The sequence below is a fragment of the Vibrio nigripulchritudo ATCC 27043 genome (assembly GCF_000222685.1).
Classification (GTDB): Bacteria; Pseudomonadota; Gammaproteobacteria; order Enterobacterales; family Vibrionaceae; genus Vibrio; species Vibrio nigripulchritudo.
Window position 1 is genome coordinate 1 of the sequence record NZ_AFWJ01000079.1, and the last position, 57,671, is coordinate 57,671.

The 57,671-nt window shown below is 44.2% G+C and carries 56 protein-coding genes and 1 pseudogene (1 of these 57 running past the window's edge); 14 read left to right on the forward strand and 43 right to left on the reverse strand.

Annotated elements, in window-relative coordinates:
- Window positions 1-516, forward strand: a 516-nt coding sequence (locus RH89_RS08310) for a TetR/AcrR family transcriptional regulator (RefSeq protein WP_004401052.1), incomplete at its 5' end; no start/stop codon positions are given.
- A gap of 194 nt (window positions 517-710) precedes the next feature.
- Here RH89_RS08310 and gyrA read toward each other — a convergent pair.
- Window positions 711-3,326, reverse strand: coding sequence for a DNA topoisomerase (ATP-hydrolyzing) subunit A (gene gyrA, locus RH89_RS08315; protein ID WP_004401053.1), 2,616 nt, complete (start codon window positions 3,324-3,326; stop codon window positions 711-713).
- Window positions 3,327-3,601: 275 nt separating this feature from the next.
- Between gyrA and ubiG the strand changes: the two genes are divergently transcribed.
- From ubiG to yfaE, 4 genes are all read left to right on the forward strand, one after another.
- Window positions 3,602-4,309: a bifunctional 2-polyprenyl-6-hydroxyphenol methylase/3-demethylubiquinol 3-O-methyltransferase UbiG gene (gene ubiG / locus RH89_RS08320; RefSeq protein WP_004401054.1), complete on the forward strand. Its 708-nt coding sequence runs from the start codon at window positions 3,602-3,604 to the stop codon at window positions 4,307-4,309.
- 686 nt (window positions 4,310-4,995) lie between these two features.
- On the forward strand, window positions 4,996-7,278 hold the full coding sequence (gene nrdA, locus RH89_RS08325) for a class 1a ribonucleoside-diphosphate reductase subunit alpha (RefSeq protein ID WP_004401055.1): 2,283 nt from the start codon (window positions 4,996-4,998) through the stop codon (window positions 7,276-7,278).
- Between the two features lie 81 nt (window positions 7,279-7,359).
- On the forward strand, window positions 7,360-8,493 hold the full coding sequence (gene nrdB / locus RH89_RS08330; RefSeq protein WP_004401056.1) for a class Ia ribonucleoside-diphosphate reductase subunit beta: 1,134 nt from the start codon (window positions 7,360-7,362) through the stop codon (window positions 8,491-8,493).
- The gene (yfaE, locus tag RH89_RS08335) at window positions 8,493-8,768 is read left to right on the forward strand and encodes a class I ribonucleotide reductase maintenance protein YfaE (RefSeq protein WP_004401057.1); all 276 of its coding nucleotides are present in this window, start codon (window positions 8,493-8,495) and stop codon (window positions 8,766-8,768) included. Before nrdB ends, yfaE begins: the two co-directional genes overlap by 1 nt.
- A 27-nt stretch (window positions 8,769-8,795) precedes the next feature.
- Here the strand turns inward: yfaE and RH89_RS08340 are convergent, their stop codons facing one another.
- Window positions 8,796-9,077 (reverse strand): hypothetical protein, encoded by a 282-nt coding sequence (locus RH89_RS08340; RefSeq protein WP_004401058.1) that lies wholly within the window; start codon window positions 9,075-9,077, stop codon window positions 8,796-8,798.
- A 219-nt stretch (window positions 9,078-9,296) separates the two neighbouring features.
- Window positions 9,297-10,532 (reverse strand): CinA family nicotinamide mononucleotide deamidase-related protein, encoded by a 1,236-nt coding sequence (locus tag RH89_RS08345; protein WP_004401059.1) that lies wholly within the window; start codon window positions 10,530-10,532, stop codon window positions 9,297-9,299.
- A gap of 219 nt (window positions 10,533-10,751) precedes the next feature.
- Between RH89_RS08345 and RH89_RS08350 the strand changes: the two genes are divergently transcribed.
- From RH89_RS08350 to RH89_RS08360, 3 genes are all read left to right on the forward strand, one after another.
- Window positions 10,752-11,642, forward strand: a complete 891-nt coding sequence (locus RH89_RS08350; protein WP_004401060.1) for a DUF3943 domain-containing protein — start codon at window positions 10,752-10,754, stop codon at window positions 11,640-11,642.
- Window positions 11,643-11,827: 185 nt separating this feature from the next.
- Window positions 11,828-12,340 carry a glycine cleavage system transcriptional repressor gene (locus RH89_RS08355; RefSeq protein WP_004401061.1) on the forward strand — a complete coding sequence of 171 codons (513 nt, stop codon included), beginning with the start codon at window positions 11,828-11,830 and terminating at the stop codon, window positions 12,338-12,340.
- A 174-nt stretch (window positions 12,341-12,514) separates the two neighbouring features.
- The gene (locus RH89_RS08360) at window positions 12,515-13,252 is read left to right on the forward strand and encodes a substrate-binding periplasmic protein (protein ID WP_004401062.1); all 738 of its coding nucleotides are present in this window, start codon (window positions 12,515-12,517) and stop codon (window positions 13,250-13,252) included.
- 1 nt (window position 13,253) lies between these two features.
- On the opposite strand, the gene RH89_RS08365 is transcribed toward RH89_RS08360, so the two are convergent.
- The 14 genes from RH89_RS08365 to RH89_RS08430 form a co-directional block, all read right to left on the reverse strand.
- Window positions 13,254-14,258 (reverse strand): carbohydrate kinase family protein, encoded by a 1,005-nt coding sequence (locus RH89_RS08365; protein ID WP_004401063.1) that lies wholly within the window; start codon window positions 14,256-14,258, stop codon window positions 13,254-13,256.
- A gap of 23 nt (window positions 14,259-14,281) precedes the next feature.
- The gene (locus RH89_RS08370) at window positions 14,282-14,950 is read right to left on the reverse strand and encodes a D-lyxose/D-mannose family sugar isomerase (protein ID WP_004401064.1); all 669 of its coding nucleotides are present in this window, start codon (window positions 14,948-14,950) and stop codon (window positions 14,282-14,284) included.
- Entirely contained in the window at window positions 14,947-16,083 is a 1,137-nt protein-coding gene (locus RH89_RS08375; RefSeq protein WP_004401065.1) for a Gfo/Idh/MocA family protein, read from the reverse strand. The genes RH89_RS08370 and RH89_RS08375 overlap by 4 nt, the downstream gene beginning before the upstream one ends.
- Window positions 16,083-16,916 carry a class I fructose-bisphosphate aldolase gene (locus RH89_RS08380; RefSeq protein WP_004401066.1) on the reverse strand — a complete coding sequence of 278 codons (834 nt, stop codon included), beginning with the start codon at window positions 16,914-16,916 and terminating at the stop codon, window positions 16,083-16,085. Before RH89_RS08380 ends, RH89_RS08375 begins: the two co-directional genes overlap by 1 nt.
- Window positions 16,917-16,926: 10 nt before the next feature.
- A complete protein-coding gene (locus tag RH89_RS08385) occupies window positions 16,927-17,688 on the reverse strand; it encodes an ATP-binding cassette domain-containing protein (RefSeq protein ID WP_004401067.1) in 762 nt (253 codons plus the stop codon).
- The gene (locus tag RH89_RS08390) at window positions 17,681-18,718 is read right to left on the reverse strand and encodes an ABC transporter permease subunit (protein ID WP_004401068.1); all 1,038 of its coding nucleotides are present in this window, start codon (window positions 18,716-18,718) and stop codon (window positions 17,681-17,683) included. The genes RH89_RS08385 and RH89_RS08390 overlap by 8 nt, the downstream gene beginning before the upstream one ends.
- 76 nt (window positions 18,719-18,794) lie before the next feature.
- A complete protein-coding gene (locus RH89_RS08395) occupies window positions 18,795-19,772 on the reverse strand; it encodes an ABC transporter substrate-binding protein (protein WP_004401069.1) in 978 nt (325 codons plus the stop codon).
- 382 nt (window positions 19,773-20,154) lie between these two features.
- Window positions 20,155-21,174, reverse strand: coding sequence for a LacI family DNA-binding transcriptional regulator (locus RH89_RS08400; protein ID WP_004401070.1), 1,020 nt, complete (start codon window positions 21,172-21,174; stop codon window positions 20,155-20,157).
- A 134-nt stretch (window positions 21,175-21,308) separates the two neighbouring features.
- Window positions 21,309-22,442, reverse strand: coding sequence for a carboxynorspermidine decarboxylase (nspC, locus tag RH89_RS08405; RefSeq protein ID WP_004401071.1), 1,134 nt, complete (start codon window positions 22,440-22,442; stop codon window positions 21,309-21,311).
- Window positions 22,443-22,547: 105 nt separating this feature from the next.
- A complete protein-coding gene (locus RH89_RS08410) occupies window positions 22,548-23,801 on the reverse strand; it encodes a carboxynorspermidine synthase (protein ID WP_004401072.1) in 1,254 nt (417 codons plus the stop codon).
- Window positions 23,802-23,816: 15 nt separating this feature from the next.
- The gene (locus RH89_RS08415) at window positions 23,817-26,705 is read right to left on the reverse strand and encodes a pyridoxal phosphate-dependent class III aminotransferase (protein WP_004401073.1); all 2,889 of its coding nucleotides are present in this window, start codon (window positions 26,703-26,705) and stop codon (window positions 23,817-23,819) included.
- Window positions 26,706-27,247: 542 nt separating this feature from the next.
- Window positions 27,248-27,733 carry a GNAT family N-acetyltransferase gene (locus RH89_RS08420; RefSeq protein ID WP_004401074.1) on the reverse strand — a complete coding sequence of 162 codons (486 nt, stop codon included), beginning with the start codon at window positions 27,731-27,733 and terminating at the stop codon, window positions 27,248-27,250.
- A gap of 68 nt (window positions 27,734-27,801) precedes the next feature.
- On the reverse strand, window positions 27,802-28,974 hold the full coding sequence (locus RH89_RS08425) for an HD domain-containing phosphohydrolase (protein ID WP_004401075.1): 1,173 nt from the start codon (window positions 28,972-28,974) through the stop codon (window positions 27,802-27,804).
- A gap of 96 nt (window positions 28,975-29,070) precedes the next feature.
- On the reverse strand, window positions 29,071-29,361 hold the full coding sequence (locus RH89_RS08430) for a hypothetical protein (protein ID WP_004401076.1): 291 nt from the start codon (window positions 29,359-29,361) through the stop codon (window positions 29,071-29,073).
- 243 nt (window positions 29,362-29,604) lie between these two features.
- On the opposite strand from RH89_RS08430, the gene RH89_RS08435 reads away from it, so the two are divergent.
- The gene (locus RH89_RS08435) at window positions 29,605-29,793 is read left to right on the forward strand and encodes a hypothetical protein (protein ID WP_004401077.1); all 189 of its coding nucleotides are present in this window, start codon (window positions 29,605-29,607) and stop codon (window positions 29,791-29,793) included.
- A 2-nt stretch (window positions 29,794-29,795) separates the two neighbouring features.
- Here the strand turns inward: RH89_RS08435 and RH89_RS08440 are convergent, their stop codons facing one another.
- From RH89_RS08440 to RH89_RS08550, 23 genes and pseudogenes are all read right to left on the reverse strand, one after another.
- Window positions 29,796-30,131: a hypothetical protein gene (locus RH89_RS08440; RefSeq protein ID WP_004401078.1), complete on the reverse strand. Its 336-nt coding sequence runs from the start codon at window positions 30,129-30,131 to the stop codon at window positions 29,796-29,798.
- Between the two features lie 74 nt (window positions 30,132-30,205).
- Window positions 30,206-30,649, reverse strand: coding sequence for a GNAT family N-acetyltransferase (locus tag RH89_RS08445; protein WP_004401079.1), 444 nt, complete (start codon window positions 30,647-30,649; stop codon window positions 30,206-30,208).
- 71 nt (window positions 30,650-30,720) lie between these two features.
- Complete coding sequence (locus RH89_RS08450) at window positions 30,721-31,137, reverse strand: GNAT family N-acetyltransferase (RefSeq protein WP_004401080.1); 417 nt, start codon at window positions 31,135-31,137, stop codon at window positions 30,721-30,723.
- A gap of 138 nt (window positions 31,138-31,275) precedes the next feature.
- Window positions 31,276-31,701: a lipoprotein gene (locus RH89_RS08455; RefSeq protein WP_004401081.1), complete on the reverse strand. Its 426-nt coding sequence runs from the start codon at window positions 31,699-31,701 to the stop codon at window positions 31,276-31,278.
- A 129-nt stretch (window positions 31,702-31,830) separates the two neighbouring features.
- The gene (locus tag RH89_RS08460; RefSeq protein WP_004401082.1) at window positions 31,831-32,601 is read right to left on the reverse strand and encodes a phosphotransferase enzyme family protein; all 771 of its coding nucleotides are present in this window, start codon (window positions 32,599-32,601) and stop codon (window positions 31,831-31,833) included.
- 34 nt (window positions 32,602-32,635) lie between these two features.
- Window positions 32,636-33,442, reverse strand: coding sequence for a nucleotidyltransferase domain-containing protein (locus RH89_RS08465; protein ID WP_004401083.1), 807 nt, complete (start codon window positions 33,440-33,442; stop codon window positions 32,636-32,638).
- Between the two features lie 217 nt (window positions 33,443-33,659).
- A complete protein-coding gene (gene rplT / locus RH89_RS08470) occupies window positions 33,660-34,013 on the reverse strand; it encodes a 50S ribosomal protein L20 (protein WP_004401084.1) in 354 nt (117 codons plus the stop codon).
- Window positions 34,014-34,053: 40 nt separating this feature from the next.
- Window positions 34,054-34,248 carry a 50S ribosomal protein L35 gene (rpmI, locus tag RH89_RS08475; RefSeq protein ID WP_004401085.1) on the reverse strand — a complete coding sequence of 65 codons (195 nt, stop codon included), beginning with the start codon at window positions 34,246-34,248 and terminating at the stop codon, window positions 34,054-34,056.
- 121 nt (window positions 34,249-34,369) lie between these two features.
- Complete coding sequence (infC, locus tag RH89_RS08480) at window positions 34,370-34,921, reverse strand: translation initiation factor IF-3 (protein WP_079655637.1); 552 nt, start codon at window positions 34,919-34,921, stop codon at window positions 34,370-34,372.
- Window positions 34,922-34,924: 3 nt separating this feature from the next.
- On the reverse strand, window positions 34,925-36,853 hold the full coding sequence (gene thrS / locus RH89_RS08485) for a threonine--tRNA ligase (protein WP_004401087.1): 1,929 nt from the start codon (window positions 36,851-36,853) through the stop codon (window positions 34,925-34,927).
- Window positions 36,854-37,087: 234 nt separating this feature from the next.
- Window positions 37,088-38,539: a Tad domain-containing protein gene (locus RH89_RS08490; protein ID WP_004401088.1), complete on the reverse strand. Its 1,452-nt coding sequence runs from the start codon at window positions 38,537-38,539 to the stop codon at window positions 37,088-37,090.
- Complete coding sequence (locus tag RH89_RS08495; RefSeq protein ID WP_004401089.1) at window positions 38,529-39,185, reverse strand: hypothetical protein; 657 nt, start codon at window positions 39,183-39,185, stop codon at window positions 38,529-38,531. Before RH89_RS08495 ends, RH89_RS08490 begins: the two co-directional genes overlap by 11 nt.
- Complete coding sequence (locus tag RH89_RS08500; protein WP_004401090.1) at window positions 39,185-39,646, reverse strand: TadE/TadG family type IV pilus assembly protein; 462 nt, start codon at window positions 39,644-39,646, stop codon at window positions 39,185-39,187. The genes RH89_RS08495 and RH89_RS08500 overlap by 1 nt, the downstream gene beginning before the upstream one ends.
- Entirely contained in the window at window positions 39,639-40,367 is a 729-nt protein-coding gene (locus tag RH89_RS08505) for a tetratricopeptide repeat protein (RefSeq protein ID WP_004401091.1), read from the reverse strand. The genes RH89_RS08500 and RH89_RS08505 overlap by 8 nt, the downstream gene beginning before the upstream one ends.
- Before the next feature lie 9 nt (window positions 40,368-40,376).
- The gene (locus RH89_RS08510; protein WP_004401092.1) at window positions 40,377-41,276 is read right to left on the reverse strand and encodes a type II secretion system F family protein; all 900 of its coding nucleotides are present in this window, start codon (window positions 41,274-41,276) and stop codon (window positions 40,377-40,379) included.
- 4 nt (window positions 41,277-41,280) lie between these two features.
- Window positions 41,281-41,853 (reverse strand): type II secretion system F family protein, encoded by a 573-nt coding sequence (locus RH89_RS29870; RefSeq protein WP_158091116.1) that lies wholly within the window; start codon window positions 41,851-41,853, stop codon window positions 41,281-41,283.
- 322 nt (window positions 41,854-42,175) lie between these two features.
- Window positions 42,176-43,498: a TadA family conjugal transfer-associated ATPase gene (locus RH89_RS08520; RefSeq protein ID WP_004401094.1), complete on the reverse strand. Its 1,323-nt coding sequence runs from the start codon at window positions 43,496-43,498 to the stop codon at window positions 42,176-42,178.
- A 3-nt stretch (window positions 43,499-43,501) separates the two neighbouring features.
- Window positions 43,502-44,674, reverse strand: coding sequence for a CpaE/TadZ family protein (locus RH89_RS08525; RefSeq protein WP_004401095.1), 1,173 nt, complete (start codon window positions 44,672-44,674; stop codon window positions 43,502-43,504).
- Window positions 44,671-45,315 (reverse strand): hypothetical protein, encoded by a 645-nt coding sequence (locus tag RH89_RS08530; protein ID WP_004401096.1) that lies wholly within the window; start codon window positions 45,313-45,315, stop codon window positions 44,671-44,673. The genes RH89_RS08525 and RH89_RS08530 overlap by 4 nt, the downstream gene beginning before the upstream one ends.
- A gap of 8 nt (window positions 45,316-45,323) precedes the next feature.
- Complete coding sequence (locus RH89_RS08535; RefSeq protein ID WP_004401097.1) at window positions 45,324-46,349, reverse strand: type II and III secretion system protein family protein; 1,026 nt, start codon at window positions 46,347-46,349, stop codon at window positions 45,324-45,326.
- A gap of 99 nt (window positions 46,350-46,448) precedes the next feature.
- Window positions 46,449-46,712, reverse strand: a pseudogene (locus RH89_RS30655) (pilus assembly protein N-terminal domain-containing protein); the annotation flags it as partial.
- Window positions 46,713-46,807: 95 nt separating this feature from the next.
- On the reverse strand, window positions 46,808-47,695 hold the full coding sequence (gene cpaB, locus RH89_RS28655) for a Flp pilus assembly protein CpaB (protein ID WP_004401102.1): 888 nt from the start codon (window positions 47,693-47,695) through the stop codon (window positions 46,808-46,810).
- A 96-nt stretch (window positions 47,696-47,791) separates the two neighbouring features.
- On the reverse strand, window positions 47,792-48,007 hold the full coding sequence (locus RH89_RS08550) for a Flp family type IVb pilin (protein WP_004401105.1): 216 nt from the start codon (window positions 48,005-48,007) through the stop codon (window positions 47,792-47,794).
- Between the two features lie 350 nt (window positions 48,008-48,357).
- Here RH89_RS08550 and RH89_RS08555 point away from each other — a divergent pair, with 350 nt between their 5' ends.
- Both RH89_RS08555 and RH89_RS08560 read left to right on the forward strand, forming a co-directional pair.
- Window positions 48,358-49,173 (forward strand): hypothetical protein, encoded by an 816-nt coding sequence (locus RH89_RS08555; protein ID WP_004401107.1) that lies wholly within the window; start codon window positions 48,358-48,360, stop codon window positions 49,171-49,173.
- A complete protein-coding gene (locus RH89_RS08560) occupies window positions 49,086-51,605 on the forward strand; it encodes an RCC1 domain-containing protein (protein ID WP_139063253.1) in 2,520 nt (839 codons plus the stop codon). Before RH89_RS08555 ends, RH89_RS08560 begins: the two co-directional genes overlap by 88 nt.
- Before the next feature lie 324 nt (window positions 51,606-51,929).
- On the opposite strand, the gene RH89_RS08565 is transcribed toward RH89_RS08560, so the two are convergent.
- Window positions 51,930-52,529, reverse strand: coding sequence for a beta-phosphoglucomutase family hydrolase (locus RH89_RS08565; RefSeq protein WP_004401113.1), 600 nt, complete (start codon window positions 52,527-52,529; stop codon window positions 51,930-51,932).
- A gap of 218 nt (window positions 52,530-52,747) precedes the next feature.
- On the opposite strand from RH89_RS08565, the gene RH89_RS08570 reads away from it, so the two are divergent.
- The 3 genes from RH89_RS08570 (at window position 52,748) to arfB (ending at window position 57,044) form a co-directional block, all read left to right on the forward strand.
- Complete coding sequence (locus RH89_RS08570) at window positions 52,748-53,770, forward strand: cytochrome-c peroxidase (RefSeq protein WP_004401114.1); 1,023 nt, start codon at window positions 52,748-52,750, stop codon at window positions 53,768-53,770.
- Window positions 53,757-56,552 carry a PAS domain-containing hybrid sensor histidine kinase/response regulator gene (locus RH89_RS28660; protein ID WP_004401115.1) on the forward strand — a complete coding sequence of 932 codons (2,796 nt, stop codon included), beginning with the start codon at window positions 53,757-53,759 and terminating at the stop codon, window positions 56,550-56,552. The genes RH89_RS08570 and RH89_RS28660 overlap by 14 nt, the downstream gene beginning before the upstream one ends.
- A 78-nt stretch (window positions 56,553-56,630) precedes the next feature.
- A complete protein-coding gene (gene arfB / locus RH89_RS08580; RefSeq protein ID WP_004401116.1) occupies window positions 56,631-57,044 on the forward strand; it encodes an alternative ribosome rescue aminoacyl-tRNA hydrolase ArfB in 414 nt (137 codons plus the stop codon).
- Between the two features lie 8 nt (window positions 57,045-57,052).
- Here the strand turns inward: arfB and RH89_RS08585 are convergent, their stop codons facing one another.
- Both RH89_RS08585 and RH89_RS08590 read right to left on the reverse strand, forming a co-directional pair.
- Window positions 57,053-57,430 (reverse strand): VOC family protein, encoded by a 378-nt coding sequence (locus RH89_RS08585; protein ID WP_004401118.1) that lies wholly within the window; start codon window positions 57,428-57,430, stop codon window positions 57,053-57,055.
- A gap of 100 nt (window positions 57,431-57,530) precedes the next feature.
- A protein-coding gene (locus tag RH89_RS08590) for a GTPase family protein (protein WP_004401120.1) crosses the window boundary here: on the reverse strand, window positions 57,531-57,671 show its 3' end. 1,404 nt of this gene lie beyond the right edge of the window; 141 of the gene's 1,545 nt are visible here — the last part of the coding sequence; its start codon lies off the right edge, out of view — the gene reads right to left on this strand; it ends in the stop codon at window positions 57,531-57,533.

Sequence of the window (57,671 nt, forward strand, 5' to 3'; positions counted from 1 at the left end):
ACTCATGCATTCAAACGAGTCACATTTAGGCTGATTGCTCAAAAAGTCGGAGTTAGCCCAGCACTGGTTGTTTACTACTTCAAAAATAAAGAACAACTTTTTGATCAGCTAATTGAAGAACACACACCTCGCCTGGCAAAAGAATTTGCTGCATTTAATTCACGCAGCCAGGTCCAGTTGTCAGAAATTATCGTTAAGTATGTCCAATTCTGGCAAGACCACCCAAATATCCCTGTCCTTCTGACACGTGGTGGACTAAGCCAGGATATTGAATCCAGAAGAAAACTGGAAGAATCACGCTTTAACCACGTGACTAAACAAACCCTGTATTCCGCGCTCAGAAAGGTGCCAGGATGTAATGAAATGAACATCGATTACTATTACATGCTCGTTTCTTCACTAAGTACACAGCCTTATTTAAACATTGATACAAAAGAAGACTGTAATAAATTCAATATCAGTGGCTATACAAGAATTCTGGAAGATTTAAAATTTGCTGCACCTGCTCTCTGCTAATAAAAGAACGTGACCTTAATTTGATTCAAAATTATCTAAGTCGATCAAAATATGCCTAAGTGGATATAAGTTCCCCCACTTAGGCATTTTATTATTTAAGTACTTTTTATTTAAAAGCGATTTCTAGATAGAGTTTTCTTCAATAAAAAAGCCGTTTCAAATGAAACGGCTTTCGTTATTTAATTTGCTGGACTTTACTCTTGTGAGTCATCCTGCTGAGCAGCGGGTTGCTCTGCACTGTTTTCTACTGATTCAGCTTCTTCACCTTCCGGCAAATCAGATTCCTCAACTTCATCAATGCGCTGCAAACCAACAACATTCTCGTCTTCTGCCGTTCTGATTAGCGTTACACCTTGCGTGTTACGTCCAACCTGGCTCACTTCAGATACACGAGTACGAACTAAGGTACCTGCGTCGGTGATCATCATGAACTCGTCGTTTTCTTCAGTCTGAACCGCACCAACTACGCAGCCGTTACGCTCAGAAACCTTAATAGAAACAACACCCTGAGTTGCACGACCTTTCGTTGGGTATTCTGCTAGTGGTGTACGTTTACCGTAACCATTTTGCGTAACTGTCAAGATGTCACCTTCGTTAGATGGGACGATCAAGGACACTACCTGGTCATTCTCAGCGAGTTTCATACCACGAACACCTGCTGCGGTACGACCCATTGCACGAACTTTATCTTCAGAGAAGCGTACGACTTTACCTTCTTTCGAGAACAGCATGATGTCGCTGTCACCGTCGGTAATATCAACACCAATCAAAGAATCGTCATCACGAAGGTTCACAGCAATCAGACCGTTTGAACGAACGTTAGCGAATTGATCCAGAGACGTCTTCTTAACTGTGCCGTCGCCCGTTGCCATAAAGATGTACTTATCAGCAGAGTACTCAGATACTGGCAAGATAGCTGTAATACGTTCACCTTCTTCCAATGGAAGAATGTTCACAATTGGCTTACCACGAGCATTTCGGCTCGCTTGAGGTAATTGATACACTTTCAGGCGGTACGTCTTACCACGGGTCGAGAAACATAGAATGTTATCGTGAGTATTCGCAACTAGCAGACGTTCGATGTAATCTTCATCTTTCATCTTCGTCGCGCTCTTACCTTTACCACCACGACGCTGTGCTTCGTAATCGCTTAGGATTTGGTACTTAACGTAACCTTCGTGTGATAGAGTCACAACCACATCTTCTTGAGCAATCAGTTCTTCCATGTCGATGTCGTGAACCGCTGCTGTGATTTCTGTGCGACGAGTATCGCCGAAACCGTCACGTACTGCTTCAAGTTCTTCACGAATCACTTCCATCAAGCGCTCTGTGCTTGCCAGAATGTGCATCAACTCAGCGATTTCTTCTAGAAGTGCTTTGTATTCATCAAGAATCTTTTCGTGTTCCAGACCAGTCAACTTATGTAGACGCAGATCCAGAATAGCCTGTGCTTGCTGCTCAGTCAGGAAGTACTGACCCTCGCGAATGCCGTATTGCTCTTCGAGCCAGTCTGGGCGAGCGGCGTCAGTACCAGCACGTTCAAGCATTGCCGCTACATTGCCTAGATCCCAGCCACGAGCCACAAGACCAGCTTTCGCTTCGGCAGGAGTTGGCGCATTACGGATCAGTTCGATGATTTCATCAATGTTCGCCAGTGCAAGAGCCAAACCTTCCAGGATGTGAGCACGGTCGCGAGCTTTACGCAATTCGTAAATAGTACGACGTGTCACAACCTCACGGCGGTGATCAACGAAGCACTTCAGCATGTCTTTCAGGTTAAACAGTTGAGGCTGACCATTGTTCAGCGCAACCATGTTGATACCGAAAGTAGTTTGCAGTTGCGTTTGAGCGTAAAGGTTATTCAAAACCACTTCGCCGACTGCATCACGCTTACATTCAATAACAATGCGCATACCGTCTTTATCAGACTCATCGCGCAGTGCACTGATGCCTTCTACTTTCTTATCTTTAACCAGTTCAGCGACTTTCTCGATCAAACGAGCTTTGTTGACCTGATATGGAATTTCAGTAACAACGATGGTTTCTTTACCATTCTTGTCGGCTTCGATCTCTGCTTTAGAACGCATGTAGATCTTACCGCGACCTGTCTTATAAGCATCAACGATGCCCTTACGACCACTGATTAGAGCTGCCGTTGGGAAGTCAGGACCTGGAATGTAATCCATCAGTTCATCAATAGTGATTTCTTCATTATTGATGTACGCCAGACAACCTTCGATCACTTCGGTCAGGTTGTGGGGCGGGATATTTGTTGCCATACCTACCGCGATACCAGAGGCACCATTCACCAGTAGGTTAGGAATTTTTGTTGGCAGTACCGCAGGGATTTGCTCAGTACCATCGTAGTTAGGTACGTAATCCACTGTTTCTTTGTCGAGATCAGCCAAAAGCTCGTGGGCAATTTTTGCCATACGAACTTCGGTGTAACGCATTGCCGCAGCAGAGTCACCGTCTATCGAGCCAAAGTTACCTTGGCCATCGACCAACATGTAGCGAAGCGAAAAAGGCTGTGCCATACGCACAATTGTGTCGTATACAGCACTATCACCATGTGGGTGGTATTTACCGATTACATCACCAACCACACGGGCGGATTTTTTATATGGTTTGTTCCAATCATTGCCTAGTACATTCATCGCGAACAATACGCGGCGGTGTACTGGTTTTAGGCCATCACGCACATCAGGAAGAGCACGACCCACGATTACGGACATCGCGTAGTCTAGGTATGAACCTCGAAGCTCATCTTCAATATTTACGGGCGTGATCTCTTTAGCTAGATCGCTCATAGAGCCATTATCCCTCTATAGTTTGATCGTATGTTAGATACGTACAAGGTTCAAAAATATAACACACAAATACCCCATTCGGCATCTCTTTCCCCTTCGTTTTATCAGGTTGTGACCTTGGTTGTGATTCAATCGATGAGAAATTGCACAGTAAAACTTTATCTGTATGAATTATAGCCAGATTATCAAGGTGAATTTCACAAAAATGGAAATCTGCTGTCCTGCGCATTTTCAGCCGTTATAATGCTCCCATCCTAATCTTTAATGTGATTGTTATGACCAAGCAGCAAAACGTCGATCCAGCTGAAATCAAAAAGTTCGAAGACATGGCTTCTCGTTGGTGGGATTTGGAAGGTGAATTCAAACCTCTACACCAGATTAACCCGCTCCGCCTGAACTATGTTCTGGACAAATGTGAAGGGCTATTCGGTAAGAAAGTGCTCGATGTAGGCTGCGGTGGCGGCATACTCGCAGAGAGCATGGCGAAAGAAGGAGCCGTAGTTACAGGGCTGGATATGGGTAAAGAACCGCTGGAAGTAGCGAGGCTTCATGCGCTGGAAACAGGCACTACCCTAACCTATGTACAAAGTACGGTAGAAGACCACGCCGCTGAAAACCCTGGACTGTATGACGTCGTAACTTGTATGGAAATGCTGGAACATGTACCAGACCCATTGTCTGTTATCCGTTCCTGTGCCGAACTGGTAAAACCGGGTGGCAAAGTCTTCTTCTCTACGTTAAACAGAAACGTTAAATCCTATTTGTTCGCCATTGTAGGGGCAGAACACTTACTTAAGCTGGTTCCAAAAGGTACTCACGATCACGATAAGTTCATAAGACCTGCCGAACTTCTCAAGATGATTGACACCACAGACCTTTATGAAGAGTCCATAACAGGTTTGCAGTACAACCCTCTAAACGACCGCTATTCTCTCGGTACTAATGTAGACGTTAACTACATTGTTCATACCACTCGTCAATAACTAGATCTATTGCTTTCCTGACCGCCTATCGAATCGTTAGGTGGTCTCTTTCAGGATTCTTTTGGCCTTCTCCATTCAATAAAATCAATTAGTGTTTCGTTGCGCATAAACCTAGTCACAGAGCGCATATTCACGAAGTTATCCTAAGCCCCAGAACTCACCATTTCATAGCCACATTCTGCATAATATAAATGCTCATTATGCAAATCGGATTTTCGCAAATTTGTGAAAAGTGAGACAATAATCAACAAATCTTATTTTTTGTAAAAAAGTAGAGGTTCCTCTCCTTTTTGCGCAATATCACAACGACTTGTGTGACCTTTGTACAGCTTGGTTTTGGAGACCTTTTTTCCTCAAAGATCAAGAAAAATATTTTTTACTCTGCTCATAATTAAAACAGTCTATGAGTGGATCATTTTTTACAGGTAATCTCTGCCTAAAATGATAGGTTAGTAGATACTTACCTTTTTTTTCTTCCCCCAACTTATCCACAAGTCGTGCAACTCTTCCAACTTGAAAAATCACCCACCGCGCACTATCTTGTAACTCGTTCAACCGAACAACACCACATATAGTGTTTTGAGTCACCATATGTGGTGGATATAGATCACAAAGCCGACTACAGTTTTACAAGAATTACCAAAGAAATACGGCTTTTAGCAGTTTCGTCAGGGAAATCTACCAGAATGAACCAACAACTAACTGTGACAAAAAGGGACGGTCGCAAAGAAAACATTGATTTGGAGAAGATCCATCGCGTTATCGCATGGGCTGCAGAAGGTCTGGACAATGTTTCCGTTTCTCAAGTTGAATTAAAGTCACACATTCAATTTTACGACGGCATCACAACGTCGGATATTCATGAAACCATTATCAAATCTGCTGCTGACCTCATCTCTGAAGAGTCTCCGGACTATCAGTATCTGGCAGCACGCCTAGCGGTCTTCCACCTGCGTAAAAAAGCGTACGGACAGTTTGAGCCGCCTGTATTGTTTGATCACGTAGCTAAGCTGGTTGACGCTGGCAAATACGATAAGCACCTGATTGAAGACTACACCAAAGCTGAATTTGAACAGATGAATGGTTTCATCGATCACTCACGCGATATGAACTTCTCATACGCAGCAGTGAAGCAGCTTGAAGGCAAATACTTTGTTCAGAACCGAGTAACGAAAGAAATCTATGAAAGTGCTCAGTTCCTCTACATTCTAGTGGCCGCTTGCTTGTTCGCGAAGTATCCGAAAGATACACGTCTTGATTACATCAAACGTTTTTACGATGCCGCGTCTACGTTCAAGATTTCCCTACCTACACCAATTATGTCTGGTGTACGTACACCTACTCGTCAGTTCAGTTCATGTGTTCTGATTGAGTGTGATGACAGCCTTGATTCTATCAATGCGACTTCCAGCGCTATTGTACGTTACGTTTCTCAACGTGCGGGTATCGGTATTAATGCTGGTCGTATTCGTGCACTGGGTTCTGAAATCCGCAATGGTGAAGCCTTCCACACTGGCTGTATCCCATTTTATAAGTACTTCCAAACAGCGGTTAAGTGCTGTTCTCAAGGTGGAGTTCGTGGCGGTGCTGCGACTGTTTTCTACCCACTTTGGCACCGTGAAGTGCAATCTTTGCTGGTACTGAAGAACAACCGCGGAGTTGAAGAAAACCGTGTACGTCACATGGATTACGGCGTACAAATCAACAAGATGATGTACTCTCGCCTGATTAAAGGCGGCAACATCTCTCTATTCTCTCCTTCTGACGTTCCGGGTCTGTATGACGCATTCTTCGAAGATCAGGATGAGTTTGATCGTCTGTACGAGAAATACGAAGCAGACGAATCGATTAAGCGCGAAACAGTTAAAGCGGTAGATATCTTCTCGTTATTGTTGCAAGAGCGTGCTTCAACAGGTCGTATTTACATTCAAAACGTTGACCACTGTAACACTCACAGCCCGTTTGATCCGGCTGTAGCACCCGTTCGTCAGTCTAACCTTTGTCTGGAAATTGCTCTTCCGACTAAACCTCTTAACAATGTTGAAGATGACGAAGGTGAAATTGCACTATGTACGCTTTCTGCGTTCAACTTGGGTGCAATTCAAAGCTTGGATGACTTTGAAGAGCTGGCTGACCTGGTTGTTCGTGCTCTGGATGCACTACTGGATTACCAGGACTATCCACTACCGGCTGCGCGTAAGTCTACAATGAACCGTCGTACTCTGGGTGTTGGTGTCATTAACTACGCTTACTACTTAGCGAAGAATGGCGTGAAGTACTCTGACGGCAGTGCAAATGGCCTGACTCACCGCACATTTGAAGCGATTCAGTACTACTTGCTGAAAGCATCGATGAACCTGGCGAAAGAGCAAGGTGCCTGCCCGCTGTTCAACGAAACAAACTACGCGAAAGGCTTACTGCCTATCGACACTTACAAGCAAGATCTTGACAAGATTTGTGATGAACCATTGCACTACGACTGGGAAACACTGCGTAAGGAAATCGTTGAACACGGTCTGCGTAACTCCACTCTGTCGGCACTGATGCCATCAGAGACTTCTTCTCAGATCTCTAACGCAACTAACGGTATTGAGCCACCACGTGGTTTCGTATCTGTTAAAGCATCTAAAGACGGTATCTTGAAGCAGGTCGTACCTGACTACGTAAACCTGAAAGACCAGTATGAATTGCTTTGGACCATTCCATCTAACAATGGTTACCTGCAACTGGTTGGTTTGATGCAGAAGTTTGTGGATCAGGCTATCTCGGCGAACACTAACTATGATCCAAGTGTTCAGCCAAACGGTAAAGTACCTATGAAGCTTCTTATGCAAGACCTGCTTACTGCATACAAATACGGCTTGAAGACGCTTTACTACCATAACACCCGAGATGGTGCGACGGACGAGCAGTCAGAAGCGGCGAAAGCTCAGGATGACGATTGTGCAGGCGGCGCTTGTAAGATTTAAAACTTTGGTTATTGAATCAAGGTAATAGATATAAACAGCCTCTTTGACTCTCAAAGAGGCTTTAAAGGATTTGAGGCATATATGGCTTACAGTACTTTTTCTCAAAAGAAAAACGATCAGCTAAAAGAACCTATGTTCTTTGGTCAGTCAGTAAACGTAGCGCGTTACGACCAGCAAAAATTTGAAATCTTTGAAAAGCTGATTGAAAAACAGCTTTCTTTTTTCTGGCGTCCTGAAGAAGTAGACGTGTCGAGCGACCGTATCGACTACAACAACCTGCCTGATCATGAAAAACACATTTTCATCAGTAACCTAAAGTACCAGACTCTGCTGGATTCTATTCAGGGCAGAAGCCCGAACGTGGCACTACTGCCGTTGGTTTCTCTACCTGAAGTAGAAACTTGGATCGAGACGTGGTCTTTCTCTGAAACCATTCACTCACGCTCTTACACGCACATCATCCGTAATATCGTGAACGATCCTGGTTTGGTATTCGACGACATCGTTGAAAACGAGCACATTCTTAAGCGTGCAAAAGACATTGCACACTACTACGACGATTTGATTCAGCTGACTAACGATTACCACCGCTACGGCGAAGGAACTCACAAAATCGATGGCGAAACTGTTGAGATCAAGCTGCATGATCTTAAGAAGAAGCTTTACGTTTGCCTCATGTCAGTTAACGCACTGGAAGCAATCCGTTTTTACGTGAGCTTCGCATGTTCATTTGCATTCGCTGAGCGTGAGCTAATGGAAGGTAACGCAAAAATCATCAAGCTTATAGCTCGTGATGAGGCGCTTCACCTTACGGGTACTCAGCATATGCTGAACCTGCTTCGTAACGGTCAGGATGATTTCACGTTCATGCAAATCGCTGAAGAGTGTAAGCAAGAATGTTTTGATCTGTTTAGAGATGCAGCTGAGCAGGAAAAAGAATGGGCAGAATATCTGTTCAAAGACGGTTCAATGATCGGTCTGAACAAAGACATCCTTTGTCAGTATGTTGAGTACATCACTAACATTCGTATGCAGGCAGTAGGTCTGGATGCGGCATACCCTGAAGCAAACTCTAACCCTATCCCATGGATCAATGCTTGGTTGTCTTCAGACAACGTACAGGTTGCACCACAGGAAGCAGAAATCAGCTCTTACCTAGTTGGTCAGATTGACAACGAAGTGGATGCAGAAGATTTCGGAGACTTCGAGCTGTAATGCAGAAAATCAAAATCAACGAACTCAACCCAATCACTAGTAGTGGAAGAACGCTGCTAGAAGAAATGGAACTGGCTGGTTTTGAGCCAGAATACAATTGCAGAGACGGTCATTGCGGTGCATGTCGATGTGAATTGAAGTCTGGTGAAGTTGAATATGTTGGTTTTGCTATGGCATTTACACAGCCAAAAGAAATTTTGCCCTGCATATGCAGGGCAAAAACCGATGTAGAATTGGAAAAAGTAAACTATCAGCTAAAGGTCAAAACAGCCTGATTTTTGTGTTTTTGACCTACATTTCCGTCAATTTGCAGCGTCTTGAATGCACTCAGAATTGCTTAAACCTGCATATTTTTTGAGTAAATATTCAGCTGTTTTGGACGAAATATCTTTCTCACCTATTGGTTTTCCACCATCATCAAACAGAGACATTCTGTAACCACCATTTGGGGTATCATTGTCTGCTCTGGGCGCTTCCAACCAAGTTGATACCAAATCACTGACATGTTGGCTATGTGCTTCTCCCAACAACACTTTTTCACCGGATACACGGTACCAAACTTTGATCATCGTTTGTGTAATCATGGGTCCCTCCAGATCGCAAATGAAGTGAGTAAAGGTGTCAATATGTTGTTCTGACCTTCTTATATTAGCTAATTTTTCGCCAATCCCAAGACTCATTTTAAAGAAAATGTTGAAAAAAACACTTGCATAAAACGTGATTTGTTTTCTTTCGTTTTTTGGCTCTCATTACTCCTTGAGACGCAAAGACAATTTTGTTGTCAATGCTTTTCCTTATAACTTTTACACCGCAGAATTTGGCACATAGAGCTCTTTTTTTCTAACCAGAGAACTATATCGTCCAAAGACAGCTTTTTGCTCTAAATGACGCCTTAACATGTCCAACATCACTGCGGCAATCAGGCTGCGTTTATCCTGCTTGGCATAGTTTCTGGCGAATTCCAGCACTTGCCCCCACTCGCCGTTTCCTGTTGATAGTGCGATGGCAAACACGTTGTCTTTCAATTTTCCACAAGACAAGCCAAACGTCGCTTTGCCATTTTCGCGAGTTGCCGCCGCAAGCGCTAAAGCGGCGGCCAGAGGATCCTGTTCAACCAAATTTTTATCCATTTGAGTGTTCATCACCCAGCTTTGCTTAAGCTGTTGCGCTACTAGCTCATTTTCGTGGACCCAACTCGTTAAAAAGCCGCCACTGGCTTGCTCTGCAATAGAGAGCGTTGTTCCTGTTTCCGCTAACAATGCACCAACATTGTCGATCATAGGCTCATCAACACTCACTACATTGTCTTTTAAGTGTCCGTATACCACTTGAAGCAGCTTGAGCCTGCGTTCCATGTCCGCGGCAGGTCCGAAGATTTTAACTTCAATGAATGGCATGTATGAGCGATAACCCAGCTCGTATTCTTCAGGCAGTTTAATAAGGTCTAACTTGTCTGAAATACCGGACTCAGAAAGCCCCACAGTGTAAATTCGGCTACATTCGGAAGGTAAGATGTCACGATGTTTATCGCCCAGGCTTGGCAGAATTTGCTCGCATACCATCTTTTTAAATTCACTTGGAACGCCCGGTGTGAAGTAGAACATGGCTTTGTCGATTTGCATTTCGAACCCACAGGCTGTGCCAATTGGGTTATCTATAATACTGGCTTTTTCAGGCAACATGGCTTGTTTTAGATTGCTGTCTGGCATTGTTAGCCCGCGACGAGTGAACTTCTCTTCAAGAACGGTCAGCCACTCCTGAAACAAAATCAGCTTTTGGTTCGCTGCTTTTGCCGCTGCTGAAGCCGTCAGGTCATCAGTTGTAGGACCCAAACCTCCATTGACAATCACCACATCAAATGTCTTGCTCAGACGTTCGATTTCGTCCTGAAGCACATCCAACTGATCGCCGACGGTAGAGCGGGCAGAGAGCTGAAACCCACTCTGATACAGCGTTTCACCAAGCCATGACGCATTGGTATCCACAATGTCGCCATGAAGCACCTCCTCACCGGTACTCAACATTGCCACTTTCAACATAAACCTAATCCTTTATCTTTCGAATTGTTGTTATTTTCACAGTTCTGCTACGCAAGCTGACTCAAATTAGTCAATTATTTTCTGTTCAACTATTCTTCTTAGACCGTGTTAAAGGCTGATATTTTTCAATTTTTTAACGATCAAAGTGATTGCATCTATGATTCGTACAGGAAATAATGCTCAGCTCACTGTTATTGGTTATTCTCAACGGAGATCTCTGTGCGACTGAAGTCACTGTCTACCGCATTGCTTGCATTTACAACTTCGACTCAAGCTGCTGATTTTGATATCGACAACTTATCCTATGACTTGAATAGCGGCTATGACCATCAGAGCTACAGTCTTAACATTGATACAAGCATAAATCCATTCTATCTGTCTTTTAATGACAATATTGAGACGAACCCTGAAGTGGAGCAGCCGCTCCCGCTTTACCTGCAAGTACAGCCAGAAAAGGATTGGCAGTATCTGAAAGAGCAGACCTATACCATTCTTGGACTGAGTGTCGCGACTGTCGGGTTAATGACTCTGTTGCCAGAAAGCATCACCAAGTGGGATGCCGAAGCACGTGACATGAGTAAGCTCGGTAAGAAGTGGGTCGATAATGTTAGCCAGGGACCTGTCTGGGACCGCGACGAACATTTCCTTAACTACATCATGCACCCTTATTTCGGTGGTGTTTACTACACCGCTTCCCGACACGCTGGATTCAATGAGTTTGAGTCGTACCTCTACTCGTTGACCATGTCTACCTTGTTCTGGGAGTTTGGCGTTGAGGCATTTGCAGAAATCCCTTCGTGGCAGGACATTTTCATTACTCCATTTTTCGGCGCAGTAGTCGGTGAATTGATGTTTGAAGGCGAGCAGAGCATCGTTGCCAATGGTGGAGAGGTACTAGGCTCTGAGACGCTTGGCGATGTTTCCCTGTTCTTCTTAAACCCAGTTGGTCACATTCATTACTGGGTAACCGATGCTTGGGGCGGAGATGCGAAATTCAATTTCAGAACGACTCCGTGGACTGGTTACCAAACCGATGTCGACTTAGCCGTTAACCCACAAGGACCTCTGGACAAGCAATTCTACGGTATGGAATTGACCATCACGTTTTAAGCTGCAGTCGGAATTCATTAAAGCGCCTTCTCAGGCGCTTTTTCAGTTTTTAGAGCTATGCCCGCCCCTCTTTTAATAAACTTGATTACTATCATATTTCCCTACCGGTAAACCTCTAAACTGATATCACAGAGCAAATTTTTGGCTCTGAATCAGGTCAATAGCCTTAAGATAGGAGGATGCGTATGTACACGACCTTCATAGTGAGCTTTGTAGGAACTGCGACCCCAACCACAATCAAAAAACTGGCTTCCATTACTCACGACAACGGAGGCAAGTGGCTACTCAGTAAGGTGAATTTCATCGAACATCAGGTCGCTGCCGTCATCAAAATCGAGTTACCTTCGGAAAACGAAGACACAGTCAAAGACGCGTTTGCTCAAACACCCGACCTTCTGGTTCAATTCAGCAATGCAAACGACCTCAGCAATGAAAAAGATACCATCCACCAGCTCAGGTTGGATGCGAATGACCGGGCGGGTATTGTCAATGAAATCAGCCATGTGCTGGATGGTCAGGGCGTCAGTATTTTAGATATGGATTGCCAGCGCGTGTTTATCGCCGGAGGAGGCGGAGTCAGCTCCAGCCTGTTTAGTTCAACAATAGCAGTTAAAATTCCAAAAGAAGCGAACATCAAAGACATCATCAATGAGCTAGAGTCTCTTAGCGAAGATACGCGAGTCGTTCTGGAAAGTTAATAAACTGAGCCCAAGCCGCAGCGAGTTTGGGCTCTCTACTCTCGGGTTTTAAAACAAAACCCGCACATTCCTCTGTATTCCTGTCTTATATTTAATTTCATCAACAAGAATAGTTTCAGCTCACACAATTATTGGTTAACCTTCAGGTTAATGGTTGTCTGAATTACTGAGCCTATGAATAAAATTGCGCTTGCTGCTATCGCCCTTTGCAGTTTAATAAAATCACCCGATTCAAACGCAGATACGCTGGTACTGACATCTCTTGAGTGGCCACCTTACACCAGCCAATACCTCTCTGATCACGGTGCATCTTCTGCAGTTGTTAAAGCAGCTTTACAGGCAATGGGACACAACCTTGAAATTCGTTTTTATCCTTGGTCAAGAGCGGTTCGGCTTGCAAAGAACAACAAGGATTACGCTGGCTATTTCCCGGAGTATCATCTTGAATCCGACGACCTTCTACTTTCTGATTCCATCGGTTCCAGTACTTTGGGCTTCGTCGAGCGCGTTAAGGATCCAATTAAATGGTCAACATTGTCTGATCTCAAACCCTATAGTATTGGCGTGGTTCAGGATTACGTTAATACCAAGGAACTGGACGAAAAAATAGCAAACGGCACGTTGCGCGCTTCTCCTGTTTTAAATGACGCATCTAACATCCGTAAATTGGGAGCTGAACGCATTTCCATCGCTGTAATAGATGAATACGTCTTTCAATACCTAATGGAAAACGATCCCAAACTCGATTTATTGAATGGTGAGTTGCAGATGAACGCCAAAAGACTAGAAAACAAAGAGCTGTTTATTGCGTTTACTAACGACGATCTGGGTCGAAAATGGCGGAAAATCATTAATCAGGGACTGAAGAAGATCAAAGTCAATCAGATTGCCACCCAGTCGCTTAACCAATAACTTACAAACCGTGCTTTTTGCGGATTTGGTGAATAGAAACCAGCGAATCAACCGTAGTATACCCTTTCAGGCATTCGGCAGCATTGGCATTGGCCAGATGAAGTGTTTTTACAGGGCTAATTTCATTGTAAATTCCCCAGAGACATGCGCTGCAAAATGCATCCCCCGCCCCTACGCTGGAAACAATGTCTTCAGAACTGAGTGCCAGGCTCTCCACCCATATTGAATCCCCATACTTTGAAACCCAAGCCGCCCCTTCTGGCATATGGATAATGACGTTCTTGTTCACGCCTTTTTCAAGCAGCGCCTGACCCGCCGCTAAAACATCATCTGAACTGATGCTGCCCTCTTTTCGCAGAGTCTTTTGCAAACAGTACCCCGCCTCAAGTTCATTAATGATCAGGTGATCAACGTACTTCAGGCAGGGGGTAACCTGAGAATCCACATCTCTTATCTCGGTCGACACCATATCTAAACTGGTCTCTAACCCAAGAATCTTTAGCTGTTTTAGTGCTTTTACGGCATAAGGTAGACCGTTGGCATCTAGGGAGTCCATGGTTTTAAGCAGTAATAGATAACCAAAATGCGCCATCTTGATGTTCCGCATCCCAATTGCGGTGTAAGGAATATCGACAGGGGAAAACTTCGCTGATACACCGTCTTGGTAAAAAAACGTGCGCTCTCCGGTTTTTGCATCCGTCATGACATGAGTGTGAGCCGTGATTCCGGGAATCGACTTAATCCAGGAGTAATCAAACCCGTACTGATGGCAAACATCGAGAACAAACTGCCCGTACTCATCATCGCCCACAACACCACACCCGTAAACTGGAACGGTGTCATCCAGTACACTCAAGCCTATAGACACATTAAATGCGCAACCGCCCGGTCCCTTAACCTGATTCTCGATCAAGCCTAAACCAGATTTTTCTGGCCAAGGCGAAACAAAATGCACAAGGTCAACGATCCAGTTGCCAATGCACAAAATCCCCTGCCGCTGATCCATAACCAACCTGCTCCGTAGCCAGCCTACTTGAGTTCATTCCACAATGGGTAGATCGCTGGCTCATCCTCGATAATGTCAGAGAAACGACCAAGTGGCTGATCAAAATAGTTATCTCCGTTGTCATCATTCGCCATCGAGACTTCCCCCGTCAGCACCGGACCTTTACCCTTCTCACCATAGAAACGATGCATCAACCCCGTAGGGATTCGGATGCTCTGCCCAGGCGAAAGAATGATTGGTTCAAACGGTTTTACCTGTACCCATTCACCATCAACTGTCACCTTAATGTCTTTGTCCAGATGCTCACCTTTCCCGTTGACTTTGACACATTCGACCACCAAATTTCCGCCACCTCGGTTGATGATGTCTTCCACTTTCTTTTTGTGGTAGTGCAGCGGCGTTTCTTGTTCCTCTTTGACCATCATGATCTTTTCGGCATAAGGCACGCTGTTTTTATCAGACTGATCTCCGTTTCGAATGCAGAACAACACCAGCCCTCGCTGATCGAATCGGTCTTCATTAAAGTCCGTCACATCCCACCCGAGCTGATATTGGTTGTTGTATGCCGCAAGATCTGAGTTTTTCTGCCAAGCATCTTTACTCCACTTCCCCCAGCGTGGAAGTTTGAAATGGAATTGTTCCATCAAGGCTTCCGCATCTCGTATCGCTTGGTTGACCTGAGATCGTTTCATTGTATTTCCTCCACGGATTGATTCTGATGAGACAGCAAAGCTGCTGTGAAAATTTGGTGCTGAATAAACGCCTCTTGCGGCGTCACACATTGGAAACCCGACACACTTCCCGTTGCGAGTTCATCGACAAAAGACGCCCACATTTGCTGAACCGCATCGGTAAAACCAAACTCCATGATCCCACCCGAAATGGTGGAATAAGCAGGCAGGTAGCCAACTGGTACGGTTTGCCAGATTTGCTTGCCGCCTGCTTCATATTCCATCTTCTGATACTGATTTGGATTGGCAGTGGAAAAGCGATAGCTTCGCTTGGTGCCATGAAGTTCGAAGTACCAGGAATTGTTATGCCCCGGCGCAATTCGGTAGGTTTTTAGGCGAACAGGAAAGCCCTGATCTTCCCATCTTGCCTGACAATGCAAGTCGGCATTTTCATAGGTATCGCAATCCACCCATTCGCCCTGTGTATTCTTACGCTTCTGAACAACATCGCTCAATTGGGCGTACACAGATTCAAACCCCCATCCTAGTTTGAGAGGTACATGAAGAATATGCATACCAAGGTCACCCATGCACCCGTATTCGCCACAAAATTGTTGCTGCCGCTTCCAGTTGATGGGTTTATCTGGGTTGATATCGCTCGAATGCAGGAAACCAATGTCGGCATACAGCAACGTATTATCTGAGCTGGGTTTGAGTTCTCGAATTAACGCCTGCATGGCTGGATAGAACGGGAACTCAGAGGTACAGCGCACGAACACATCCGGGTGAGATTCAATGCACGCTAAGATCTTTTCTGAAGCTGATTTGTCTATCCCAAACGGTTTTTCTGCGAAAAGATGTTTGCCCGCTTCGATGATGTCGATATACAGCTGTTCATGAAGATGATGAGGGACAGCGCAATAGATGGCATCAATAGATTCATCATTCAACAAATCGTGATAGTCAGACGTATAGCGTGTGATGCTGGGAAAGTTGTCTTGATACCAGCCATAAATGGATTCATTGGTATCACATAGCGCCACGATTTCTGGTTTACCGGATACCTCGGTCAAATGACACCAGCGCGCTGCAGCGGAGGCAAATTCCTTACCCATCATGCCGCCGCCTATAATGCCAAATCGTATGGTTTTCATTACGCGTCCCCAATCATTGCTTTTGCATCTTCCGGCGTTGTTCCCTGGTGAACCACCGCCATTAGAGCGCGAGTGATGCCCGCAGGATCGTGGTGTTGTATTACGTTACGCCCGTAAACAATCCCTTTTGCGCCCTGCTTCATCAACTGAGCAGTGCGATTCAAGATTTCATCATCACTCACTCTCCCGCCCCCTCGAACGAGTACTGGCACTCGCTGGGCAGTTTCTATCACCTTGTGATACTCGCTCACGTCATCACAGGGATCGGCTTTAATGATGTCGGCACCTAACTCGCTGGCCTGGCGAACCAATGGCACGATCTTACTTAGGTCCCCATCCACCATATATCCACCTGCCTGACTATTGGGCTGCATAACTAATGGCTCAACCATCAACGGCATGGAGTAGATTTCACACTCTTTTCTGAGCGCGTTAATGCGCGTTAAGCACTGGCGATACAAATCCGTTTCATTCGGCAACTGCAATAAATTCACAACAACGCAGGCTGCATCTAGCCTAACCGCTCTCTCCACTGGGTTTTCTATCATTTCCGAGAAAATGGGTGGAACCAATTCCGTCCCATAGCAGTTGGCAATGTCTGTTCTTAATACCAAAGCCGGTTTTTTTGGCTTGTTCATCCCTTGCAGAATACGTGCGCTGCCCGGTGGAAGCTGAATCGCATCTGGGTCCGCTTCCACAATGGCAGAAATCGCCTGATCCATATTTTCGATACCCTGGAGAAATGCCCCCTGATTGAACATGCCGTGATCAATCGCGACATCAAAACAGTGTCCGGACTCTCCAAACAGCCGGTTCATTCTTGCTTCTAACATGTGATTTTCCTTAACCTGCAACCATTAAATGCACCAGCTCTTCGCTGTTGGTTTCTTTCGCTTCTCGTACACCAACAACCTGCCCTCGGCGAAGAACGGTAATTCTGTCTGACACCGCAAACACATCATTCATGTTGTGAGAGATAAGAATGATGGCGACGCCCTGTTCTTTGAGCTTTAAAATCATCTCCATTACTTTGCGCTGCTCGGGTACACCCAGTGCCGCTGTGGGTTCGTCCATAATCAGTACTTTGGCTTGCCAGTACACCGCTCGCCCGATGGCAATCGCCTGTCGCTGACCACCCGACAAACTGAGCACGGGTTTCTTCAGTGAGGCTTTTGGAATGATGATATCGAGTGGCTTGATGACCTCTTCAGCCACCTTGGTCATGTAGGCTCTGTCCAATACGGGAAACACCCCTAATCGCTTGGTTTTGGGTTCCCGACCAAGAAAGATATTGCTGCCCACATCCAGATTGTCGGCCAACGCCAAATCCTGATAGATAGTTTCAATCCCTGAACTTCGTGCTTGCGACGGGTCTTCGAAGGCGACATCCTCATCTTGGTAAGTCATGGTGCCGCTATCGGGAATGTAGACACCAGACAAGGTCTTAATCAGAGTGGACTTACCCGCTCCGTTATCCCCCACCAATGCCATAACTTCGCCGGGTCGAACTTCAAACGACACCTGTTTTAGCGCTTCGACGCCCCCGAAGGTTTTGCAAAGATTAGACGCCGACAGGATGGGCTTTGCTTGTTCAGCACTATTCATCGTGACCTCCTGTCAGCTTAGATTTCGACTGGTCAATGAACACTGAAACTATGATGACCACACCAACCGCCACAAACTGCCAGAATGGTTCAACATCAATAAACACTAAGCCAAACTGGATAACGGCGATGATCAATGCTCCGATCAATGTGCCGATAACAGTGCCGTAGCCGCCAAACAAACTGGCGCCTCCAATCACCACAGCCGCAATGGAATCCAGCAGCATAGGCTCGCCGGCCTGCGCTGCTCCAGCAGAGAAACGGGCGGTGTAGGTCGCACCAGCCAAGCCTGCACATAAAGCCGCAAGAATATATACCCAGGTCAGCTGGCGTTTGACTTTAATGCCTGAGCGAATCGCCGCATTGCGATTACCACCAATCGCATAAGTGTATTGCCCGAATTTGGTTTGAGATAGCAGATAGTGCGCGAGAATAAGCACCGCAATGGCAAGCAAAACCGGATAAGGAATGCCTAATAATTTCCCATTGCCAAAGGCATACAGGTAGCTGTTGTTGACTGGGACCGTGGTGCCGTCAGCAAAAATGAACCCCATCCCCCTTGCAACACCATACATGCCTAATGTTCCGATAAACGGCGGGATAGCGAGCCTCGCAATCAAGGTGCCATTGATGACACCGGGAATAAAGGATGCCAACAGCGCTGCACCGAACCCTACTATCAGTGCAATAAAGGTATCCGCTGGCATCAAATTCATGGTAGCGGCCATAATGACCGAGGCAAAACCCATGATGAATCCCAGCGACAAATCGATGCCCGCCGCTATGATCACAAAGGTTTGACCAATGCCCAGTAACAATGGGGCAGCAGCAAATAAAGCAATACTTTGCAGCGTGAAGCTGTTGCCCAGAAATGTAGTGTCAAACATCACTTGAGACCACACTTCAAAAAACAGAAGTAATAAAGTTAAAAATAACCAGGGCCAGGCTTTGCTCAACCACTCCAGCCAGGAAAATCCTGAATTTTGAGCAGACGACTCCTCTGCCTTTGTGGTAGATGGAACACTAGACATAAAAATACCTATCTATGGATTTAGGTTTGTAATTAGAATGCTGACTTAGGGCAGGACGCGCCTGCCCAGTGATTCTTTAGTCGGAGTACACGTATTTACGGATGTCTGGTGAATCGATATTCGATTTATCCATCACCACAAACCCGGTTCCGATATGAGTAGGTACAGCCTGACCTGTTAACAACGCATGGGCAGTCATGACACCGTAGTAACCCATGGTGGCAGGTTGCTGAGCGACAGCAATGTCGACCAAACCACTTTTAATGTCCTGAACAATTCTTGGCAATGCATCAAATGCCACTACCTTAATCTCGCCCACTTTACCCAGCTTCTTCACACCTTCGGCTGCACCCAACGCAGAAAACGTGTTGGCACCAAACACACCTGCAAGGTCTGGATTACGTGCGTAGACTGCCTGAAGTTGTGATGCCGACTTGTTGGAATCATCTTCGTTGTACTGAATCTTCAGAACTTCTACATCTGGCCAGCGCTTCATCTCATCCATAAAGCCTTCTGCGCGTTGGTCAGTAGTGGAAATGCCAGGTTTCACACTTGCCACATACACCTTGCCTTTGTAACCAATGGATTTCGCCAGTGCTCGGGCAGCAATTCGACCACCTAGCACGTTGTCGGATGCGATATAACTGTCGACAAAATCGCCTGGACCACTTCCATCCTGATAGTTTCCGTCATCAATGAATGTATCTACTGTAATCACGCGAATACCCGCATCAGCGGCTTGTTTTAACGGTGCAATCAACTGTTGTTTATCGACCGGAGAAATCAAAATCGCATCTGGTTTTTTGGCGATGATGGCGTTCAAAATAGGCACTTGAGCGGTGGTGTTCCATTCGCGCGGAACCTGAAATGCCAGGTCAGCACCAATGGCATCTGCAGCGTGTTGCGCGCCTCTGTGCATGGTGAAATAAAATGGATCAACAACCCCAGGGATCAGGGCAAGCTTGAGTTTCTCAGCAGCATTTGTCATTTGGCTGAACATTGCAGCCAAACCCAGAATCGCTGTCAGGGTGGCAACTTTCACGGTATGTTTCATCGTTTTCCTTCCTTGTATCAGATGGGATGACACGGGCATAACATGGCTGTGAAAAAGAAACGCTTCCTATCTTTTGGATCTTTTTCCAGATGCCCAATTCTCTAACCGATTCGTTAAAGTTAACCCTATGTTATATTTTGACACGTGTACAGAATCAAAAATGAGAAAGGTGATTTAGTGAACAGTTTTGTGAACCAGAATAGAACACGCGATGGTAACTATTTGTTTTAATTAAACTTAAATACAAATGAGGTAGTTAAACGGATAAAAGCCCCTAACTATTTTGAAAGTAAAGTGCTTTTATTTTTAGGAAAAACATTCTGTAGCTTGAGGAAAAATAAGAAGATCTTTGACAAGATCACATCGTTACTTTAAACCTCAACTAAGCAGACAAACGCTTCACTAAACGGGAATGAATGGTGACCTCTCGAATAATCTCCGGCTCCAACACCGCATCAACCACCGCCCTCGCCATTTGACTGCAACTTTGCTTCACTGTGGTCAGGGGTGGAGTCAAAAATGGCGCGAGTTCAATGTCATCGTGTCCTGCCAGCAAAACCTGTTTCCCGACTTTTACCCCTGCGTTGTTTAAGGCACTTAACGCGCCTACTGCGATGTTGTCATTCATGCAAATAATGCCGCATTTCTCATTCGCCCAGTCGGTTTCTTGCAGCCACTTAAAGATCATCGTGTGTCCGTACGCAGCGTCTGGCCAGGTGATGTCTAAGTCTTCATCTACGATGAATCTGGGCGTTAAGCCAGCGTTCTCCATGCGATCGCAATAACTCTTTCTGCGAGTGGTAATAGACGGTTTTTCAAGCTTCTTGGGTACATCCAGGTAGAAAGGATGAATGCCTTTTTCGAGGAAATAATCACAGATGATTTCCAGACTGTGTCTGTTATCGTTAACCACATAACTCGCGTTTTCCAACAAACAGTTATCCAGCCAGACAATGTGTATATCGTGACGCAGTGCTTCGAAAAAACGTACTGACGCTTCATCACTTGCCGTTGGAACCAAAATCAATGCTCTCGGTTTTAAACTGCGAAGCGACTGAATGATTTTGCGCTCTCGTTCTGCATCACCATGGGTGCTCTGCACAATCAGGTTTAGACCTTTCTCGTTAGCGAAATCTTCAATGTGTTTCAGCGTATCGGAATAGAAGCTATCAGTAGTGGAAGGCACAACTGCTGCAATCAGAGAACTCTGCCCTTTTACCAAGTTTACAGCGTGCTGATTGGGCACGTATTGCAAGGCTTCACAAGCCGCTTGGATGCGCTGAATGGTCGCAGGCTTGAGAGACATGTCTCCATTGAAATACTTGGAAGCAGAAGCACGAGAAACTCCGGCTAATTTAGCAACGTCCGTCATGGTCACAGCGTTAGAGGGTTTACTCGACATGCACTTCCTTATCACGTTAATCATCTTCCTTAGATGAATTTTTCAGTAATCTTTACACGAGTCAATAGAGAAGATAACAAAAGGGCGAATACGCCACGTATTCGCCCTATTTAGGTATTCTTTTTTATCTAGCCCTAAGAAACAGACCACTGAGATAAAGAACGTTTGAAGTCTGAGTAGTCAAACTCGTTCAGTTTCTGAATGTCACCATTGGAACGTTCACAGTAAATGGAAGGCATCTTAAGTCCATTGAACCAGTTGAGTTTCACCATGGTGTAACCGGCACTGTCCATGATATGTAGCTTCTGCCCAATCTCTAGTGGCTGGTCAAAATTAGCGACACAGAACTGGTCACCGGCCAGACAAGAGCATGAACCAATGACATATTCATGTTCACCATTTTCAGACGCTTCTAAGACTGACGCAGGCTCGTCGTAGATGAGCGTGTCCAGACGGTGAGCTTCAGTTGCTGAATCAACAATCGCTGTCTTCTTCTGATTTTCAACGACATCCACAACCGTCACTACCAAGTCAGTCGTTTTCGTAATGATCGCTTCACCAGGCTCCAGATACATCTGAACACCGTGTTTTTCAGAAAAGGCTTTCAGTGCCAAGCCAAGTTTTTCAATGTTATAACCTGGCCAAGTGAAGAACACACCACCGCCCATGCTGACCCAATCCAGTTTATTCAGGTATTCACCAAACTGCTCTGAGATGGAATCCAGCAGACCGATAAAGGCATCAACGTCTTTGTTCTCACAGTTCATGTGGAACATCACACCATCAATGGAATCGAACACTTCAGGGTTGATGTGGTCAGCTTGCACACCTAAACGAGAAAACTGACGCGCTGGGTTTGCTAAATCTTGCCCCGCGTAACTCACCCCAGGGTTTAAACGCAGACCAATTGAAGCTTTGCCTTCAACAATATGACGATATGCCGCCAGCTGGTTTTGTGAGTTGAAGATCATCTTGTCACTGATGTCGGCGACCTCACGAACATCGTCTTCGCTATAACCAACGCTGTAGGCATGCGTTTCGCCACCAAACGTTTCGTGCCCAAGTTTGACTTCGTATGGACCCGAGCTTGTCGTTCCATCTAAGTAAGGTTTGATGATGTCAAACACGCCCCAAGTAGAAAAACACTTGAGCGCCAGCACCAATTTCACTCCAGAAATCTCTTTCAGTTGTTTGGCTTTCTCTAGGTTCGCAATCAACTTATCTTCATTGATCATGAAGTACGGGGTTTTCAGTTCGCTTTTTTGCATTCTTAGTCCCTTGAGTGCTTTAACAAATAAAGCACTTTAAAATCGAACAAAGCCGACGCAGTGGCATCGGCTTTAGTAAATTCAAGATTAGCCTGAGCTAGGTTCTTACTTTTTCAGTTCGTGAATATTGGGAAGTCCCTGCCCTGCTTCCAGTTCCTGCACATGCCAGTCAAGACCAATAGTAGGCATGGTTTCAAGGAACGGATCCGGATCTAGCTGTTCCATGTTGAACACACCTTTGTCTGCCCACTCACCACGGAAGAATTGCAGCGCCGCAGTAATGGCTGGTACGCCTGTAGTGTAAGAAATAGCTTGGTGCTCAACGTCTTCGTACGCGACTTCATGATCAGCGTTGTTGTAGATAAATACGCTGCGCTCTTTACCGTCTTTCTTACCCTGAACCCAAGTACCGATACACGTTAGACCTGTGTAACCCGGCGCAAGAGATGTTGGGTCTGGCAATAGCGCTTTAAGTACATGCAAAGGCTGGACAACCGTGCCGTCATGTAGAGTCAGTGGATCTGGGCTTAACAGACCAATATCGCGCATAACATTGAAGTAGTTCAGGTAACGATCACCGAAGCCCATCCAGAATTCAATGCGTTTTGCTGGAATGAACTCTTTCATTGAACGCACCTCATCGTGCGCCATCGAGTAAACTTTGTGAGAGCCACAGTTCGGGAAATCAAACTCAAGCATACGAGAGTGACAAGGAACTTGTTTCCACTCGCCGTTTTCCCAGTAGAAAGAGTCGCCCTGGATTTCTAGCATGTTGGTTTCAGGATCGAAGTTAGTGGCAAACTTCTTACCGTGATCACCTGCGTTCACGTCCATTACGTCGATGGTATCAATCTCATCAAACAGGTGCTTCACTGCGTATGCAGCGAATACAGATACAACACCTGGATCAAAGCCCGCCCCTAGAATACCTGTAATGCCCGCTTCTTCGAACTTCTCGCGGTAACCCCACTGCCAGTCATACGCTTCTGGTACTTGCTGACCTTCAGAGCAAAGGTCTACGGCAACGGATGTATCAAGGTAAGAGACTTTCGCTTGGTAACACGCTTCCATGATGGTCATGTTCACCCAAGGAGGACCTGCGTTAATCACTAGGTCAGGTTGTACTTCCTTGATGAGTGCAACTAGAGCGTCGACATCGTCTGCGTTTACTGCGCGAGCTTCCAGCTTCTTGGATGGATCTTTCAGGTTGTTTTTCTTCTGAATAGATTCGATGATTTTTTCACACTTGCCTACAGTACGTGAAGCAATGGTGATATCACCCAGCACGTCGTTGTTCTGAGCCGCTTTGTGTGCGACTACCCAACCTACGCCGCCTGCACCAATTTGAAGAATTGCCATTATTCTTGTCCCTTATTATTTCGCTAGTTCAACCGCTAGTTGGTCGATGTCGTTTAATAGTTTTTCGAAGTCTGACAGAGCCAGACACGGATTTAAAATTGTGAATTTCAGCGCTGACTGACCGTTTACCGTGGTCTCACCCAGTACCGCAATGCCGCGAACCAAGGCTTCGATGCGCACCTTCTGGTTCAGCTTGCACAGATCATCAACCTGGTTATTGGTTACTCGGAATAGCACCGTTGACAATGCAGGTTCTGAGAGCAACTCAAAGCCCTTGCGTTGGTGAACCAGATCCGCCACTTGTTGTGTTTGCTCAAGCAGATGGTCATACATATCGCCTAACGCTTTTGGACCCACGTTTTGCATAGTCATGAAGACTTTCAATGCATCAAAACGCTTAGTTGTTGCGATGGATTTGTCGACCAGATTAGGCAGCTCATCGTGTTCGCGATTAAGGTAATCCGCATGGTGAAGCAGGAACTTAAAGTTCGCTTTATCCTTCACCAATAGAGAACCGCAACTGATTGTTTGGTAGAACAATTTGTGGAAGTCCACGCTCACAGAATCTGCACGTTCAATGCCCGACAATCGCGCCTTGTGGCTGCTCAGGATCAATGCGCCACCGTAGGCACCGTCAACGTGCATCCAAAGTTCGTGTTTTTTTGCTGCATCGGCAATGATGTTCAGATCGTCTATCGCACCGTGGTCGGTTGTGCCAGCAGTACCCACTACCGCAAATGGAATCAGACCCTCTGCTTTGGCTTGCTCTATGGTTTCTTGTAGCTTGGTCGCATCCATAGTGCCGTTTGGCAATGCATCAACAGGCAATACGGCTTTCTCACCTAACCCCATCCAAGATGCGGATTTTTGCACGGTGAAGTGTGCTTTAGCTGAGCAAACAATGCGAAGCTTGTCTGCATAATCTGGCAAACCAAGTTTTTGGATGGAGTGACCGCTGAGTTTGTCTGCAATCCAGTCACGTGCCAGCATCAAACCCATTTGGTTGCTTTGTGTGCCACCGCTGGTAAAGATACCGTCAGCGTCTTTACCTAGCTCATAACGTTCACACAACCAGTCCACGACTTTCTGCTCTACATAAGTGGCAGAGGAGGCCTGATCCCAAGAATCCATTGACTGGTTCAGTGCCGCGATCATTGCTTCTGCAGCTACCGCTGGCATCAAAGGAGGCGTGTGAAGGTGGGCAATACAATTAGGGTGTTGCGTGAAAATCGCGTTCTTAGCGACCAGATCGGTTGCACCAGTGATAACGTCTTTCAGGCTTTCGTTCGACGCATCCAGATTCACCCCATTGATTTGGGCTTCAAGCAGTTTTGGATCCATGCCGGAGTATGGCTTGTCCACTTGCTCGAACAATTGTTTCATGGCTTTGGTTGTATGATTCATTACCGAAGCAAACTCATCAGCACCTGTTTCACCCGTCTGGATAAAATGCTTTTGCCATTCGCTTTCTTCTGGCGTTTCGTCTTTCAGACCACCACCAGCAACTAGCATCGCTTCTTCAATCACTCGCAGTGCAAAATCGATTTGCTCAAACGAGATGATAAGAGGCGGTAGGAAACGAATCACCGAACCTTCACGACCACCTTTCTCAACCATCAAACCGCGCTCAAGCGCTGCTCGCTGAATCGCTAGTGTAAGATCGCCGTCTGCAACGGGTTCGCCGAATTTGTTTTTCTCGCCATTAGGGTTCTGGATTTCAACACCCAGCATCAGACCTTTGCCACGAACTTCGGCAATACACTTCACTCGCTTCTGGATTCTTTCTAATCCAAGACGAAGGTACTGACCCGCAATGTTCGCGTGTTCAACAAGGTTGTCGCGCTCAATGATTTCCAGCGCTTTTGCACCTGAAACCATCGCGAGTTGGTTACCACGGAACGTGCCTGTATGCTCACCCGCTTTCCAGGTGTCGATCTCTTTGTTGAAAACAAGCAGAGACATCGGCAAACCGCCACCAATTGCTTTAGACAGGCAGAGAATGTCTGGAGAAATGCCGGATTCTTCGAACGCAAAGCGGTAACCAGATTTACCGACACCACACTGGATTTCATCAAAAATCAGCAGGATACCGTGCTCATCACAAAGGCGACGCAGTTCGCGCAACCAGAATGCCGGAGCAGGAATTACACCACCCTCACCTTGTACAGGTTCAACAATGATCGCAGCTGGCTTCATGATGCCCGCTTCGTCATCATTCAACAGACGCTCCATGTAGCGAATGCTGGCTTTTGCACCTTCATCGCCACCCAATCCGAACGGGCAGCGTAGGTTGTATGGAAACGGCATAAAGTGAACGTCAGACATCAAACCCGTGCGACGCGCTTTGGTGCCAAGGTTACCCATCATGCCCATAGTGCCATTGGTCATTCCGTGGTAAGCACCTCGGAATGCGAACATGGTGTTGCGCCCAGTGGTTTGCTTCGCCAGCTTGATCGCCGCTTCTACTGCATCGGCACCAGAGGGACCACAGAACTGAATGGCAGAATTTTTGGCAAACTCTTCAGGCAGAAACGCTTTAACGCGCTTGATGAAGGTGTCTTTGGCTTTCGTGGTGATATCAAGAGTCTGGTACGGAAGACCAGAGTCTAGTTGATCTTTTAGTGCTTGATTGATCTCGGGATGGTTATAACCCATCGCAAGTGTGCCTGCACCAGCAAGGCAATCTAGAAAAATTTGTCCACGGGTATCTTCCACCAATGCACCATATGCACGCTTGATGGCAATTGGTAAACGACGCGGATAAGAACGTACTTCCGACTCATGTTGTTCTTGGTCGAGTAATACTTGGTCTGGAGTCAGGTCATAAACGCCTTCAACCCCAGGAACAACAGATGAGAAAGGTGTATTGGAGCGTGATGCGTCCATTTCAAAAGCTGTGCTCATCGCAAAAAACCTTTTAAATAGCGCCATTTCAAATTATTGATTTTGAATAGCAAAGATTCGCTTTCATTAACGCAAATATAGATCTTTGGCGTATTAGAAAAGCAATAGAAAGCAACCTGTGTTTGTCATGCAAACAAAGGCAAGGGTTTAGCAAAGTGTGCTAATAGAGAAATGTGCGACGTATCAAGGTTCAGTAATGATACTGCAGTTTGGAAGTACGAAGCTGATTTTAAAAATTGAAGTTAAGTTAGTCATGTTGGGCTTCCTATAACAATACCAGTCCTATGGCATTTTCTTCCCATCTACTGATTGAAGAACCAATCAGTACCTACCCTACACAGTGTCACAATCAGCTTGAATGGTCACTGTGCGTATCCCCCAAAACGCTCTTCGAGATTAGCGCGGAGAATATACTAGATTATTATGGAGCGCAACGGTTTTTACATTTGGTTATTAACAATAATATTACTTATAAAAATCTCATTCTTATGCCGTATATTTTCAACCCTTTAGACCGCAAGAGAAATAGATAGGTTACAATTTTAAATCAGTACCTTATGCATAATATAACTACTAACAAAACCTTTCTTTTTATGGCGATATGCATCAGGTATAACCCCAATAATATTGAAGCCTAATTTTTCCCATAATTTAACCGCACTCTCGTTGGTAGAAACCACAGAATTAAATTGCATGGCTAAAAAGCCGGACTTTTTTGCATGAGCCTGAGAATGAAGGCACATTTGTGTTGCTAATCCTTTTCCTCGGGCACTGGAAGCCACCATGTACCCACAATTGCAAATATGACTGGACGGCCCAACTGCATTAGGCTTGAGATAATAACTCCCTAAAACAGTACCGTTCTCTTTAAACACAAACGTGGCGGTGGTGTTCTCCACCCACAATGAGTAAGCATCTTCAAACGTTATGTCGGGGTCAAAAGCGTAGGTTTCTTCTGCACGAACGATTTCCTGAAAAGTATTCCAGAACAGTTCGAAGTCCTGACGGGTCATCAATGAAACATCCATGGTGCTTCCTCAAACTGGGTATGAGACAAAACTATACCTAGATAGAGAAAGTTATCCATTAACGAATGTTAAGAATCTGATTTGAAATGTTGCTTGGCAACCTGATTAAAGACATTGACCCAACGCGCATCAAATTGCTTGTCTTTATAATTGTTGATCTCGACAATACATCGGACAAGTGGTCGCTTGAGCAAAGTATGGTGGGCTCTCTCATGGGTTCTGGCATCAAACGTATCAGCGATGCTTAAGATTTTTGCACCATCGCATATCTGATCCTGATTCAGGTGATTAGGGTAGCCAGAACCATCCATCTGTTCATGATGCTGGAGTATCATTACCGCCGCATCATGCCAACGAATTGACTCGTTGAGAAGCAGATACCCAGAATATGGATGGTGATGCAAAATTTCACGTTCACTGGAAGTAATCGTGCCTTTCTTGTTAAGCATTTCTAATGGCATGAAGGACATACCGACATCGTGCAGCATAACAGCAACTGCCAACTGGGAAGGGTCAACGGGGTTTCCGGCAACTCTGTTCATTTCCATGCTCAGAAACAGTTGTCTGAGAGTTCGCCCGTGCCAGTATTTACTTCTGTCTTCAAGAGGCTGAACCATACTGGAATAAAACCGAATGTCGTCGTCTATTTCGATTCCATGTTGAGTTAACATTCCAAGCAGTTCTTCTTGGTAGCTCTCTCTTATTTGCTCAGATTCATTACTTTCACTGGATGTGACCCCATCATCAGGTACTTCTGTAATCTGAGCTGAAGGGTCGAGCAGTAGTAACACATCGTTAATCAGCTTGACTTGTTTCTTGGCGGAAACATCAGCCACTAAACTGATGTCTTCACAAATCTTATCTAAAACATCCGAAGCCAGAGGACTTTCTCGTCCATCAAGCCGAGCTTCGACCATCTGCTTCGTTTTATCTAAGGAGAGCAAAATCACATCACACAAGATGCTGTCATACGACAGATGCCCTTTACGAATGTAATCGAGGAGATCTTCCAAGCTTTGCATCAATGGAGTGATTGATACCAACCCGACATACACCAGATTGCCTTTAATGGTGTGCACCACGCGAAACAAGCCATTCAATAAATCGACATCGTCTGGTCTGTGTTCCAGATCGATCAGAATAACCTCGCATTTTTCATGCGCTTCACGGAAATCTTGGAAGAAGTCACCCAATGATTCGTATTGGATCTCTTCTTCCGTTATCTCGTTAGGAATTGCCATGGTGTGTGCCTGCTCTATAAACGTCTAATAGCAGTATAGAACACTGAAACCATTAATAAGATTTATTGTGAAATATGAGCGGGATGAAATATGCCGCTAGTAGCCCCCAGTCATAAAGATCACCCATAGCCAGGTCAGACCCAGAACGGCAGACCAGATAGCCGCTCTGACTAAACCTGAGAAGAAGGTTTTCTTTCTCTTGTGAACTTTAACTTTGGGTTGGGGTTGCTTATTTGAAGCGGCATTACTACCGATTGCGTTTTTTTGAGCACGTCGCTCCGCAGCCCTGTTCGCTATTTCAGTAAAACGATGCCTTTGATCATTACTGAAATCCTGATCAGGATTGTAGTGCTTGCCAATGTCATTGTGTTTTGGGGAAACAGCCATGTTCACCTCCGAATCAACAAAGATAAACTCCTCCTTAAACTACTTTAGACGTAATTTCGCCATTTCCCCATCAGACTTCAGCAACAGTCTCATTAGTGAAACAAAGTCTTGGGATAAGCAAATATGAGAATGGACAGGTAAGCAGATAGAATTGATGTGTGCTAAGGGAATGGTGTTCTGAGATTGCTCTTATAAGGTACAAGCGTTAGTCTATGCCTATTCAAAAGGTTACAGAAAATCACAATGCAGAAAACAATTGCAGACGAGTTAGTTGATGACTTTTCAGATGGCTTAACACTGGTTCTAAAAACGGTGCTGAAAGCAAAACAGTCGGAATACATCACTTCCACCAGAAAGCTTTACACCTTCAAAGATGGCTCCAAAATTTTGCTAGACAGAGATGACCCCAAATTTCATGAGGTAGTGGTCTAGGGCTACCAGGTCTCTATCTGACCATTGGACACCACACAGCCCGATTCAATGACGTTGACTGTTATTAATAGCTCTGTCTCAGATATCCCCGCTTCTACTGACAAAGCTTGAGACAACCCAAGCGCTAAGGCATCTCGACTGGTTTGATTCCATAGCGAAGGTAACTTCAAATCAACAAGTATTTTGTACGGATTTCCTTTTTGATGCTCACACTTTATGAAATTAACCGTCATATGCTCGGCATTTTTTTGCGAGCATTGAGCCCACATTTCTACAAGCGGTGATGCTTTTAATGCTTCCAGAATCTCTTGTCGTGCGTAGCAAATAGCGATTGGCATATTGCCTCCATGATTTCCGGTGATCACTAAAAAAATAGCCCAGATTACTCTGAGCTATTTCCTATCATATTTGATTACACGGACAAGAAGTAGCTGTAGTAATGCTCGTCACGCTGATAACCCAGAGATTCATAAAGTTTCTGCGCATTCTGGTTATCGTGAGCTGTCTCTAATGCCAACCCTTTGGCTCCCGTTTCAATCGCGAAGTCTTTGGCTGCATTCATTAAAGCTTTTCCATACCCCTGACCGCGGACATCAGCCGAGACATACAGGTCATTTAAAATCCAGCTTCGCTGGGCAGACACCGAAGAAAACGTAGGGTAAAGCTGGGTAAAACCGACTGCGTTTCCTGAATCATCCTTAGCGAGAAACACAACCGATTCGGCATTGGCAATACGCTCACCGATAAACGTTCGAGCTAATGCCTCATCAGATTCGTTGCCATAAAATACACGATACTGGTCGAAAAGACTTGCAGCCATTTCGACTTCTGACGCTGTTACTTTAATTATTTCCATCTACATTTTTCCATTTATTTGTTGTTATGTGTGCAATTTAGAGTGCGTTTTTCCGAGCCAGTCGTTGACCATTACTTAAGAGTTTTTACCATGTAAAAGCGCTGTGCATTCTCGGGGAAATCTTCCAGTTGCATTTGAACCTGGTAACCTTGCTTTTCGTAAAACGGTTTTGCCTGAAAACTGAACGTGTCGAGCAAACAGGAGTGACATCCGTTCTTTTTGGCAAAGTCTTCAGCACGTTTTAACAATTGTTTTCCCAAGCCTTGCGACTTTTGGCTTTCATCTACCCAAAGGAAATTAACTTGAAGCCAGTTGCCCCATATCTCTCCAATTAAGCCGGCTATCTTTTTGCCATTATCGTCGTTCAGGTAACAGAGAAAATCCTCATGTCTTACATCTTTAAGAAATGGGGTATTGTGTTTCCGAAGACCAGCTTTAATTTCATCAATATCTGATTGCTCAGGAGATGTTTGAATTTGGATATCCAATTTGAACCTCTATTCTGACTAGTGAGCCAGTTGCTTTACAACCGATCAGTGGTAGTCACTCTCACTTAAAAAGATTTGCGTCGCAAATTCCTCAACCCAATCTGCCAATTAAAGTAATAAACAGGAACTAAGTATTTCTTACATTACGCACTCTTGCGCCGCTTTTGCCTTTTCAACACCCTGCTCTATCAAATTTAAAGCATCTTCGTTACTGATAGAATTCATTACCTTTTCAATAAGCTTATCTGCAGTAGTGTCCGAAGAAGCCTCGACCAGGCAACTGTAAGCATTAGAAATGTGCTCTGTAGCCTGGACAAGTGACTCAGGGTTACTCAAGTCCATATTCATAACTTCTTCAATAGCCGACGCAAGCTCCTGAGCAGAATCTGCAGCACTGCCTAACTGGTCCAGATTGAAATCGCTGAGATCTACCACATTCAGCTGTTCTTGGAAGTTGTCGACGGCATTGTTTGCTGCCTCTTGTGCCTGATCAATAGCTTTGGTTGCATCTTCACACCCTGCCAGGGCAGCCATAGCAAACAAAGCGATGAGTGACTTTTTCATATAACCTCTATAAAAACGGATAGTTAGACATTGATGTTAATGCATAGCTACCCGTTCAGAAACTGAAGTAACGTAACAGAGTGTTGAGTTACCTTTGTGTACAGCCATAACCTGACTGTTAAGCCGATCTTAGCCTAAGCCCATTCTGATAGCTTTCTGGTTTTTTCGAATGTACTCAATGTCTTTCATGTAAGCATGATGGTGCCCGTCTCTGATGCTAGAGACAAAACTCTCGTTATCTAGCGAGGCTTCCTTTTGCATAAAGGCAACCAGAGTTTCTAGTCTTGAAATCATAACGCTTGGTAGCTGCTCACGCCCCTCAACGCTAATGCTATATCCTTCACAGAAAAGCCGTGCTCTATCTATTTGATCTTGCAAATTTCCCAAACGATCGGATGGATGCGTTTTAAAGGGAGACCAACAATACACTGCATATGCTAAATCCCAAGTTCTGGGGGCGGGGTGAGCTGTATCAAAATCGAAAACACCAACGGTTTCGTTGCCAACAAGAGCCACGTTGTAAGGAGCGAAATCATTGTGGCATATCACCTCATAGGGCTTTCTTGGTGTTTGCATCCAACAAAGCTCCTCGACTGAATGTTCGTGAACAAAAGACTCACTTGCATCATGCATTTTTCTGAGGAGCTGAGCAGCAGAGACCAGCGCTTCTTCCGATGCGATAGCCCCTCTAAGTGGATAATTGAACGTGTCGCCTTCGACAAAAGTTAAGTGTTCATTACTTTCATCTTTGCCAACTAATTTTGGAATGCCACCCATTCCCTTCTGTGACAAGTGGGTTAGGAGCTGATGTATCGTTGACGACCACGGATTCAATGGACGAATAACAGTATCACCACATTGAAAGATCGAATTTTCCCGACCTCCATTGAGTTCCTTCATGGGTCTCCTTGCTGATTAATATAGTTAGAGGTTACTACTCTCGATAGGTTGCTGAAAATGGTTTGGCGTTATTCGACGTTTCAATTAACTTACTCCCCAAACGTTCAATAAGTCGGTTAACCTGCTTGTCTTCAGCCAGCACACCCTTAGATATATTCAGTGCCAGTTGAAGGTCTTGTTCATACTCTGGGTAGTACGGCATTGCAGCACGCATGCAGTGTTCCAGCTCTGTATGCCAACTGCCATCTTTCTCTGCAATGAGTGTGTAGGCTGTGCGTAAAATCTTCTTCGCTAGAATTTGTCTTCGCTTCACCTTAGAAACGTGAGAAAACTCAACATCCAGAGTTTCAATAAAAGCTTTTAGGTCGCTGTTCAATTCATACGCTATCTGAATGCTAGGTTTCATGCGACCAAACCTTTTTGACAAGTCTTCCCCCGTAATACAACAACAGCAATGCTTAAGCCAAAAATGCCACCGATACTTCTCCCTTTTATGTATCACTTCTTCTAGATAACCGGGGTCGATATCGAGCTTGCTAACTACGGCGTGTTTCCGAGCTATTTCGTTTGATATTTCCTTAAGGCGATTGCTTTCAAGTGCGCTTAGTGGTTCGTTAAACACTACCGAAACATCGAGATCAGATATCTCCGGTAGGGCTTTTCCCTGCGCCACACTACCGTACAGATATAGGCTGTGAACTTTATTTTTAAAGTCGGAATAGAGCATGTCAGACACGGCGTTCACCACGGGCTGGAAATCGGGATGGATTCGGTCAATCGAACAAGGATTCGTAATATATCCATCTTGGTCAAGCCCAAGAGAAACATGTACATCGGACATGGCTAAACCCCGATTAAGTGGCAGAGAAAAAGTCACTCTGACAAAGTAAACGACGGCATGCAATGAAATAGCCCTGTTCGAAACGAATTTTTAGGCGCTGTTTTGATTTCTTATGGGGTTCTAAAGGAGAAAATAAATAGGAAGGAAGATGGGAGAATTCAACAAAAAGAAAAAAGGAGAGCAAATGCTCTCCTTCTCTTAAACCTTACACTGCTTATTAAAGAGCAGCTTTCGCTTTTTCAACTAGAACTGCAAATGCAGCTTTGTCGAATACCGCGATGTCAGCAAGGATCTTACGGTCGATCTCGATAGATGCTTTCTTAAGACCGTTGATGAAACGGCTGTAAGATAGACCATTTTGACGAGATGCAGCGTTGATACGTGCAATCCACAGTTGACGGAATTGACGCTTCTTGTTGCGACGGTCACGGTAAGCGTATTGACCAGCTTTAGTAACTGCTTGGAAAGCTACGCGGTATACGCGAGAGCGAGCACCGTAGTAACCTTTAGCTTGTTTTAGAACTTTCTTATGACGTGCACGAGCTTGTACACCACGTTTTACGCGAGGCATTATGCTTCTCCTAAACTAAACGATTGATAACTAAAAAGAATTAAGCGTATGGCATCATACGAACAACTGCAGCCACTTCACACTTAGGAAGGATTGCGTTTGGACGTAGCTGACGCTTGTTCTTAGTAGTACGCTTAGTCAGGATGTGACGTTTTGTAGCGTGCTTGTACTTAATACCACCAGCAGTTTTCTTGAAACGCTTAGCAGCACCTTTGTTGGTTTTCATCTTAGGCATGATGAAGAACTCCGCATTGTTGAGTTATTTAACACTAGTAATCAGGGCGAATAAAACCCCGCCGTTTAAGCCTTTTATTCAAAGGAATTGCGGCAGGGTTGAATTACTTGTAAGCCGTTAATTACTTCTTCTTAGGGGCTAGCACCATGATCATCTGGCGACCTTCGATTCGAGTCGGGAAAGATTCCACAACAGCTAAATCTACTGTGTCTTCTTTCAAACGATTCAAAACGTCAACACCGATGTCTTGGTGAGCCATTTCACGACCACGGAAGCGAATTGTTACCTTCACTTTGTTGCCGTCTTCAAGGAAACGCGTCAGGTTGCGTAGTTTTACCTGATAGTCTCCAATGTCAGTTCCAGGACGGAATTTAACTTCCTTAATCTGAATCTGCTTTTGCTTTTTCTTCTGCTCTTTAGCAGCTTTGCTCTTCTCGAAGAGGAACTTGCCATAGTCCATCACACGACAAACTGGTGGCTCGGCGTTAGGGCTGATCTCTACGAGATCCATACCAGCTTCTGCAGCTGCATCTAGTGCTTCGTTGATTGATACAACACCAACTGACTCACCGTCAGCGCCTGTTAAACGAACTTCACGAACGCCACGAATTTCACCGTTCAAACGGTGCTGGTTTTGTTTGGCCGGCTGTTGGCCACGTCTTCCGCCTTTAATAGCTTATTCCTCCAGATTGAGCTTACGGCTCGACACTTCGGCTTGGATGTATGAAATAAAGTCATCCACTTTAAATTTGCCTAGGTCTTTACCTTTACGAGTACGTACTGCGATTTCTCCGGCTTCCATCTCTTGGTCGCCACAAACCAGCATGTACGGAACACGCTTCAATGTATGTTCGCGGATTTTAAAGCCAATCTTCTCATTTCTCAAGTCTGCTTTGGCTCTAATTCCACTTTTTTGCAGTTTTTGTGCTACTTCCTGAACATATTCAGACTGTTTGTCCGTAATATTCATAATAACTGCTTGTTCTGGTGCCAACCAAGTTGGGAAGAAACCCGCATATTCTTCGATAAGAATACCGATAAAGCGCTCCAGAGAGCCCAAAATCGCACGGTGAATCATCACAGGCACCAAACGTTCGTTGTTTTCACCAACGTAAGTTGCACCTAAACGGCTTGGTAGGTTGAAGTCTAGCTGAACCGTACCACACTGCCATGCACGATCCAGACAATCGTATAGGGTGAATTCAATCTTAGGACCATAAAATGCACCCTCGCCTTCTTGAATCTCGTATGGAATATCCATATTTTCAAGAGACTGTTTCAGCGCTTCTTCTGATTCATCCCAAATTTCATCACTACCCACACGCTTTTCAGGACGAGTAGACAATTTCACGACGATGTTATCAAAACCAAAGGTTTGATATGTGTCGTACACCATCTTAATACAGCTAGTAACTTCTTCCTGGATTTGGCTTTCTGTACAGAAGATATGAGCATCATCCTGGGTAAAGCCACGTACACGCATGATACCGTGTAGCGCACCAGATGGTTCGTTACGATGACAAGAACCAAATTCTGCCATACGTAGCGGAAGATCACGGTAAGACTTCAGACCTTGGTTAAAGATCTGAACGTGACCCGGACAGTTCATTGGCTTAATTGCGTATTCACGGTTCTCTGAGGAGGTTGTGAACATTGCGTCTGCGTATTTGTCCCAGTGACCAGAGCGTTCCCAAAGTACGCGATCCATCATCAATGGACCTTTTACTTCTTGGTAACCGTATTCCGTCAATTTCTGACGAATGAACACTTCAAGATCACGGAAGATAGACCAGCCATTGTGATGCCAGAACACCATACCCGGCGCTTCTTGTTGCATGTGGAACAGGTCTAGATGTTTACCGATTTTACGGTGGTCACGCTTTGCAGCTTCTTCAAGACGAGTCAGGTGTGCCTTCAGTGCTTTCTTATCGTGGAAAGCCGTACCGTAGATACGTTGCAACATTTTGTTGTCGCTATTACCACGCCAGTATGCGCCAGCTACGTTTAGCAGTGTAAAGTGCTGACAAAAGCCCATGTGTGGCACGTGAGGACCGCGACACATGTCAATGTATTCTTCGTGGTGGTATAGCCCCGGACGATCATCACGAGAAACATTTTCGTCCAGAATTTCAATTTTGTATGGTTCGCCACGTGATTCAAACGTGTCGCGTGCTTCCTGCCAGCTTACTTTTTTCTTAACCACTTGGTACTTGGTTTTCGCCAGCTCTTTCATACGCTTTTCAATCTTTTCCAGATCTTCTTGCGTGAGTGACTCGTCCAAGTCGATGTCGTAGTAGAAACCGTTGTCGATGGTTGGACCGATCGCCATTTTCGCTTGTGGGTAAAGCTGTTTCAATGCGTGACCTAATAGGTGAGCACAAGAGTGGCGAACGATTTCAAGACCGTCTACTTCATCTTTTGCGGTGATGATTTCAAGGCTTGCATCTTGTTCAATTGGGTCACAGGCATCAACACGGTTACCGTCTACGCGACCAGCAATGGTGGCTTTCGCAAGACCCGGACCGATGGATTGTGCAACTTCAAGGGTAGAAACTGGGTTGTCAAATTGACGCTGACTGCCGTCAGGAAGAGTAATAATAGGCATGTTTTGTCCTTTACAGTGGTGTTGCACACCAAGCAACACATGTTTAGTTCGTTCAAACGCTTCATGCATTCAAAGCGTAAGAGAAAATAATTGTCTTAAAGACATGAATTCGTCAGTCAGGCTCAAAACAAATACGGATGCTCTTTGCCTGACGAACGCGCAATTCTAACGAATTATTAAGCAAGAAGAAAATGAAATCTCAGTTAATTCAGCTTGTAAGGAAAATACCCGATTCTACAAGTGCTTAATCTTATATTGGCGGATAGCTAACCTCGCAAAATACAACTCCAGCTTAGCCAAGTTATTACCTTTAACATATTGAAAACGACCCCCTGTCATTTTAGTGCACCGTTTATATACGTTTTTTTCTTGCTCAGTGATCCCTCGGTCAAACAAAACCGCATGCATTTTAATGCCTTTGTCAGCAAAATTTTTGCATACATTTGTTAAGAAAATATCGAACTCCTGATCCTGAAGCCCTTCGTTGTTCTCCCCATCGGTGAACAAAATAATTTGCTGTATCGGATCCGTGAGCACTTCTCTTTCATACCCTGGTTTTTCCCATATCCCTTCCCATTCAGGTGAAAGCAATCGCCAAGCCCATGCGATACCCGCATCTCCACCAGTGTTGTGGGTTGCGTAATACATACTAATTCGGTCTTCCAATCGAGCGCTGTCACTTGTTAAAGGCGTCAGAGGCATAGATGCACAGTCACCAGCAGTACCAATTGCCTTACCCTTGTATTCCTGTTTGAACGGTAAAAGTGGTTTTGGAACCAATCCAAGGTTGGCGTCATTGATTTCTTTGGGATCAACATATTCGACACCATTGCTCGACGTATGCACTCGTAAATCAAACGCATTAGCAGCACTTGAGGGCACTCGGAGCAATGTTTCAGGGCGATGAATATTATATCTCTGCCTGTTTACACAAGCCCCCTTGCGCTTACCTTCAACCCCTGCTTTATGAAGAAAATCATGGTCATAGCCAAACTCCTGCGCCACTTCCCGTAGTTCTTCCGGGATTTTTCGAGATGTCGCGGTAATCAGCATATCTTGATAGTCTCTTCCCAGATTCACATAGCCTGAATAAGGCACAAACCCCAAATTATAATCATGGGAGAATTCTTGTTCAGCCATAACAGTCCGAACAAAGTCTTCCAGAATTGATTTCATTCTGATTGAAGCTTTCTCTCCTCCTCTCCCTTCACCTGACATGGATCTGGATGCATCCAAGGTAATCACAGTTTCATGGGGACTAAACCGACGTTCAATTCGACTCTCTACCGTCGCTTTCAATTCTGGTAGAAAACTAAGAAACGGCTGCGTCGTTTGAGATAATTTAATCCAAAGGTGGGAATCGAAACTGATTTCAGAAAATTGTAAATTTACCTGACTGACTCGTTTGAGAGATTCATTACGGATTCCGTAAGGTAGATTGTAAGCAACAAAGGTTTTTGTTAAATACTGTGCTTCATTTTGTTTTAAAGCGGGTCCTTCCCGTGCGATAAGGGTGAGCGCCCCATCACTAGCATGCTGCATTCGCGTTTTGAGCGTTGTATAACGAATGGTACTAATAGCGACAAAAAACATAATCAATATAAGAGTCAGGCTACCAAGCATAACAATTGTGACATTTCCTGACTCGTGTTTAGGAGCAAGCCTTTCACTGATTTTAATTTTCAATGGTGTCTCCTTGATACCAGTAACGCCTGATACTGAATGAGTCAGAAAAGTGCTGAACACCAAGAAGTTTTGACGTAAACCAATTTGACGACAAGTCTACGTAACATGCTGATACGTAGACATATTGGTTGTGAGCTCTATTTTTTACTTCTGCTGGAGAGTTAGCGTAGTTTCGTGTCAGGTAGTTGTGGATACGGATGCCTCCAGGTACAGTTTGAATCAGTTTGCAATTCCCCCTTCCAAGAACAGGTGAACGTGCATATTCTTCGCTTTGAGAAATATTGGGGCGACTGATGTATTCGATTCTCATCGCGAAATTACTGTCATCGGCTAAGCCCATCACTTCTCGTGCAGCTTTTTTGAGTCCTCTTAACGCTAGGCTATCCGGACATAAGTCGTAACGCTTGTTTGCATCATTGACGTTACACAACAACGACTCAAACGTTCGATTCTGATCATTTTTTGGGACCAAATCCGCTGCGAGATTGCCAACTACCACGACTGCTGTATTTATGCGGTCCTGCATATACACGTACCTAGCAATGTCAGAAGACATCCAGATGATGAAGAACAAAACTACCACGTACAACAAAACTTCTATTGACGCAAAACCAGACTGTTTTTTGACGTTTAGTGCTTGATTCATCACCAGTTCCCTCCATCAAATTGAGGTTCATTTCGAACAATCAGTACGCTGACATGCTCCCAGTCTGGAAGTATTTTTCCAGAGATTACAGGAAGGTAATGGTTGAAATCATATATCAACTTATAATGAACAATATCCTGAGGCTTTCCCAAACCACTAGAACAGATATCTGACAAATAATTTTCGATACCGATACAAGATCTTACGGATATCTCAACTTTGTCGAAATCATAGAAATAATTTCCTTTAAAGTGCTTGGGAATAAGACTCGACAAAGCATTGTTATTCGTAGTTTTTGCCTCATTCACCAAAGATCGTAAACTGGCATCTAAGGCGGTTTTTGTCAGATAGAATCGACTTATCTCCAAAGCTATGAAAACAACAAAAAGGAAAACAATGAATACCAATGGAAATTCTACAGCATATACGCCCTGACATTTCTTGCGTAAGCAACTAGTCATTCAGTTTTTCCTGCTTGAGTTGCTCTAGCGTTTCAATAAAATGTGCCACTTCCATTGGAGAAGCATACTCCTCCAAAGTACTCACCGCATTTTTGTCTGGACTGTTTAATAACGAAACCACAGCCGCCAGAATCTCTTGTTGCCTGTCGCGGATTCCATGTCCATGTAGAACTTTGAGTTCTTCTTCCGCCAGACGGAAGTTTCCTGACAGAATGTATGAGTAAACAAGGTTTTTTCGTACGTCTGTTTTAAGCGGATGTAGTTCCAGCAAAGAAACATAAATCTTCTGCGCGTCAGAATGTCTTTGAAGATAATCGAGGGAAACCGCTTTTACGTTTAACTCTTCTGAGTTGGATGCCGAGTTCTCTAACAAAGCAAAGCTTTTTCCTGGCTGAGACAGCTTCAGATAAGTTTTTGCCAACCACAATCGTGCTTCTGGATAGAGCTCATCTTCGTGCTCAACGCTTATCAGGTGGGCCTGAGCGAGAGACCACTCACCAGCACGATAGTAAAGTCGCCCCAGAGATAAGCTAACCTCATCGCTTTTTTTCATGTCATTCAGCCGGTTATAAATTACCAGAGCAGCATCATATTGCTGATTTTGTTCTGCTAACTGGGCGATATTGAGCTGGTTTTCATAATCAGCCGCCGATTTATTTTCTTCTGGAACGGTTGAACACCCAGCGAGAGCAAACAGAAAAATTCCAAATATAAGACGCATAGCCAATCCTTAAGAAAGTGTAGAAATAAGTTTCAGCATTGCTGGTGCTGCAATTAAAACTAAGGTAGGGAAAAGAACGAGGATGATTAGCGGGAGTCCCATTTTCGCCGGAATTTTCGCCGCTTTCTCTTCCATACCAAGTAACCTCTTGTCCCGAGTATCAGATGCGATAATCCTCAGTGTTTTCGCTATGGAAGAACCATAATTCATCGCTTGCAAAAGCGTGGTGGCCAGCATTTTAAGCTCTTCAACCTGAGAGCGTTCTGCCAAGTTTTTAAAAGCCTGACCACGGTTAGGAAGTACCCTGAGTTCATCAACCACCAGTCGGAATTCATGTGCGATTTCAGGACAGATTGGCGAGATCTTCTGACTGACCTTGATCAATGCCTGATCAATGCTGGTACCAGCTTCCGCGCAAATCACCAGCATATCCATGGCGTCGGGGCAGAAACGACTGATTTTCTCCTGACGAGACGTTGCCTGACTTTGGACCACCCTTTCGCCGATCACACCCGCACCAAAACCCAGAAATACCAGTACCAGAATCGATTTGGCGTTTGACTCTATAACACCCAAATGGAAAAAGCTGGCTCCGATAAGCAATACAATCGCCATTGAACCAAACTTGATTAAAAGAAACCAAGCCAGAGCTCTAGAATGAAAGTAACCCGCAGACAACAATAGATTTCTTAGCTGCGATTTGTCTTTTTCAGAAACTAAATGCTTTTCCATCCAGTTTGCCAGACGCTGACTACCAAGACGAAGTTTCTGGATCAATACAGACTCTTGTTTCGGCAGGTGCAGGGTAGCATGGACACGAGTATTTAACTGGCGTCGTTTTTTTTCTGCTTTGAACACACTATATAAAAACAAACCAATAAATATGGTAAGAATAATCATTTCAATCATGGTGTTATATCCGAGCCAAACGCTTAATCCAGAGCAAGCCTGCAATGATGCTCACCACCGCATAAATCAGTATTTTTTGACCCGAGGGATCTTTAAACAGGAATTCAACCTGATCAGGTTGTTTTGCGAATTGCAGCGACAGGAGTACAACCGGAATACCCGTTACGATTCGTGCCGATATTCTTGGCTCTGCTGTTAATGCCAACATTTTCCTGTCGGCTTTGGTTTTTTCTCGAAGCCCCTGACTTAGGTTATTTAACGCTTCTACAAGAGGACCGCCAGTTTCTGAGTTCAGGCAAAGAATGGCGGTAAAATAACCAAAGGAATCAGAATCAACGCGTTTAGAAGAATCCTCAAAAGCTTGTTGAAACGGAACACCAAGTATTAAAGCATCATAGATACGACGAAATTCTTGACCTAAAAGACCTTCAAATGCATGCCCGACACTCAACACAGCCCGATTAATAGGAACACCTGCAGACACGGCCCGAGCGAATACTTCAATGGCATCTGGTAGCCTGTCTTCCAACTCCAATATTTGCTTTCTAGCTTCTTGTCTGGAAAGGACAGTACTCACGATATATATCCCAAGAACTGACGCTATGAAAGTGAGCGGTGCATATCCATATAGCTTGTGCGCAAAAAATCCCACTAATCCACTAGGAATCAGAACTCGGGCTGTCAGTCTTGCTTGAAAATCCTGATAGACTCTACCGAGCAAAGTGACTTTGTTCCCTTCGCTTGCGCGTACTGATCTTGAATAAATGTCAAGATGTGAGGCAACACGTTTCTTGAATACGCTTAAACGCTTTTGCCTGTGCTCCAAGGTAATAACTACTCCAAGAAAGGCAATGGTGACAAAAAGGAAAACCTGTATTTCCTTTATGAATTCAATCAGACTAACCAGCATTCTGAGCTGCCTCATAGGATTGCGATAGCAGAGCTTGCACCTGACGTAACTGACCACCATTAGTCAGCTTATCTGCTTTGCACGTATTATTGCTCTTACAGATAAACTCACCCACTAGCCTGTCGTCAGATATTTCACCGCTATTCACAAACTTAAACTGAGTCTGTATATCAAATTCACCCTCGCGATAACCCGAGATTTCAGTGATCTCAGTAATACGCCTCACACCATCCCGACAACGTTCCACTTGTACAATCACATCAATAGACGAAGCAATTTGCTTGCGAACAAAGTCTGAGCTCAACTTCGACTGACTCATGCTCATCATGTTTTCTAGTCGGACAAGTGCATCGGCTGGCGTGTTTGCATGGACGGTAGAAAGCGAACCGTCATGACCAGTGTTCATTGCCTGAAGCATATCAAACACCTCTTCACCACGAACCTCACCAAGAAGAATTCGATCCGGACGCATACGCAGGGCGTTTTTAACCAAGTCAGTCTGGTTGACCTGACCCGAACCTTCAACACTCGCCGATCGTGTTTCTAAACTAATCACATGTGGTTGCTGTAGTTGAATCTCTGCCGCATCTTCAATAGTGATGAGTCGCTCGTCGTTTCCAATGTGCTTTGATAAGGCATTCAAGAGCGTGGTTTTACCTGCACCTGTGCCGCCAGATACCAAAACATTGAGCTTACAGGACACGTAGCTGGCTAGCAGTTCTGCCATATCATCAGATAAGTTTTCTTGCTGAGCCATGATGTCTAAGGAAAGCGTCTTCTTGGAGAATTTACGAATCGAAATCACGGTACCGCTAAGAGACAAAGGCGGAGCGATTACGTTTACTCGGCTACCATCTTCCAGACGCGCATCCACCATAGGAGACGCTTCATCAATTCGTCGTCCCACTGCACTTGCAATCCTCTGAGCGACATTGTGCACGTGCTCCTGATTGCGAAACTTTACATCCGTAATCTGAATCTTTCCGAATTTCTCGACATACACCTGATCAGGACCATTAACCATAATGTCCGACACATTAGCGTCTCTAATCAAGGGCTCCAGTGGACCTAATCCCAGAATGTCATCCATCAACTCCTTTGTGAGCAGTTGCTGGTCGCGCATCGAAATGGTTACTTTAGATTCCTGAGCCAGACGGCTCAGGTTCTGATAGATAGAGAATTCAAGCTCTTTTGCTGACATACCTACCGCTTCAGTGGGATCAAGAGATTCCAAAACGGCTTTTCTCAGCTCGTAAACTTGTGCGAGGCGCTGCTGCTCAAATGTTTGGTTTGGTTGCTCTTCCGACTTCATTTATTACCTCTTTCCAAACCATTTTTTGATGCCTGTACTTTGCTCAGCTACCCCGACAGCATTACCCGCAAGTTTTTTAATTTCGCGAGAAACTTTCCCTGAACCATTAATCAACAACGAACCGTCTTCGTCACATGCGATAAAGGATTTGCCGCTGTATTCAATAATGTGGTCAACTTTTTTACCAACGGTCTTCTCCACATAATCTATTTTCAGTAGGCGGCCTGAATCCGGTCGAACTTTATTAATGACGATAATGGGTCGTACATTTGGATAGCTTTCAAGTAGCTCCAGAGAACGAGACAAACCTTTCACGCCAGCAATTGTGAGTTCAGTGACCAAAACACAAGTCTTTGAACGGGACAATATTTCAGGCAAAGCAGTCAATGCAGAACCACTTACATCCCATACATGAGCGTTAAACTCGCTGTTCGCTGACTCAACCAGAGAACGGTAACTGGATGATGTAAGCACGACGTTTTGCGTCAACTCCAGTTGATCGTTAAGTAATGAAAGATGATCGCTAATCTTTGATACGCTTCTTCCAAGTAACAGCGAGTCTACATCATCACCGTAGTTCATCAGGCTTGCGAGTTGTCCTGGCTCATGATGATTGAGTAAGGTGCCACAAGTCCCGGAATGAAGATTCATATCAATAAGTAAGGCGTGTCGGTGGAGTTCATTGGCTGCATAAGATGCAATATTAGAACTGATCGTCGATGCGCCTATTCCACCTACTAGCCCCCAAACAACAACGCCACCATTGGTATGAGTTCTTTCGATACTGTTTTCGCGCTCGACCACTGAAGCAAGCTCGTCGTGGTTAAGCGGTGTAATCATGTACTCAAAAGCACCAGCCTGAAGTGCTTGTTTGTACACACTGATACCACGGTCTTCCGAGACTACGACTAATTTGGTCGCCGGATGCTTATGCTGACTAAGCCGCTTTACGGTATGAGTAACCTCCTCTTCGTGGGTTATCTCCAATACAAGCACATCGGGTTTTGTGTTGGTCTTCAGGTAACTTATCGCTTCAGATACGTCGCCCACCTTTGCACTCACCTTAAAACCTTTTAGCGTTAGTGCTGCTTCTGCCATTTCCGTTTCTTCTTTTCTCGAAAAGAATAAAGCGGCATTTTTTACGCTTTGAAAGTCTGCGGTTGAAATCATGTTCATTCGCTTGAGCCTCCGACAACAACACTTGGGCTTTCAGGCTTGATTACGTCTCCTTTGTTAAATCGCAAAATCGCATTAACAGGGATCACATCTATTCCGGGTAAGTACTGGTTTTCTTCAAGGAAGGTCAACGGATTTGGTGTCATAGCGACTAAGTTTTTCACATCTGAACACCCAAATTGACTGGAATAACCCGTTTTTGAATCAGCAACACGCGGTGACGCTGAAGAATCACAACCTAGTACCGATGCTTTCGCGGAGTACAGGGTGATTAACACGTCATTACGCTTCTGAGCCTCAGATCTCACCTTTGATTTTGAAAGACCTTTCTTTTCGATAACCTTAAACCATTTTGATAGGGATTCGTTTTGCCAATGCTTTGGATATTCAAGCTCAAGACCAATCAGTTCATTTTTTGAAAAATCGACAGAAGACGTCCATTCACGAAAATCAGCGTAACTTTCAAACGACGCCATCTTAGGTATGGCACGCACGATAATTTGAGGTGTCTCGTAAGGTTCAGATAGACGATTATCCATCATCAACATACCTTGTCGACTCAGCTCTGCGCATCCTCCAACGGCAAACAATGCAGTCAAAAGGCTTACGCTTTTAGCGTATCCTATGTATTTAATATTCATGCTTTACCCTAAAATTTGAAATCTTGAAATACTTGATCAGCGATCACTTGAGGAGGTTTTTGATAGCCTTCTACAGGCTTTAAGCTTCGTCCAAAAATCAATCGTTCTAACGGGCTAGAGAGATGCACGTTATCTGTAGGTAAAGTAAGTGGAGTATTGGTAGGTTCGACTAGATACGCGCTGGCAATGATGACTAGTTCAGTCTCATTGTTTTTAAACTGCGAAGACTCAAATAGCCTTCCAATTATCGGTATTTCATTTAACCAAGGCAGATTTTGTAATTCGTCCTCGGTTTTTCTGCGGATTAAGCCTGCCAGTGCAAAGCTTTGACCCGAAGCAAGCTCGACAGAGGTTTCTGCTCGGCGAATATCAAAACCTTTTTGCTCAAATTGCCCGTCTGACACACTATTCGTGCTCGATACATCACTGATTTCCGTTTTCACTTTTAACCCGATACGGTTACCAGACAGGATTGTCGGTGTCACAGCAAGTAAAACACCAAACTGTTTGTACTCAACGGTCGGAGCTTCGGTTGCTGAACCACCTACAATCTGCGGCACTTCACCACCCGCAAGAAACGAGGCTGTTTCGCCTGACGTAGCCGTCAGGTTTGGTTCTGCCAACACGCTGATCATGTCTTCCTGTGCAAGAATATCGATCATCCCAATCACATCACCATTTGAGCTGGACAAATTTGAAACTATTGAATTGGGTTTGAAAGCAACTTTCTCGGCAACGCTACTTAATCCGCTGTACATGTAGTTCCAGTTAAAGCCAAAATTCTCCTGGACCGTTTTACTCACTTCTGCAATTCGAATACGAATATTGACCTGTGTAGGAGAGTTGATTTTTAGATGGTTTATTACAGTGCCGTATTTGATTGCAGCCATACCTGCACCAACAGATTTATCTGAAGCATTGCTAGCGAGTACCCCATTTCTCAATTCTACTGGAATCGCTTGCTTTATTAGCTCATCAGTGAGTGCTAAAGCTCGAGCAGCGGTATCTGCATCGGGCACTGTTCCGGTTAGCATAACTCCCATACCATATGGGCGGATATCAATGCTTGAGTTTGGAAACTCACGCTTTAGTGCTGGTCTTAGCTTAGAAATATTAAACCCAACATTAATATTTGTTGAATAGATTTGTTTCCCATTTTTATCTAATACAAATAAGCTAGTAGAACCGGGCATTCGACCGAAAAGAATTAATGAGTTTGCACTTGGCGCCTGAAAACTAGCAATTTCCGGGTCTGCAACAAAAATAGTATGAGCTTGATTCTTGATGCTAAGAACTTTTGCTTCACCGATGTATAAATTAACATTTCTTTCAGCTGACTCAACTTTGGCAGCATAAGAATTTGAAGCAAAAAAATCGAAAAAAATAATAAAACAAATACCCTGAAGTAATCTCTTAGGATATTTTTAATAAGGTAATTCATCTGTTATACCTAAAATAATACATAGTTATGATGACTTATTAATCTTTAAAATTAGTCAGCAATATGCTCAGGAGCCGAATCTAAAACGCTAGTATTTCTACGCTTAATTCCGTGCATTAGTATAAGGTCAGGAGAGTCAATTGGAGTGTCCAGACCGCTTGCCACATCTCCCGCGAGTGTTTCACCACCAGAGACTTCGCTTGTGACTTCTTCAAATGCGCTTCGCACACTCAAAGAAAGTCTTCCCAATCTTCTTGCTACGGTAAGGATCTCCGCCTGCTTTGCTGACGTTTCCAAGGTCGCCGTACCATAGTCTTCTTCACTTGGTTTAAACTGGGTTAGATTTTCAGTGCTTTGATTGATCGCCAGAACTCTCACACCGCCTAAAATGGTTTTAGACATCAGGCTAGAAAGCTCTCGACCAGTAAGCCCTTCCCCCTCGATGTTTGTTGTCAGGATCACATCAACAACGTTACCCGGCTTAATCAATCCAGAGTTTCCGGTCACCGGATCAATAGGAACACTTACGGCACGCATACCTGGTGTAAGTACTGATGCCAGGTACTGACTGTCTCCGGGCTTAATGACACTGGCTTTTAGAATGGGTTGCCCGGCTTGGATACTTTTTCGTACAACGAAATTATCTAAGTCGTTCTCGCTTGCAATTTTTTTCAAGTAATACTTATCTAGTTCTGTTGACTTTATTCCACTTTCAATTGGCACCCATATCAAATCTTCTCCTTCAATTAGAGTACCCGTAGGCAGATCTATACTTGTAGATAATACATGTACAGTTTTTACTTTTATTTTATTATCTACGGATTTGTTTGTAGGATGCAGTAACGGCTTTTCAGATGAATTTTTATTGACCCAATAAAAATACCCACCACTCATCATACCAATGGTAATTAATACATATAAAACTAGCCTAATAGGCATAAAATCCAACCAATTTTATTTAACAAATAAAATAGGTTTCAGAAAATACTGAAACCCATACTAATAAAACAAGTTTGATAGGTAATTTAGGATAAATTAATTACCCTCAGCACCACCACTTGAATTACCATCAATCGATTCTGTAACTTTACCGAATGCACTTTCTAACGCATCAGTAAAAGCGCCATCTTCACCAAGAATAACACTTACTACAAGAGCAAGACCTGCAGCCAGTACACCATACTCGATAGTGGTTACTCCACGAACATCAAGCCATAAAACAATTAACTTTCTGTAAAGCTCACACAGCATTCTATAAACCTTTTAAAATTTTTATTGCATTTGATAATAGTTATCATTTAGCATTCGTCGCCAGAAATTATTTACAAGTTTAATATTTTGGTCAAGACATATTTGACAAAACATAATTCTGTAAAGTTTACGAAATGAAGTACCGGACACTTCAATACATACTTAAAGCATCACTATTATCTTTATTAAAAATAATTTCTAATTATATAAAAACATTACATTTTTCTAAGTTTGGAGCTTATCAATGAGTCTTAAAAAAGACGCTGCTTTCAGCCGCTATAATTTCTGCTTTGGCGGGATGTGGAGGAGGAGGATCTTCATCAGATGGAGCCGTTTCCCCAGGAAATGGATTGAACAATAATAAACCTACAATTCCGGACACTGGTGAAAATCAAAATAAACCTTTAATTGGCAAGTTCACTGACTCAGCGGTCTCAAACATTGCATACGTTGTTCATGACCAGAATGACAAGCAATTGATTGAAGGGCTAACAAACGAGAAAGGTGAATTTGAGTATTTCCCTACAAGTACCATCACATTCAAAGTTGGTAGTATAACTCTTGGGACAACTGCTGCTAAAAGTGACGTTACACCAGTTGATCTACCAAGCCCTATTAAGATTGCACAGCTTCTTCAATCCATCGATCAGGATGGCAACCCTGACATTGATGGAATTCAGATTCCTGACTCACTTCATGGGATCGAAAACAATGACGTAATCAAACAGTTAAAAGATTTAGATGAACTTAGTGATGCAGATTTTGAAACTAATCTGCAAAGTGTTCTAGATAGACTCAATGAAACAGCTGACGGCGTAACCTACACATTTGTCTCGGTTGATCAAGCTAAGCAACACCTAGAGAAAAACCCTGTTATCGTTGAGGAAGGTGGTTTTCAAAATATGATGCAAAAGCGTCTGATTGAGTCACTTGAACAGCTGTCTGAAGGTGCTTTTATCCGAGCACTATCTGAGGTCGAAGGCATTGAGAACCTTTTAATTGATAAGCCATATCCATACCGGTTCGCTTTCACCACAAAAGATGGTGAAATTGATATTGCTGAAACCAACCGAAAATATTGCTTATCAACCAGTTCGAAGAGCAGGCTCTGGATTTTGCGACACTCAGAACACCTGAAGGTCAACAGGAATTTTACGACACCCTAGCGTCACTTACTGGTTTAGACTCGTCTCTCTTTGTAAAACGAACCTACTTTTACATTAAGTATGACTTTGATTTTGACACTTACAAACGTACTGTAGATATTTCAAAAACTCTATACCGAGCCAGAGCCATGGCAAAAGTCGAGTCTACATTAACAACGGATAACAAATATACCCACGAAAACATTGCCTTAGACTCAGAACACGCTGAATACTCGGTTGAGAATATCTTAAATCTATATGTTGAAAACAGAGTAGCTGCGCAAGACTACATGCTTACCAACGTTTTAAATCTTGAGAATCCATCAATCAGTGCAATGCAATCCGTTGTAGATTCAACGAATACGCTGGCTTCTTATGCTAGAAGCTACGTTAAATGGCCACTACAAAGCCGGTTCCCGGACTCTGTCGTGTTAGATACAGCCCCTACAAGCCAAGAGCTACAAGAGCTCGTGTTAAACGCTGGTTTCGTGCTTCCTAAAAATGTGCAAAATAACAACACAGTTGATCACAAACCAGATTTGATTTTGGATGCCAATGACAACATGCTAGATATACATGCCACTCAACGAAGCATCAATAATTTAACTGTTGCAGGTGCTGCATCTGTGAGTGTGCAAAGTAATAAGCTCAATGGTCATAAAAACCGACACGCAATCATAAAGAATGATGGAAGCGTTTTAAGTTGGCGTATTGATGGAAAATTGAAACGATGGCCCGAAAGTGGCGTTGTACAGAATCCAATAATCAAGTCATTTAACGCTGACAATCAAGACAATCCTGTTACGCAAGTATTTGTCAACTCATCTTACTTCGCTGCAATAAGAAAAGATGGGTCTGTAATCACTTGGGATACTCGCTTAGAAGATCAAGTTGTTAAGACATATCAAGAGCTTGATGGCACAACAAAAGCCCTCGACATTGCTGCAACTGCTAACGCATTTGCTGTTTTGAGAGAGAATGGCTCTATCGTGGTAATTGGGCAGGGTAACGCCACGGACCTTACAGAAGTCAGAGAAGACTTAATGCTTTCTGACGGTCAAAGATTTGTGTCAATTTCATCTACCAAAGATTCTTTTGCGGCACTTAGAAACGACGGCGTAATCGTCAGTTGGGGGAACATAAGTGCAGAAGATCTACGTAAACTCAAGCTTGAGTTCCCTGGTGAGGATCCGCAACGTCCTCAAGACAGTGCAAACCAGGCAGCACTGCAAATAGTATCTAACCAAGGTGCATTTGCCGCTATCAAAAAAGACCGTTCAGTATTCACATGGGGTTCGGTTGGCTTTGGTGCTGATTCGAGAAAAGTTGAGCAAGATCTAAATGGGTCTTCAGATATTGTTCGCTTAGTCGCAAGCCAAGGGGCTTTTGCAGCTCTTCGCAAAGATGGAAAAGTAGTTGCGTGGGGAAGTAAAACCCAAGGCGGCGTACTTCAGGCATCTGTAGCAGACTATCCTGACTGGCTATACGAAGACAAAGAGAACAACATTTTCGCAAGCTGGTTGTACACGGACTATGGCGATGGAAATGGGGGGATCGACTTCGATAAGGTACATAGCGAACTGATATACATCGGTGCAACTATGCCAGAAGAGCCTGCTGAACTTGAAACAGGAGTGGTTGCGCTATATGCAAACGATGACGGGTTTACCGCGCTAAAGGAAAATGGCAAGCATCAGACTTGGGGCTATGAGGCTGAACTTACAACAGAGCAAAAGCAGTTGATTGCGGCTTCTGATATTACTCGTGTATGGGCAGAAGAGAAGATATATGTAGCAGAAAAATCTGATGGTTCTCTTGTTACGTGGGGTCGCTCATTCTCTCCTGAAAGAGAAGAGATACCATTCCCATCAGAGAAACTGGATGGCACGGTAAAAGTTAAAAACGTGAAGATTGCATTGGGTTCTGTGGCAGTTCTTATGGAGGATGGATCCATTATTCAATGGGGAACCATAGGTTTTGAAATCACACCTAACTACCAAGTAGGAAACACACCGACACCTAGGATCCAATTAGACAACGCAAGATTTGATGGTAGTAACCCGATTGTAGAGTTATCAGCTACTGAAAATTCATTTATCGCTCTACATGAAGATGGCTCTGTAACTACCTGGGGAAGAAGTTGGGAAGGCGGTAATTCTGAATTCCTACGACGTGAATTAGGCGCTCAAAATACAAATGTCGCATACCCAATCACAGATGCAGATAATGATGGTCTAGATAGTCTGGAAGAACGAGCATTGGGCACTTCTCCTAATGTTCGCGACAGTGACAATGATGGTGTTCCTGATGGTATTGAAGTGAATTCAATGGGTACTCAACCACTGAATGATTACAGTAAACCATTTGAATCAGTCAATGGTGTATTACAACCTTTGCCAGAAGACAGACTGATGATTAACTCTCAGACAGGGGCTCCGGCAAGCTGGAATTAATATAACTGTTTGATAGATAAAGGTGGCTAAATACAGCCACCTTTTTTGTTTAAAAAAACAAAAAAATGTTGTATGGCGCACACATTTTAGGCATTATTTCGCCGATTTTACTTTAAACTGAAATTGAGTTACAAAAATGTTATCAAAATTACGTTTTGCAGCAGGTTTCTTGCTGATGATGGCAGTAATGTTTGGAATCACATTATCTAATGCCCTGTTTTGGGCTGGCGCGCTATAAGCCGCACTGCAAAATCAACGGAATTGAGAAAGCCACCCGAAATGGGTGGCTTTTGCGTATATAGGGCAACTTATACTCAAGTTACCTCAAAGCTTAGGACAAAATTCAAACCCGCCCTCAACCACCATGATGCAATCCATTCCTGCCGCGTGCGCAGCTTGCTTTCCCAATAGGGTATCTTCAAAAACCACACAGTTTTCAGCAGGAACACCTAGCTTTTCAGCGGCAAGCAAAAACGTATCAGGGTTAGGTTTATGGTTGTCTACATCCGAAGCAGTCACTACAGCGTCAAAGTAGCGAATAACATCCTTTGCTTTGAGCATTCTGTCTGCATTTTGCCTTACGCTCCCCGTACCAATCGCCATTTTCTTATTGCCAAAGTGCTTTTGTACTAAAGCGAATGTCTGTGGGATAAGGTCTCCAAAATCTTCCATTGCCTCAAAGTGCGCCATCTTTGAAGAAGACACTGCAACTGGATCAAGAGACAGATCGTAGCGCTTGTTGACTTCTAACGTAATCTTAGCTGATGGCATCCCCCCCATTGAACCTATCCACTCCCGATCAAACGGAACAGAAAAGTCTTCAGCCGCTTTTTCCCAGGCATCAAGATGCGCAGGCATAGAATCAATAAGCGTACCATCCATATCGAAAATCAGACCCTGGTACTGGTCTAGGTCAAACGCCATTCGTTACTCCAAAATTACATCTTTATTAATTACTCCGGGTAATCATAACCCCTGAACTCATGAAGACACACTAAAAACGGATAAAATTTCCATGAACTTTACCTATATACCTGCCAATGAAAAAAGAGGAACAGGCAAAGGTAATTAAGACCTGAGCCAAGTTGAAAATACCCAGACACCGACCATACTCAAAGTATAGCGTCAAGGTAAGTTGGGCAATGATACAAATAACAAAAATGTGGTGGGCATGTTTAGCCATATCACTCTTATTCGCTGGCTACTTCTTTTTTCAAGGGTCTAAATGGTCCGGAGAGCCTTTGCGCCTTCCAGAAAAGAAAGCGTACAGTACTGACGTTGTCAAACCGATCCCTTCCTCCCGAATCGATAACCAAGAGAAAGTTTTATTGGGCTTTACTCTTTTTAACGATCCAAATTTTTCATCAAATCAGCAAGTCAGTTGTGCCAGTTGTCATCACCTTGAAACCAACGGAGCAGAAAAACTCAGAGTCTCTCATGGCGTCAACGGTTTTGGCTTAAGAAACTCCCCCACCGTTTTCAATGTAAGCTTGAACACACGTTTTTTCTGGGATGGTCGTGCATCCAGTTTAGAGCACCAAATTGACGGACCTATTCATAATCCCCTTGAAATGAACACTAACTGGGCGACTGTTGTTGAAGAAGTAAAACGTTCCAAGGATTACAAAGCACTCTTTTCCTCAACCTATGATGGTGAAATCACTGAACAGACAATTAAGGATGCGCTGGTCATCTTTATGAGTTCTCTGAACACACCGGATGCGCCTTTCGATAAATTCCTGATGGGTGACGACTCTGCCCTATCAGCGGCTGCAAAACGAGGCTGGTTCAATTTTCAAAAACTGGGATGCATTGCCTGTCATCAAGGACAAAATCTTGGCGGAAACCTGTTCCAGAGATTTGGGAACTTGCAAAGTATATTGCCTGACGAACAGGTCACAGATCTCGGTCGATATAATCTGACAGGTAACAATGAAGATAAATACGTTTTCCGAGTCCCGGGGCTGCGCAACGTAGCAACCACTCCCCCTTACTTTCACGATGGTCATGCAGCAACATTGGAAGAAGCCATCGCGATAATGGCCCGAGTCCAACTGGGAATGGAATTGGATGCAGTGACCACATTGGAGCTAAGTGCCTTTTTGAATAGCCTGACCGCTCCTAAGCCCCCAATACTCAGGGAATTGATGAATGAAAATCAGTAAGACGTTCAAGGAAGCAACGCTCATTACCCTGATTACGGTAGTAATTGCCGTACTGAGCTTTAATCTCTACAAACACTATATTCATACCAAGCTGCAAGCTAATTATCACTCGCTTCTTCAGAACGTTACCGCGCTGCAAGAGAATCTGTTCAGTTTTCAGTTCAGGAACTTCAACCGCTATGATGAGTTGTCTGAATTGCTGGTTCACACCGAAATTTATGCGGAATCTTTAAACCACTCTATCCAGAAACATTTTTCTGAAACGCCCTATCTGGTTCAACCTTTCGATGCCATTGCACTAGAAAAAAGCAAAACCACCGAACTCAAGCTGGCAGCCTTTGTGAGAGAGATGGAGTCTCTGTTAAGTGCCAACGTATCGCTTAACTATTCTGGTAAAACCATTGATTTGCTGCAGAATGAGCTTTACCAACAGTACACCTCCGTAGACGAAAGACTAGTGATATCAACCGCAACACAAGGCGGAATATCGGATAGCCTGTACCTCAAAGATTCCGCTCTGTATCAAGACCCGACATACCAGTCACTATTGAGCTATGTTCAGTTGCAAGAACGTGTGAAGCACCAGTTGGAAAGAAAACAGGTTTCGCTGGCCAATCTGGGGGTTACTGAACATTTAAAACAGATTGATCTTTATTGGGAACAAAAAGTATCCGATACCACTAAGAACATTGGTGTTCTGATTCTTTTGCTCATTATATTTGTCTGCACCTATGCACTGCACCGACAAAAACTGGCTTTCACCGAACTACTAAAAATGAAGCAAGCCATGCTTGAATCTGAACGTCAGCGCGCCAGTCATGCGCTCATAGCAGAGCATGCAAAAGACGCTATTATCGTGACGGATCCAAAAGGATTAGTGACCTGGGTAAACAAGGGATTTGAAAAACTTTCAGGCTACTCACTGACCGAAATGATGGGCAAAAAACCCGGGGCTGTCCTTCAGGGAAAGGATACCGATAGCACGCAGATTAAGCTTCTTTCAGAAGCCATTAAATGCAAACAGACCATCGAACTGACGCTACTTAACTACCGAAAAAATGGCACTGCTTATTGGGTAGATATCATCATCACTCCTATTTTTGATGACGATGGTGAGTTAAGTTGCTTTATCGCTGTTGAAAGGGATACCACTAAAAGAGTCCAGCTCGAACAGGAACTCGAACTGTCCGCAAAACGTGCAACGGTTGCCAATGAAGCGAAATCAACGTTTCTTGCAACCATGAGCCATGAACTCCGGACTCCCCTCAACGGGATATTAGGTATGGCGCAAATCATGCGTGGTGAAACCACCAATAGCGAACACAAAGAACAACTGAAGGTACTGCTTGAATCCGGGGAACACCTGACATCTTTGCTAAACGACATTCTGGATTTTTCCAAAATCGAACAAAACAAGCTTGAGCTGGATGCGGTTCCTTTTCACTTTAATCAGATACTTACTCCTATCGCCTCTACCTACCAGCTTTTGTGCGATGAAAAAGGCATAGATTTGATCATTGATAACCAGATTCCTGATGAACTGGTCTTTCTTGCCGACATATCCCGAATTCGCCAGGTCATTTTTAACCTGATGAGCAACGCAGTTAAGTTCACTGCCCATGGAAATGTTCAACTGAGATGTAACTGCAAACTGGCTGAACACAACATCTATAACCTTTGGGTTGAGATTGAAGATTCTGGAATTGGTATTGCTGAGGACAGACTTGAGCATATCTTCGACCCGTTCATTCAGGCAGAGTCCTCCACGACCCGAAACTTTGGCGGGACGGGTCTGGGGCTGGCAATCGTTAAACAACTGGTTGAGTTAATGGGAGGACAGGTCAAAGTAAGCAGCGAGATAGACAGCGGAACCTGTTTTACCATCAATATCAGTCTCGAACAGACACAAGATCGCCCTATAGAGCTTGATCAGGACGAGACGTTGACGAGTACTCTCCCTGTTGGATTAAACATTTTGATTGTGGAAGATAACCCGGTGAATGCACTGGTCACCAAGAAATTCTGCCACACGTTAGATCACCAGGTAACGGTGGCTAAAGACGGCATAGAGGCGATCGAATATCTCCAAGACCAGACGTTTGATGTCATCATCATGGACAACCACATGCCAAGGCTTGATGGGATTGAAACGACAAAACACATTCGCAATGAACTAAAACTCAATACTGTCATCTTCGGCTGTACGGCTGATGTTTTTCAAGAAGCACATGACCGTTTCATCAATGCCGGAGCAAATTACGTCCTCACCAAGCCGTTGCAAAAGAACAGTTTTAATGATGCTTTAGTCGAACATAAATCACTGATTGAAAAACATCGGTCCCACAGCAGTAAGGTGGTTGAAATGGAGCACTTCACCAGTTCAAACGAATCGAATTCCACATCAGAATCTGAGATAGACCTCAGTTTTTACATTGATGAAGTTTGCGCAGGCGATACTGAGCAATTAGTGGAAATCATCTCGACTCTCAAAGAATCAATGCTGGAAAGTATTGATGCGCTTATGGTAGCAACTGAGTCAGACGATATTGAGTCCGTGACACTTCACACACACACGATGAAAGGCATCGCCAGCAGCCTGAACGCCAACAAAATGCTGGCAAAGTCGGAGCAAGTCTTTCAGATAGCTTCTAAAGGAAACATGCCTGAACTTTCAAGACTTCAGGAACTCGTGAATCTTTTGAAAGTCAACGCAGACCAGACATCACGCCTGCTGGAAGAATACGTCGCCGAACACCCAATAGAACAAACCCTACCTAAATAACCAGAGCCTCTGATACCAACAAAACCGGTTGAGATATGTTAGCCTTAAGCGGCTTATGAACTGGTGGAGAAAAACGGCGTGATTACAATTTCAAATTCGGTGGTGATTTCACCGTGGGAAGTTCAGATTGACGCAATCCGTGCTCAAGGTGCTGGTGGACAAAATGTAAACAAAGTTTCCAGCGCCATTCATTTGAGATTTGATATTCAGCGCTCTGCCCTACCAGATTTTTACAAACAACGTTTGTTAAACCTTAAAGATAGCCGTATTACCAAAGATGGTGTGATCATAATTAAAGCTCAGCAGTTCAGAACACAAGAACAAAACAAAGAAGATGCGTTGAATCGGTTAGCTGAAATTGTTCGTTCCGTTGCGGTTGTCCAGAAGAAAAGGCGTGAAACTAAACCGACCTTTTCATCAAAAATGAAGAGAATGGACAAGAAATCTCAGCGAGGGCAGACCAAAAAGCTGCGCAGTAAAGTTACCTATTAGAAATGCGGTCAGACAGGATTAAAGAGTACTGCCTCGATTTTATTGCCATCTGGGTCATGCACATACGCAGCATAATACCCTTCCCCATACTCTGGCCGATATCCAGGTTCTCCGGCACAAAGACCGCCAAACTTTAGAGCGGTCTGGTGAAATGCATTGACCGCTTCTATGTCTGGCGCATTAAAGGCGATATGAGAACCTATTCCAGAACTGGAATGACCACAACAAGCACTGCCTACCCAAAACTCGAAGCTTTTCCCATAACTGACAGCAACACCATCAATGGTGTGAGAACGTTTGACTCCTAACTTACCTAGTACTGCGTCATAAAACTGAGTGGAGCGCTCAACATTATTTGTTCCAACCGACACATGATTTATGATCATTTTTAACCTCAAAATGAATTTGACTGCATATGATATTAATGAAGAGCCAATAAATATCAATGATGCAAATGTGACGAATTAATTCATTCATCACACTGTTCTAAATCATGTTTTTAACGATCTTCCCACCCGCTTTAAACAAGCGTCTGCTTTGCCCCATAAGACCAGCTGCGCCTTTCGCCTCATTTCTTTGGCGATTAAGCTGAACATTTTTAGCATGATCACACTGGTTTTGTATCTC

What these genes read in the sequence shown, in the direction of transcription:
- RH89_RS08340 (WP_004401058.1), bottom strand. Translation starts at nt 9,077, where the DNA reads ATGATTACACAAACGATGATCAAAGTTTGGTACCGTGTATCCGGTGAA.
- RH89_RS08445 (WP_004401079.1), bottom strand. Translation starts at nt 30,649, where the DNA reads ATGGAAATAATTAAAGTAACAGCGTCAGAAGTCGAAATGGCTGCAAGT.
- RH89_RS08440 (WP_004401078.1), bottom strand. Translation starts at nt 30,131, where the DNA reads ATGCCAATCGCTATTTGCTACGCACGACAAGAGATTCTGGAAGCATTA.
- RH89_RS08345 (WP_004401059.1), bottom strand. Translation starts at nt 10,532, where the DNA reads ATGTTGAAAGTGGCAATGTTGAGTACCGGTGAGGAGGTGCTTCATGGC.
- RH89_RS08525 (WP_004401095.1), bottom strand. Translation starts at nt 44,674, where the DNA reads ATGAACATGATTTCAACCGCAGACTTTCAAAGCGTAAAAAATGCCGCT.
- RH89_RS08370 (WP_004401064.1), bottom strand. Translation starts at nt 14,950, where the DNA reads ATGAAACGATCTCAGGTCAACCAAGCGATACGAGATGCGGAAGCCTTG.
- RH89_RS08375 (WP_004401065.1), bottom strand. Translation starts at nt 16,083, where the DNA reads ATGAAAACCATACGATTTGGCATTATAGGCGGCGGCATGATGGGTAAG.
- rpmI (WP_004401085.1), bottom strand. Translation starts at nt 34,248, where the DNA reads ATGCCTAAGATGAAAACCAACAAAGGTGCTGCTAAGCGTTTCAAGAAA.
- RH89_RS08395 (WP_004401069.1), bottom strand. Translation starts at nt 19,772, where the DNA reads ATGAAACATACCGTGAAAGTTGCCACCCTGACAGCGATTCTGGGTTTG.
- RH89_RS08380 (WP_004401066.1), bottom strand. Translation starts at nt 16,916, where the DNA reads ATGTTAGAAGCAAGAATGAACCGGCTGTTTGGAGAGTCCGGACACTGT.
- nspC (WP_004401071.1), bottom strand. Translation starts at nt 22,442, where the DNA reads ATGCAAAAAAGCGAACTGAAAACCCCGTACTTCATGATCAATGAAGAT.
- RH89_RS08360 (WP_004401062.1), top strand. Translation starts at nt 12,515, where the DNA reads ATGAATAAAATTGCGCTTGCTGCTATCGCCCTTTGCAGTTTAATAAAA.
- RH89_RS08520 (WP_004401094.1), bottom strand. Translation starts at nt 43,498, where the DNA reads ATGAAGTCGGAAGAGCAACCAAACCAAACATTTGAGCAGCAGCGCCTC.
- RH89_RS08435 (WP_004401077.1), top strand. Translation starts at nt 29,605, where the DNA reads ATGCAGAAAACAATTGCAGACGAGTTAGTTGATGACTTTTCAGATGGC.
- nrdB (WP_004401056.1), top strand. Translation starts at nt 7,360, where the DNA reads ATGGCTTACAGTACTTTTTCTCAAAAGAAAAACGATCAGCTAAAAGAA.
- RH89_RS08385 (WP_004401067.1), bottom strand. Translation starts at nt 17,688, where the DNA reads ATGAATAGTGCTGAACAAGCAAAGCCCATCCTGTCGGCGTCTAATCTT.
- thrS (WP_004401087.1), bottom strand. Translation starts at nt 36,853, where the DNA reads ATGCCTATTATTACTCTTCCTGACGGCAGTCAGCGTCAATTTGACAAC.
- RH89_RS08495 (WP_004401089.1), bottom strand. Translation starts at nt 39,185, where the DNA reads ATGAATCAAGCACTAAACGTCAAAAAACAGTCTGGTTTTGCGTCAATA.
- RH89_RS08400 (WP_004401070.1), bottom strand. Translation starts at nt 21,174, where the DNA reads ATGTCGAGTAAACCCTCTAACGCTGTGACCATGACGGACGTTGCTAAA.
- RH89_RS08530 (WP_004401096.1), bottom strand. Translation starts at nt 45,315, where the DNA reads ATGAATATTAAATACATAGGATACGCTAAAAGCGTAAGCCTTTTGACT.
- RH89_RS08585 (WP_004401118.1), bottom strand. Translation starts at nt 57,430, where the DNA reads ATGATCATAAATCATGTGTCGGTTGGAACAAATAATGTTGAGCGCTCC.
- RH89_RS08415 (WP_004401073.1), bottom strand. Translation starts at nt 26,705, where the DNA reads ATGAGCACAGCTTTTGAAATGGACGCATCACGCTCCAATACACCTTTC.
- RH89_RS08500 (WP_004401090.1), bottom strand. Translation starts at nt 39,646, where the DNA reads ATGACTAGTTGCTTACGCAAGAAATGTCAGGGCGTATATGCTGTAGAA.
- RH89_RS08365 (WP_004401063.1), bottom strand. Translation starts at nt 14,258, where the DNA reads ATGGATCAGCGGCAGGGGATTTTGTGCATTGGCAACTGGATCGTTGAC.
- RH89_RS08565 (WP_004401113.1), bottom strand. Translation starts at nt 52,529, where the DNA reads ATGGCGTTTGACCTAGACCAGTACCAGGGTCTGATTTTCGATATGGAT.
- RH89_RS08355 (WP_004401061.1), top strand. Translation starts at nt 11,828, where the DNA reads ATGTACACGACCTTCATAGTGAGCTTTGTAGGAACTGCGACCCCAACC.
- RH89_RS08390 (WP_004401068.1), bottom strand. Translation starts at nt 18,718, where the DNA reads ATGTCTAGTGTTCCATCTACCACAAAGGCAGAGGAGTCGTCTGCTCAA.
- RH89_RS08465 (WP_004401083.1), bottom strand. Translation starts at nt 33,442, where the DNA reads ATGTCCGATGTACATGTTTCTCTTGGGCTTGACCAAGATGGATATATT.
- RH89_RS08455 (WP_004401081.1), bottom strand. Translation starts at nt 31,701, where the DNA reads ATGAAAAAGTCACTCATCGCTTTGTTTGCTATGGCTGCCCTGGCAGGG.
- RH89_RS08425 (WP_004401075.1), bottom strand. Translation starts at nt 28,974, where the DNA reads ATGGCAATTCCTAACGAGATAACGGAAGAAGAGATCCAATACGAATCA.
- RH89_RS08510 (WP_004401092.1), bottom strand. Translation starts at nt 41,276, where the DNA reads ATGATTGAAATGATTATTCTTACCATATTTATTGGTTTGTTTTTATAT.
- RH89_RS08535 (WP_004401097.1), bottom strand. Translation starts at nt 46,349, where the DNA reads ATGCTAACCGGAACAGTGCCCGATGCAGATACCGCTGCTCGAGCTTTA.
- RH89_RS08430 (WP_004401076.1), bottom strand. Translation starts at nt 29,361, where the DNA reads ATGGCTGTTTCCCCAAAACACAATGACATTGGCAAGCACTACAATCCT.
- RH89_RS08570 (WP_004401114.1), top strand. Translation starts at nt 52,748, where the DNA reads ATGATACAAATAACAAAAATGTGGTGGGCATGTTTAGCCATATCACTC.
- RH89_RS08420 (WP_004401074.1), bottom strand. Translation starts at nt 27,733, where the DNA reads ATGGATGTTTCATTGATGACCCGTCAGGACTTCGAACTGTTCTGGAAT.
- RH89_RS08410 (WP_004401072.1), bottom strand. Translation starts at nt 23,801, where the DNA reads ATGGCAATTCTTCAAATTGGTGCAGGCGGCGTAGGTTGGGTAGTCGCA.
- nrdA (WP_004401055.1), top strand. Translation starts at nt 4,996, where the DNA reads ATGAACCAACAACTAACTGTGACAAAAAGGGACGGTCGCAAAGAAAAC.
- rplT (WP_004401084.1), bottom strand. Translation starts at nt 34,013, where the DNA reads ATGCCTCGCGTAAAACGTGGTGTACAAGCTCGTGCACGTCATAAGAAA.
- ubiG (WP_004401054.1), top strand. Translation starts at nt 3,602, where the DNA reads ATGACCAAGCAGCAAAACGTCGATCCAGCTGAAATCAAAAAGTTCGAA.
- RH89_RS08550 (WP_004401105.1), bottom strand. Translation starts at nt 48,007, where the DNA reads ATGCTGTGTGAGCTTTACAGAAAGTTAATTGTTTTATGGCTTGATGTT.
- RH89_RS08460 (WP_004401082.1), bottom strand. Translation starts at nt 32,601, where the DNA reads ATGAAGGAACTCAATGGAGGTCGGGAAAATTCGATCTTTCAATGTGGT.
- RH89_RS28660 (WP_004401115.1), top strand. Translation starts at nt 53,757, where the DNA reads ATGAAAATCAGTAAGACGTTCAAGGAAGCAACGCTCATTACCCTGATT.
- RH89_RS08505 (WP_004401091.1), bottom strand. Translation starts at nt 40,367, where the DNA reads ATGCGTCTTATATTTGGAATTTTTCTGTTTGCTCTCGCTGGGTGTTCA.
- cpaB (WP_004401102.1), bottom strand. Translation starts at nt 47,695, where the DNA reads ATGCCTATTAGGCTAGTTTTATATGTATTAATTACCATTGGTATGATG.
- yfaE (WP_004401057.1), top strand. Translation starts at nt 8,493, where the DNA reads ATGCAGAAAATCAAAATCAACGAACTCAACCCAATCACTAGTAGTGGA.
- gyrA (WP_004401053.1), bottom strand. Translation starts at nt 3,326, where the DNA reads ATGAGCGATCTAGCTAAAGAGATCACGCCCGTAAATATTGAAGATGAG.